At 74.8% G+C, this 46,576-nt stretch carries 39 protein-coding genes; 29 read left to right on the top strand and 10 right to left on the bottom strand.

The features are described 5' to 3' along the window. Positions 1-69: 69 nt before the first annotated feature. Both ACFW6A_RS23335 and ACFW6A_RS23330 read right to left on the bottom strand, forming a co-directional pair. Complete coding sequence (locus tag ACFW6A_RS23335; RefSeq protein WP_386483459.1) at positions 70-1,464, bottom strand: NAD(P)/FAD-dependent oxidoreductase; 1,395 nt, start codon at positions 1,462-1,464, stop codon at positions 70-72. A gap of 379 nt (positions 1,465-1,843) precedes the next feature. Further along, the gene (locus tag ACFW6A_RS23330) at positions 1,844-2,866 is read right to left on the bottom strand and encodes a PaaX family transcriptional regulator C-terminal domain-containing protein (protein WP_386642471.1); all 1,023 of its coding nucleotides are present in this window, start codon (positions 2,864-2,866) and stop codon (positions 1,844-1,846) included. 188 nt (positions 2,867-3,054) lie between these two features. On the opposite strand from ACFW6A_RS23330, the gene ACFW6A_RS23325 reads away from it, so the two are divergent. From ACFW6A_RS23325 to ACFW6A_RS23310, 4 genes are read left to right on the top strand one after another with little or no spacing between them, the layout of a single operon-like run. Further along, on the top strand, positions 3,055-3,966 hold the full coding sequence (locus ACFW6A_RS23325; RefSeq protein ID WP_386642575.1) for an SDR family NAD(P)-dependent oxidoreductase: 912 nt from the start codon (positions 3,055-3,057) through the stop codon (positions 3,964-3,966). A gap of 11 nt (positions 3,967-3,977) precedes the next feature. Further along, positions 3,978-4,847, top strand: a complete 870-nt coding sequence (locus tag ACFW6A_RS23320) for an amidohydrolase family protein (RefSeq protein ID WP_351854675.1) — start codon at positions 3,978-3,980, stop codon at positions 4,845-4,847. A 10-nt stretch (positions 4,848-4,857) separates the two neighbouring features. Then, on the top strand, positions 4,858-6,387 hold the full coding sequence (locus ACFW6A_RS23315; protein WP_386642468.1) for a long-chain fatty acid--CoA ligase: 1,530 nt from the start codon (positions 4,858-4,860) through the stop codon (positions 6,385-6,387). A 17-nt stretch (positions 6,388-6,404) separates the two neighbouring features. Then, on the top strand, positions 6,405-6,860 hold the full coding sequence (locus ACFW6A_RS23310; RefSeq protein WP_351854662.1) for a MaoC family dehydratase: 456 nt from the start codon (positions 6,405-6,407) through the stop codon (positions 6,858-6,860). Between the two features lie 72 nt (positions 6,861-6,932). On the opposite strand, the gene ACFW6A_RS23305 is transcribed toward ACFW6A_RS23310, so the two are convergent. Together ACFW6A_RS23305 and ACFW6A_RS23300 are read right to left on the bottom strand one after the other, a co-directional pair. Beyond that, a complete protein-coding gene (locus tag ACFW6A_RS23305; protein WP_386642465.1) occupies positions 6,933-8,297 on the bottom strand; it encodes a Fic family protein in 1,365 nt (454 codons plus the stop codon). 190 nt (positions 8,298-8,487) lie between these two features. After that, the gene (locus ACFW6A_RS23300) at positions 8,488-9,204 is read right to left on the bottom strand and encodes a helix-turn-helix domain-containing protein (protein ID WP_386642462.1); all 717 of its coding nucleotides are present in this window, start codon (positions 9,202-9,204) and stop codon (positions 8,488-8,490) included. 204 nt (positions 9,205-9,408) lie between these two features. Between ACFW6A_RS23300 and ACFW6A_RS23295 the strand changes: the two genes are divergently transcribed. Then, positions 9,409-11,043: an amidohydrolase gene (locus ACFW6A_RS23295; RefSeq protein ID WP_351854654.1), complete on the top strand. Its 1,635-nt coding sequence runs from the start codon at positions 9,409-9,411 to the stop codon at positions 11,041-11,043. 79 nt (positions 11,044-11,122) lie between these two features. Here ACFW6A_RS23295 and ACFW6A_RS23290 read toward each other — a convergent pair whose 3' ends face one another. Then, positions 11,123-12,256, bottom strand: a complete 1,134-nt coding sequence (locus ACFW6A_RS23290; protein ID WP_386642459.1) for a LacI family DNA-binding transcriptional regulator — start codon at positions 12,254-12,256, stop codon at positions 11,123-11,125. A gap of 144 nt (positions 12,257-12,400) precedes the next feature. Here ACFW6A_RS23290 and ACFW6A_RS23285 point away from each other — a divergent pair, with 144 nt between their 5' ends. Genes ACFW6A_RS23285 through ACFW6A_RS23265 form a run of 5 tightly spaced genes read left to right on the top strand, consistent with a single transcriptional unit; the run spans position 12,401 to position 17,670 of the window. Continuing rightward, positions 12,401-14,038: an ABC transporter substrate-binding protein gene (locus ACFW6A_RS23285; RefSeq protein WP_351854649.1), complete on the top strand. Its 1,638-nt coding sequence runs from the start codon at positions 12,401-12,403 to the stop codon at positions 14,036-14,038. Then, positions 14,035-14,988, top strand: coding sequence for an ABC transporter permease (locus tag ACFW6A_RS23280; RefSeq protein ID WP_351854672.1), 954 nt, complete (start codon positions 14,035-14,037; stop codon positions 14,986-14,988). Before ACFW6A_RS23285 ends, ACFW6A_RS23280 begins: the two co-directional genes overlap by 4 nt. Then, complete coding sequence (locus tag ACFW6A_RS23275) at positions 14,985-15,854, top strand: ABC transporter permease (protein ID WP_351854646.1); 870 nt, start codon at positions 14,985-14,987, stop codon at positions 15,852-15,854. Before ACFW6A_RS23280 ends, ACFW6A_RS23275 begins: the two co-directional genes overlap by 4 nt. Before the next feature lie 5 nt (positions 15,855-15,859). Continuing rightward, complete coding sequence (locus ACFW6A_RS23270) at positions 15,860-16,870, top strand: ABC transporter ATP-binding protein (RefSeq protein ID WP_386485947.1); 1,011 nt, start codon at positions 15,860-15,862, stop codon at positions 16,868-16,870. Continuing rightward, positions 16,867-17,670 (top strand): ABC transporter ATP-binding protein, encoded by an 804-nt coding sequence (locus ACFW6A_RS23265; RefSeq protein ID WP_386642456.1) that lies wholly within the window; start codon positions 16,867-16,869, stop codon positions 17,668-17,670. The genes ACFW6A_RS23270 and ACFW6A_RS23265 overlap by 4 nt, the downstream gene beginning before the upstream one ends. 168 nt (positions 17,671-17,838) lie before the next feature. Here the strand turns inward: ACFW6A_RS23265 and ACFW6A_RS23260 are convergent, their stop codons facing one another. Beyond that, positions 17,839-19,308, bottom strand: a complete 1,470-nt coding sequence (locus ACFW6A_RS23260) for an alpha/beta fold hydrolase (protein ID WP_386642453.1) — start codon at positions 19,306-19,308, stop codon at positions 17,839-17,841. A 113-nt stretch (positions 19,309-19,421) separates the two neighbouring features. On the opposite strand from ACFW6A_RS23260, the gene ACFW6A_RS23255 reads away from it, so the two are divergent. The 8 genes from ACFW6A_RS23255 (at position 19,422) to ACFW6A_RS23220 (ending at position 28,405) form a co-directional block, all read left to right on the top strand. After that, complete coding sequence (locus tag ACFW6A_RS23255; protein WP_351854637.1) at positions 19,422-20,333, top strand: MerR family transcriptional regulator; 912 nt, start codon at positions 19,422-19,424, stop codon at positions 20,331-20,333. 181 nt (positions 20,334-20,514) lie between these two features. Continuing rightward, entirely contained in the window at positions 20,515-21,282 is a 768-nt protein-coding gene (locus ACFW6A_RS23250; RefSeq protein WP_351854634.1) for a GntR family transcriptional regulator, read from the top strand. A 42-nt stretch (positions 21,283-21,324) separates the two neighbouring features. After that, complete coding sequence (locus ACFW6A_RS23245) at positions 21,325-21,552, top strand: ferredoxin family protein (RefSeq protein WP_030497738.1); 228 nt, start codon at positions 21,325-21,327, stop codon at positions 21,550-21,552. Positions 21,553-21,568: 16 nt separating this feature from the next. Then, positions 21,569-22,927: an ABC transporter substrate-binding protein gene (locus tag ACFW6A_RS23240; protein WP_351854631.1), complete on the top strand. Its 1,359-nt coding sequence runs from the start codon at positions 21,569-21,571 to the stop codon at positions 22,925-22,927. Beyond that, on the top strand, positions 22,924-23,892 hold the full coding sequence (locus ACFW6A_RS23235) for an ABC transporter permease subunit (protein WP_386642448.1): 969 nt from the start codon (positions 22,924-22,926) through the stop codon (positions 23,890-23,892). Before ACFW6A_RS23240 ends, ACFW6A_RS23235 begins: the two co-directional genes overlap by 4 nt. Then, on the top strand, positions 23,889-24,662 hold the full coding sequence (locus tag ACFW6A_RS23230) for an ABC transporter ATP-binding protein (protein WP_351854625.1): 774 nt from the start codon (positions 23,889-23,891) through the stop codon (positions 24,660-24,662). Before ACFW6A_RS23235 ends, ACFW6A_RS23230 begins: the two co-directional genes overlap by 4 nt. Positions 24,663-24,730: 68 nt before the next feature. Further along, on the top strand, positions 24,731-27,472 hold the full coding sequence (locus ACFW6A_RS23225) for a fumarate reductase/succinate dehydrogenase flavoprotein subunit (RefSeq protein ID WP_386642444.1): 2,742 nt from the start codon (positions 24,731-24,733) through the stop codon (positions 27,470-27,472). Positions 27,473-27,577: 105 nt separating this feature from the next. Next, the gene (locus ACFW6A_RS23220) at positions 27,578-28,405 is read left to right on the top strand and encodes a VOC family protein (RefSeq protein WP_351855975.1); all 828 of its coding nucleotides are present in this window, start codon (positions 27,578-27,580) and stop codon (positions 28,403-28,405) included. A gap of 135 nt (positions 28,406-28,540) precedes the next feature. Here ACFW6A_RS23220 and ACFW6A_RS23215 read toward each other — a convergent pair whose 3' ends face one another. Further along, positions 28,541-29,989, bottom strand: a complete 1,449-nt coding sequence (locus ACFW6A_RS23215) for an MFS transporter (RefSeq protein WP_386642441.1) — start codon at positions 29,987-29,989, stop codon at positions 28,541-28,543. Between the two features lie 214 nt (positions 29,990-30,203). Between ACFW6A_RS23215 and ACFW6A_RS23210 the strand changes: the two genes are divergently transcribed. The 7 genes from ACFW6A_RS23210 to ACFW6A_RS23180 all read left to right on the top strand — a co-directional run bounded on the left by ACFW6A_RS23210 (position 30,204) and on the right by ACFW6A_RS23180 (position 40,355). Then, positions 30,204-30,623 (top strand): MarR family winged helix-turn-helix transcriptional regulator, encoded by a 420-nt coding sequence (locus ACFW6A_RS23210; RefSeq protein ID WP_386481077.1) that lies wholly within the window; start codon positions 30,204-30,206, stop codon positions 30,621-30,623. Between the two features lie 218 nt (positions 30,624-30,841). After that, a complete protein-coding gene (locus ACFW6A_RS23205) occupies positions 30,842-31,765 on the top strand; it encodes a DUF4344 domain-containing metallopeptidase (protein WP_386642438.1) in 924 nt (307 codons plus the stop codon). Between the two features lie 169 nt (positions 31,766-31,934). Then, positions 31,935-34,925, top strand: coding sequence for a carbohydrate binding domain-containing protein (locus tag ACFW6A_RS23200; RefSeq protein WP_386642435.1), 2,991 nt, complete (start codon positions 31,935-31,937; stop codon positions 34,923-34,925). A gap of 216 nt (positions 34,926-35,141) precedes the next feature. After that, positions 35,142-36,920, top strand: coding sequence for a S8 family serine peptidase (locus ACFW6A_RS23195; RefSeq protein ID WP_351855965.1), 1,779 nt, complete (start codon positions 35,142-35,144; stop codon positions 36,918-36,920). A gap of 208 nt (positions 36,921-37,128) precedes the next feature. After that, entirely contained in the window at positions 37,129-38,034 is a 906-nt protein-coding gene (locus ACFW6A_RS23190; protein ID WP_351855962.1) for a diiron oxygenase, read from the top strand. Between the two features lie 33 nt (positions 38,035-38,067). Further along, positions 38,068-39,726 carry an FAD-dependent oxidoreductase gene (locus tag ACFW6A_RS23185; protein WP_386642431.1) on the top strand — a complete coding sequence of 553 codons (1,659 nt, stop codon included), beginning with the start codon at positions 38,068-38,070 and terminating at the stop codon, positions 39,724-39,726. 77 nt (positions 39,727-39,803) lie between these two features. Beyond that, positions 39,804-40,355, top strand: a complete 552-nt coding sequence (locus tag ACFW6A_RS23180; protein ID WP_351855957.1) for a DUF6328 family protein — start codon at positions 39,804-39,806, stop codon at positions 40,353-40,355. Positions 40,356-40,395: 40 nt separating this feature from the next. Here the strand turns inward: ACFW6A_RS23180 and ACFW6A_RS23175 are convergent, their stop codons facing one another. Together ACFW6A_RS23175 and ACFW6A_RS23170 are read right to left on the bottom strand one after the other, a co-directional pair. Continuing rightward, positions 40,396-40,974: a Type-2Aa cytolytic delta-endotoxin gene (locus tag ACFW6A_RS23175; protein ID WP_351855952.1), complete on the bottom strand. Its 579-nt coding sequence runs from the start codon at positions 40,972-40,974 to the stop codon at positions 40,396-40,398. Positions 40,975-41,048: 74 nt separating this feature from the next. After that, positions 41,049-41,837: a LysR family transcriptional regulator substrate-binding protein gene (locus ACFW6A_RS23170; protein WP_351855949.1), complete on the bottom strand. Its 789-nt coding sequence runs from the start codon at positions 41,835-41,837 to the stop codon at positions 41,049-41,051. Between the two features lie 112 nt (positions 41,838-41,949). On the opposite strand from ACFW6A_RS23170, the gene ACFW6A_RS23165 reads away from it, so the two are divergent. From ACFW6A_RS23165 to ACFW6A_RS23150, 4 genes are all read left to right on the top strand, one after another. Next, complete coding sequence (locus ACFW6A_RS23165; RefSeq protein WP_351855946.1) at positions 41,950-42,360, top strand: DUF5997 family protein; 411 nt, start codon at positions 41,950-41,952, stop codon at positions 42,358-42,360. Between the two features lie 54 nt (positions 42,361-42,414). Further along, complete coding sequence (locus ACFW6A_RS23160) at positions 42,415-43,359, top strand: universal stress protein (protein ID WP_351855944.1); 945 nt, start codon at positions 42,415-42,417, stop codon at positions 43,357-43,359. After that, positions 43,356-43,865 (top strand): NUDIX hydrolase, encoded by a 510-nt coding sequence (locus ACFW6A_RS23155; RefSeq protein ID WP_351855941.1) that lies wholly within the window; start codon positions 43,356-43,358, stop codon positions 43,863-43,865. Before ACFW6A_RS23160 ends, ACFW6A_RS23155 begins: the two co-directional genes overlap by 4 nt. 100 nt (positions 43,866-43,965) lie before the next feature. Beyond that, a complete protein-coding gene (locus ACFW6A_RS23150) occupies positions 43,966-44,760 on the top strand; it encodes a VOC family protein (RefSeq protein WP_351855938.1) in 795 nt (264 codons plus the stop codon). A 34-nt stretch (positions 44,761-44,794) separates the two neighbouring features. Here the strand turns inward: ACFW6A_RS23150 and ACFW6A_RS23145 are convergent, their stop codons facing one another. Continuing rightward, entirely contained in the window at positions 44,795-46,321 is a 1,527-nt protein-coding gene (locus tag ACFW6A_RS23145; RefSeq protein WP_351855978.1) for a hypothetical protein, read from the bottom strand. Positions 46,322-46,576 lie beyond the last annotated feature (255 nt).

Below are 46,576 nucleotides of genomic sequence, written 5' to 3'. Positions count from 1 at the left end.
CCGCTCGGGAGGAGCGGCGCGCGGCGGTCGTGCCGGTGGGAGGGGACGGGCGGGGGGGGCGGGGGCGGATCAGCTGCCGAAGCCGAGGCCGAGGCGGTCGAGGGTGCGCAGCCACAGGTCGCGGCGGCCCTCGTTGCGGTCGGACCTGGCGAGCGCGCGCTGGGTGATGCCGATGCCGATCGCGCGGGCGGGCTCGGGCGGGAAGGGCAGCGGCTTGCGGCGGACCAGCGCGAGGGAGGTGCGCTCGGTGCGGGCGCCGGCCAGCAGGTCGAGCATCACCTCGGCGCCGAAGCGGGTGGCGCCGACGCCGAGGCCGGTGAAGCCGGCGGCGTACGCGACCTTGCCGTGGTGACTCGTGTCGAAGAAGACACAGAAACGGGTGCTGGTGTCGATGGCCCCGCCCCAGGCGTGGGTGAAGCGCAGCCCTTCCAGCTGGGGGAAGGTCCGGAAGAAGTTCCGGGCGAGGGTGGCGAAGGTCTCGGGGCGCCGCTCCCGCTCGGCGCTGACGCGGCCGGCGTAGTCGTAGACGACGTCGTAGCCGCCCCACAGGATCCGGTTGTCGGCGGAGATCCGCACGTAGTGGAAGTGGTGGGCGGGGTCGGACCAGCCCTGCCGGTTCTTCCAGCCGACGGCGGCGAGCCGCTCCTCGCTCAGCGGCTCCGTCATCAGCGCGTAGTCGTAGACGGGCACCGTGTAGAGGCGGTGGCGGCGCAGCAGCGAGGGGTACGCGTTGGTGGCGAGGGCCACGCGGCGTGCGGTGACCCGGCCGTAGGGCGTGCGGACGGCGACGACGGCGCCGTGCTCGTCGAGGGAGAGGCCCGGGGTGTGCTCGTGGATGCGGACGCCGAGGTCGAGGCAGGCCCGCTTGAGGCCCCAGGCGAGGCGGGCCGGGTTGACCATGGCCGTGTCGCCCTTGTTCCACAGGCCGCCGAGGAAGGTCGGCGAGTCGATCTCGGCACGGACGGCATCGGCGTCGAGGAGCGCGGTGTCGGCGCCGTACCGGGCGGCGGTCTCGGCCTCCTCGGCGAGCCAGGCCACCTGGTGGGGCTCGGTGGCGACGGTGAGGGAGCCGGTCCGCTCCCAGTCGCAGTCGATGCCGTACCGCTCGACGGCGTCCTCCATCGCCCGGAGGTTCTCGCGGCCGAGGCGTTCGAGGGTGCCGATCTCGTCGGGCCAGCGGTCCAGGCCGTTGCCCAGGCCGTGGGTGAGGCTCGACTCGCAGAAGCCGCCGTTGCGGCCGGAGGCCGCGTGGCCGACCTCCTCGCCCTCGATGAGGACGACGTCGGCGGAGGGGTCGCGCTCCTTGGCGACGAGCGCGGTCCACAGTCCGGCGTAGCCGCCGCCGACGACCAGGAGGTCGCAGGTGGTGCCTCCGACGAGGGCGGGGGCGGCCTGGGGCCGGCGGGGGTCGTCGAGCCAGAACGGGGCCGGCGCGGCGTCCCGCAGCGCGTGCAGGTGGTCCATGGGGTGTCCTTCGGATCGCGGAGGGGCCCGGTCGCGGGGCCCCTTCCGAGGTGCCGCCCATGAGACCCGGCCGTGCACGACAAGGTCAATGGTGTTGACGTAAGGACCGACGCCGGTGCCGGGACCGGTGCCGGGCCGCCCCTGTGCCGTTGCCGGGGCCGGCCCGGAAGTCCTCCCCGAACGCGTCGGACCTGCACCCGCGGGGGCGGGCGCCTCCTTCGGGTACCCGTCCGCCGGAGGCGGCCGGCCTCGCGGGGCCACCGGCCAAGGGGTGATCCGGCCTCTCGTCCCCGCGCCCGCCGGGGGCGGCCGGTCGCCTTCGGGCACCCACCCGCCGGAAGCGGCCGGCCCGCCTCGGACGCGGGTCGGCCGGGGGCGTTCAGGCCTGGGGGTTCCAGCGGTCGAGGAGGGTTTCCGCGATGCGGCGGGCGGCGGGGTCGTACTGCTCCGAGAGCGTCCGGAAGGTCCTCTCGGCGGCCTCGGCCGGCCAGTCGGCGGGGAGGTGTTCGGCGGGGAGGTACGGGTCGCGGCGGACGAGCTCCAGCCAGTCGGTGTGCAGCAGGAGCTGGCGCCCGAGGTCGTCGCGGGCGTCGGCGGATGCGGGGCCGTCGTCGCCCCAGCGGGCGAGGAAGGCGCGGTAGCCGGTGGCGATGGCGTCGAGGTCGAAGGCGGTGCGCAGCAGGGGGCCGGCCTCGGTCGGCGCTGCGGCCTGCCCGTGGAAGGCCCTGATACGGTCGCCGAGCCCGAGTTCCGCCGCGAGGGGTTCGACGTCCACGCGGCCGGGGGCCGCCCACAGGCCGCTCTGGAGCGGGCCGAAGCCGGCCCAGACGAGCCGGGAGCGCAGGTCGTGACGCTCCCGGCGCCAGGACTCCGGGAGCGAGAAGCCGACGAGGGTCCAGGTGCCGTCCCAGGCGCGGTTGACGGCGCCCGTGCGCCGGACGCGCTCCTCGCCGTCGGCGAGGACGGCGGCGGCGCGGTCGGTCAGCGAGAAGTACATGCGGCGGCCGCGGCGGTGCCGGTCGAGCAGCCCCCTGCCGACCATCCGGGTCAGGGTGGAGCGGACGGCGTCCTCGCCGACGTCGGCGCGGGCGAGGGCGTCGATGACGCTCGCCGAGGAGAGCGCGGTGCCGGTGCCGAGCACGTGGATGCCGAAGAAGCTCAGCATCAGGGACTGGGGGCGGGGCGCGGAGCCGCGCTCGCCGGCCTCGGGTCCGGCCTCGCGCCCGCCTTCCTGGGCGCGTCGCGCGGCGCTCCTCGGGGGCCGCCCGGCACCGGGCGCGGTGCCGTTCGCGGTGCGGCGCCCGGTGCCCTGCGGGGCACTGTCCGGGGCGCTCTGCGCAGCGCCCTCCGGGGGGCTCTGCGCGGTGCTCTTGGTGGTGCTCTTCGCGGCGGATGGGGTCACGGGGACAGCGTAGGCGGGCGGGCGGCTCCCGGCGGAGGCCCCGGAACCAATATTCGGCACTTTATTGACCACGGGCGATAACTTGCCTAACTTTGGCGCCGCCGGTGCGTGAGCGAGGCGGGAATCCCGCGCCCCGCCCCCGGCCCACTCGACTCACGGGAAGGACCCCGTCCATGACCACTCCCCAGGTGAACCCGGTGGATCTCACCGGCAAGGTGGCCGTCGTCACCGGCAGCGGCCGCGGCCTCGGACTCGCCTACGCCCGCTCGCTCGCCGCCGCCGGCGCGTCCGTCGTCGTCAACGACATGGACGCGGAGGCGGCCGCCGCCGCGGTGAAGGAGATCACCGGGGCGGGCGGCCAGGCCGTCGCCGAGGTCGTTCCGGTCGGCTCGACCGAGGCCGCCGAGGCCCTCGTCGCCCGCGCCGTCGACAGCTTCGGCCGCATCGACACGATGGTCACCAACGCGGGCGTGCTCCGCGACCGCGTGCTGTGGAAGATGACCGACGACGACTTCGACACCGTCGTCCGGGTGCACCTGCGCGGCACCTTCACCTGCGTCCGCGCCGCCGTGGAGCGCATGCGCGAGCAGGGCGACGGCGGCCGGATCGTGGTCGCCGGCTCCCCCGCCGGGCAGCGCGGCAACTTCGGCCAGACCAACTACGCCGCCGCCAAGGCCGGCATCGCCGCCATGGTCCGCACCTGGGCGATGGAGCTCGGCCGCGCCGGCATCACCGCCAACGCCGTCATCCCGGTCGCCGCCACCGCCATGACCAAGACCATTCCGGTCTTCGCCCCGCACATCGAGGCGCTGGAGCAGCACGGCACCCCGTTCCCGGACAGCCTGCGCAAGGGCGAGGGCTTCGGCACCGCGGAGGACGTCGCCGGCCTGGTCGCCTTCCTCGCCTCGGACGCCTCCGCCGGCGTCACCGGCCAGTGCATCGGCATCGGCGGCGACAAGCTCGCCCTCTGGTCGCACCCGCAGGAGGTCGCGGTGGCGTACGCCGACGGCGGCTGGAGCGCGGACGCGATCGCCGCGGCCTGGCCGGTCTCGGTCGGCCGCGCCCCGGAGACCTACGGCATCCCCGCCCCGGTCCTGTGAGCGGCGCCGTGATGGACCTCGACGCGCTCGTCGCCATCGACGTGCACGCCCACGCGGAGGTGTCGGCGAAGGGCGGGGCGTCGCTCTCGGCCGAGCTGGACGCCGCCGCCGGCGCGTACTTCAAGGCGGAGCACCGGCACCCGACGCTCCCGGAGATCGCCGCGCACTACCGCGAGCGGTCGATGGCCTGCGTGGTCTTCACCGTCGACGCGGAGTCCGCCACCGGCACCGCGCCGGTGCCGAACGAGGAGATCGCCGAGGCGGCCGCCGAGAACCCGGACGTCATCATCCCCTTCGCGGGCGTCGACCCGTTCAAGGGAAAGGCGGCGGTCCGGCAGATCCGGCGTCTGGTCGAGGAGTTCGGGGTGAAGGGCTTCAAGTTCCACCCGAACCTCCAGGCGTTCCACCCCCACGACCGGATGGCCTACCCGCTGTACGAGGCCATCGAGGACGCGGGCGCGATCGCGGTCTTCCACACCGGGCAGACCGGCATCGGCGCGGGCGCGCCGGGCGGCGGCGGGATCCGGCTGAAGTACTCGAACCCGATGGACGTGGACGACGTCGCCGCCGACTTCCCCGGCATGCGGATCGTCCTCGCCCACCCGTCCTTCCCCTGGCAGGACGAGGCGCTGGCGGTGGCGACGCACAAGCCGAACGTGTACATCGACCTGTCCGGCTGGTCGCCGAAGTACTTCCCGCCGCAACTCGTCCGCTACGCGAACAGCCTGCTCCAGGACAAGGTCCTCTTCGGCTCGGACTACCCGCTGCTGACCCCGGACCGCTGGCTCGCGGACTTCGCCGGACTGCCGATCAAGGACGAGGTGCGGCCGAAGATCCTGAAGGACAACGCGGCCCGCCTGCTCGGCCTCACCACCACCTGAGGGGGACGCCATGCGCAACCAGGGCATCGGGTCCTGGCCGGCCCGCCGGAACCGCAGGAGCCCCCGCCGGACCGCCCTCGTCCACGAGGGCCGTTCGATCGACTACGCGACGCTCCACGAGCGCTCCACCCGCCTGGCCCACGTCCTGCGGGGCGCGGGCGTGGAGCGCGGGGACCGGGTCGCCTTCCTGGGCCCGAACCATCCTGCGTATCTGGAGACGCTGTTCGCCGCCGGGCTCCTCGGCGCGGTCTTCGTGCCGCTCAACACCCGTCTCGCCACGGCCGAGTTGGCGTACCAGCTGACCGACTCCGGCAGCGGGGTGCTGGTGCACGCGAGGCAGCCGGAGGGCAAGGTGGCCGAGCTGGCCTCGGCCGCCGGGACCGCCGTCCTGTTCTCCGTCGAGGGCGAGGGGCCGGGCCCGGCGTACGAGGACCTGCTCGCCGCCGCGCCGACGGAGCCGCTCGACGAGGAGGTGGGGCACGACGACGTCTGCCTCATCATGTACACCTCGGGCACCACGGGCCGGGCGAAGGGCGCCGTCCTCACCCACGGCAACATCGTCTGGAACAGCCTCAACGTCGTCGTCGACACCGACATCGCCGCCGACGAGGTCGCCTTCGTCAGCGCCCCGCTCTTCCACACCGGGGCACTCAGCATGAGCTGTCTGCCGACCCTCCTCAAGGGCGGCACGGTGGTCCTGGAGTCGGCCTTCGACCCGGAGCGGGCCCTGCGCCTGATCCAACGGCACGGCGTCACCGCGCTGTTCGGGGTGCCGACGATGTACGACGCGATGGCGGCCGCCCCCGGGTGGCGGGAGGCGGACCTGACCGGTCTGCGGCTCCTGCTGTGCGGCGGGGCGCCCGTGCCGAGCCGGACCGCCCGGACGTACCTGGACCGGGGGCTCGCCTTCGTCCAGGGGTACGGCATGACCGAGGCGGCGCCCGGCGCGCTCATCCTGGACCGGGCCGACTCGGCGAGCCACGCCGGCACGGCGGGCGTCCCGCACTTCTTCACCGACGTGCGGGTGGAGCGCGAGGACGGCACGGAGGCGGCGCCCGGCGAGAAGGGCGAGGTCGTGGTGGCGGGGCCGAACGTGACCCCCGGCTACTGGAACCTGCCGGAAGCGACCGCCGCGGCCTTCCGCGACGGGGGGCGCTTCCGGTCGGGCGACGTCGCCACCGTCGACGCCGACGGCTACGTCACGCTCGTCGACCGCCTCAAGGACATGATCATCTCGGGCGGGGAGAACATCTACCCCGCCGAGGTCGAGGACGCCCTGCTCCGCCACCCGGACGTGGCCGAGGCGGCCGTCATCGGCGTCCCCGACGCCCGCTGGGGCGAGGTCGGCCGCGCGGTCGTCGTGCCGCGCGCCGGGACCTCCCCGACCGCCGGGGAACTGCTCGCCCACCTCGGGGGCCTGCTGGCCCGCTACAAGATCCCGCGGAGCGTCGTGCTCGCGCCCGAACTGCCCCGCAACGCCACCGGAAAGCTGCTGAAGGGCCCCATCAGGGACCACTACGGCAACGACCCCGCCCACTGACCTTCTGGAGAACCCCCATGGCCCTCACCGTCCACGGCATCGACGAGATCCGCGCCCGGGCCGGCGCCGACCTCGGCCACAGCTCCTGGGTCGAGATCGCCCAGTCCCGCGTCGACACCTTCGCCGACGCCACCGACGACCACCAGTGGATCCACGTCGACCGGGAGCGGGCCGCGGCCGGCCCCTTCGGCGGCACCATCGCCCACGGCTACCTCACCCTCTCCCTCCTCATCCCCATGTGGAGCGAGCTCCTCCAGGTCGAGGGCGTCTCGATGGCCGTCAACTACGGCCTGAACAAGGTCCGTTTCCCCTCCCCCGTCCGGGTCGGCTCCAGGATCCGCACCCACGGCGGGATCGCGGCGGTCGAGGACGTCCGCGGCGGCGTCGAGGTCACCGTCGACCTCACGGTCGAGATCGACGGCACCGACAAGCCGGCCTGCGTCGCCCAGGCGGTCTACCGCTTCTACGCCTGATCCCACCCCGAAGGGGCGGCCGCCACCCCGGCGACCGCCCCTTCGGCACGCCCGTGCCCGGGACCCGGAAGGTCAGGCGCCCGCGCGCTCCCGGGAGTACCGGATGTGGAAGGCGACGAAACCGGCGAGCTGCCGCGCGTCCTCCGGCGCGTCGGCCCGCACGCTCCAGCGCCGGAGGAGGAGGACCGAGTCCAGTGCCACGTTCTCGCGGGCGAGGACGAAGAGCAGCGCCAGGAGGGCCGCCCGGGCGTTGCCGTCGTCGAAGGGGTGGAAGAAGCAGACGTCCAGGTAGGCCCTGGCCGCCCGGGCGGGCAGGGACAGCGGCGCGCCCGCGCCCCGGTCGCTCTGCGCCAGGCACGCGTCCAGGCGGGCCCGGGCGTCCGGGGCGAGCCCGTAGCGCTCGCGTCCGTCCTTGGCGAAGGCGGGGCGGTCCCGGAAGGCGGGCGGCTCCGGCACGCCGAGCACCCGCCGCTGCCAGCCGCGCAGCAGGTCGAAGTCGAGGCGGACGCCGCGCGCGGCGTCCTCCCTGAGCAGGTCGAGCGCGGCGAGCAGGCCCGCGGCACGCGCCGGGTCGACGGCTCCGTCGAAGGCGCGGAAGTCCTCGGCGGGGCCGTCCGTCACCGGCGTCGCCGTGCCGCCGCCCTCCGGATCGGGCACCTCCTGCCACGCGACGGCCTCCCGGACGGCGAGCCATTCCGCGAGGTGATCGGCCGGCGGCCGGAGGGGCCGCTCCGGTATCCCGTCCGCCGGGAGGGCCGAGGCGATGCGCTCCGCGACGTCGTGGACCAGGGGAACGTCGGGGCCGGTCCAGCTGCGGAACCGGCCCCCTATCGCCTCGTCCACCCAGGCGGCCGCCGTTTCGCCCGGCACGCCCCACCGCTCCAGGAACCACGTCAGCACCTGACGGCAGTGTCCGTACCAGCCACTGCCGCAGCCGGTGCGGTCGACGACCCGCAGGACGAGGTGGCGGGCGGCACATTCCCAGAGGATCCGCTGCTCCCCGATCCGGGAGGGGTCCAGCGGGTGCGCCTCGAACCGGTCCGCGAGGTCCTCCAGCCAGCCGCGCCACTCGCACAGCGCCGCGACGACCCGGTCCACCGTCTCCTCCGGCGTCGTGATCGAGTCGCGGGGGCAGCACCAGCTGCCGACGGGGCCGCCGTCGAAGTCCCCCTCGTCGTGCGCCCAGCGCCAGCCCACGGCCCAGCGGCCGTACCGTTCCGCCAGCGCGAACGACATGGCGTCCGCCCACCGGCTTCCCTCCTCGTGGCTCCACCGGTTCACCCGCGGATCGGCGGCGTGGCCGTCCGGGCGGGCGGGCACCCGCCGGGCCGGGCCGAGCGAGCGGACGATCCGCGCCGCCTCCTCGTGGTCGAACGGATGGCGGTCGGGGTCGGCCTCGTCCCAGGAGAGGGTGCCGGGCACCACGTCGAAGCTCACGGGGGCAGGCTGCCACGTCCCCCTCGGCCCCCGGCAAGCGGTTTTCCCGCGCCGCGCACGGTTCTCCGCGGGTGCGGGGCGAGGGAGAAGGAAAACGGAGCGAGGGAGCCGGAAGTGAGGCGGCGGAGACGGAGACGGAGACGGCGGTGGGCGGTTCCGGCGCGGCGCCTGCGCGGTTGCGGAAGGGGCCCTACCTCCCGTCCTTCGCCGCGTCCGGATGCAGGCGCGCCAGCGCCGTCAGCATCAGTTCCAGGGCGAAGGGGTAGCCGCTGTCGCGCATGTCGGCGGCGAGGAGGGGGAACGTGGCGGCGATGTGCGGGTGGGTGTCGGCCGGGAGGCGGCCGTAGACCTCGCCCCATACCTCGGCGTCCGCCTCGCGCGCGGCCGGCGGCATCGCCCCGGCGGCGGCGTCCTGGGCGGCGAAGGCCAGCGCCTGGTCGACGAAGGCGTGGTAGGCGCGGACGGCCAGGGCGTCGGGGAAGCCGCCGTCGCGCAGGATGCCGAGGATCTTCTCGACCGCCCGCGTCTCGTGGGTGCGGCCCGTCGTGCGGTGCGCGGCGAGCAGGGCGGCCTGGGGCTGGGCGACGTACGAACCGTGGATGCGCAGGCCCAGCGCGCGCAGGTCCGTGCGCCAGTCGCCGGTCGCCTCCCAGCCCTCCTGCGCCCGGCCGATGACCTCGTCGGCGAGCGCGAGGAGCAGGTCGTCCGTGTTGCGGAAGTAGCGGTAGAGGGCGCTGGGGTCGGCGCCGAGGGCCGCGCCCAGCCTCCGTACGGAGAGGGCTTCGGCGCCGTGCTGGGCCACCAGGCGCAGCGCGGTGTCGACGATGAGCCGTTCGGAGAGGACGGCGCCCTGCTTGGTGGGCCGGCGGCGCTGCCGGCTTCCTTCGGGTACGACGCGTGCGGACATGGCCGGGACCTTACGTCAACACCATTGACGTGTAAACGGCTCGCGGGCTTCCATGGCGCCCGTCACCCGAACGGCGACGCCGGCCCGCTCCGGCCGCCGACCGGTACGACCCGTCCGACGGCAGCCCCGCGCCGCACCGCGCTCCGGCCGGCCGTCGTCCGCCCCGCGCCCCTCCGGCGCGGCCGCACGCAAGGGAGCCGCCGCATGCCCCAGGCCGATCTCGTCTTCACCCGAGGCCCCGTCCTCACCCTGGACCCGGCGCGGAGCCGGGCCACCTCGCTCGCCGTCACCGGCGACCGGATCACGGCCGTCGGCCACGACGAGGTGCGCGAGCTGATCGGGCCCGGCACCGAGGTGGTGGACCTGACCGGCAAGCTGCTGCTGCCCGGTTTCCAGGACTCCCACATCCACGCGGTGGGCGGCGGCACCGAGCTCGCCGAGTGCGACCTCACCGGCAGCGTGGACGTCGCGCAGTACCTGGAGCGGATCCGGGAGTACGCCGAGGCGCACCCGGACCGGGAGTGGATCACCGGCGGCGGCTGGTCGATGGAGAGCTTCGAGGGCGGCGTGCCGACCCGGACGCTCCTCGACTCGGTCGTCCCGGACCGCCCGGTCCTGCTGTCCAACCGCGACCACCACGGCGCCTGGGCCAACACCCGGGCCCTGGAGCTGGCCGGCCTCACCGCCGGCACCCCGGACCCGGCGGACGGCCGGATCGAGCGGGAGGCCGACGGCACCCCGAACGGCATGCTCCAGGAGGGCGCGACCGGCCTGGTCTCCCGTCTGGTGCCGGACAAGACCGCGGAGGACCGGCTGGCGGGCCTGCTGCGGGCGCAGCGGCTGCTGCACTCGCTGGGCATCACCGGCTGGCAGGACGCCCTGCTCGGCTCCTTCAACGGCATGTCCGACCCGTCGGACGCCTATCTGACGGCGGCGAAGGACGGCTCGCTCACCGCCCGGGTGACCGGGGCGCTCTGGTGGGACCGCGAGCGCGGTTCCGAGCAGATCCCCGAACTGGTCGACCGGCGCGAGCGGTTGACCTCGGGACGGTTCCGCGCCACCTCGGTCAAGATCATGCAGGACGGCATCGCGGAGAACTTCACGGCCGCGATGCTCACCCCGTACCTCGACGGCTGCGGCTGCGCGACCGGCAACTCCGGCCTGAGCTTCGTCGACCCGGTGGCACTGCGCGGGCATGTGGCCGAACTCGACGCCCTGGACTTCCAGGTGCACTTCCACGCGCTCGGCGACCGCGCCGTGCGGGAGGCGCTGGACGCGATCGAGGCGGCGATCGGGGCGAACGGGCGGCGCGGCAACCGCCACCACCTGGCGCACCTCCAGGTCGTCCACCCCGACGACCTGACCCGCTTCGCCGCGCTCGGCGCCATCGCCAACATCCAGCCGCTGTGGGCGGCGCACGAGCCGCAGATGGACGAGCTCACGATCCCGTTCCTCGGTCCGGAACGGGCGTCCTGGCAGTACCCGTTCGGCTCGCTGCTGCGCGCCGGGGCGACCCTCGCGGCGGGCAGCGACTGGCCGGTCTCCAGCCCGAACCCGATCGAGGGCGTCCACGTCGCCGTGAACCGGCGCGACCCGGAGGCCGGGGACGGCCGGGTGTTCTACCCGGAGGAGCGCCTCGACCTGCTCTCGGCGCTGACCGCGTACACGGCCGGCACCGCCCACGTGAACGGCCTCGACGACGCGGGCAGCCTGCTGCCGGGCCACCTCGCCGACCTCGTCGTCCTCGACCGGGACATCACGGCCGCGCCGGCCGACGAGATCGCCGAGGCCCGGGTGGAGCGCACGTACGTCGGCGGCCGGCCGGTGTACGAGGCCTGACCCGCGGCCTCGTACCCGGCCGGCCGTCCGGGGAGGCCGCCCGGCCGGGTGGTACGGCTGCGGCCCCCGTGTACGGCTCCTAGCCCGGCCGCACCGAGGACGCCCGGACGTCCAGCCTGACCGGCACGAGCGCCCCGCCGGTCTCCTGGAGGCCCTGCTCCAGGACGGCGACGAGGTGGGCGATCCCCGCCTCGGCGACCGCGTCGGGGCGCAGGCTCAGCGTCGTCACCGGCGGTTCGGTGTGCACGGCGGTCTCGTCCTCGCTGACGCAGGCGAGGAGGAGGTCGCCGGGGACGTCGTAGCCGTGGCGGCGGGCCGCCTCCAGGACGAGCGGCGGGCTGGCCTCGGCGACCACCAGGAGGGCGTCGGGGCGGTCGGTTCCGGTGCCCAGGGCGGTCTCCACGGCCTGGATCACCGGCCCGTTGCCGGCCTCGGCGGCCCGTACGGACAGCTCCGGCAGCCCGTGCGCGGCGCACCACGCGCGGTGCGCCGCGTCGACCTCGCGGTGGAAGCGGGTGGTGCTGTCGGGGACGACGAGCACCGGCCGGCGGGCGCCCTGGGCGTGGAAGTGGTCCAGGGTCCGTCCGACGACGTCGGTCGCGTCGACGTCCACCCAGTGGGCGCCGGGCCGGCCCTCCACGGACCGGTCGCTGAAGACCGGGATGCGGGCGGCCAGCAGGTCCTCGACGATCCGGTCGTCGGCGACGGGGTCGGCGACGACCACGGCGTCGAGGGGCAGCGCCGCCCACTCGCTCTGGAGGGAGCCGGCGGGCAGCAGGACCACCGCGTAGCCGCGCGCGAGCGCGGTGGCGGCGGTGGCCCCGGTGAGGCGGGCGAAGTACGGCGACTCCAGGAAGGTCCACGGGGTGTCGGCCAGCTCGCCGACGACGTAGCCGATCAGCCGGGCCCGTCCCGCGCGCAGCTGGCGCGCGGTGGCGTTGGGCCGGTAGCCCATGCGGCGCGCGGTGTCGCGGGCCTTCTCCCGGACCTCGGGGGAGAGCCGGCCGGTGCCGTTCAGGGCCGCCGAGACGGTGGTCTTGGACAGACCGGCCTCGCGGGCCACGTCGACGAGCCGGACCCTCGGTGCCGGTGCCGGTGCCGGTGCCTGCGCCCGTACCGGTGCCGGTGCCGGCACCGCCCGGCCGGGGTCCTGCCCCGCGGTCGCCGCGCCACCCTCCGGGTTCGCTCCGTCATGCGCTGAAGCTTCGGTCATGCGGCCGATGGTGCCACCTCTCTGACCATTGCAAAACCGTTCCCGCAAAGCGGGCCCGGAACCCTTGTGCGGGAACGTTCCCGCATCAATACTCGCTCCATCCCCCCAGCGCCCGTCACTACACCCGTAAAGGGGTGGGTCTGCATGCGCACGCCCAGATTCGTCGCACTCGTCTGTACCGCCGCCGTCGCGGCCTCCCTCACCGCCTGCTCCGGCGCCACGCAACCGCGGCAGGGCACCGGCGGCGGCGCCGACTTCCAGGTCTCCCCGACCTCCCCGGCCGCCAGGGGCCCGCTCGACTCCTTCACCTGGTCGCTCTACGCGGAGCCGTACACCCTCGACTACGCCCTCGCGTACGACTACCCGCCGAACACCGTGCTCGCCAACGTCTGCGAGCAGCTGCTGCGGGTCACCCCGGACCTCCGCATCGAGCCCGGCCTCGCGGTGAAGTGGGACCGGCCCGACCCGCGCACCCTCGTCTACACCCTGCGGCCGGACGTGAGGTTCCACGACGGCACCGTGATGACCGCGGACGACGTCGTCGCCTCCCTGAAGCGGCAGATGGACCCGGCCACCGGCTCCCCCTGGGGCTCCGCCTTCAAGACGGTCGACGCCATCGAGAAGACCGGCCCGCTGGAGGTGACGATCAGGCTCGGCAAGGCCGACGCCCTCTTCCACGAACTGCTCGCCGCCTCCCCCGGCACCGTCGTCAGCGCCGCCTCCCTCGCGAAGGAGGGCAAGGACTACGGCACCCCCGAGGGCAAGCTGAACTGCACCGGCCCCTACGCCCTGGAGAAGTGGGCGCAGGGCGACAGCATCACGCTGAAGAAGCACGCGGACTACTGGGACGCGAAGCTGGCCCCGAAGTCGGAGAAGGTGCGGTTCACCTTCGTCGAGGACGCCGCGGCCCGCTCCAACGCCTTCCTCTCCGGCACCGCCGACGGCGGCTACATGGTGCCGTCCTCCTCCTTCGCCCAGCTCCGCGGCAGCGGCAAGGGCTCGCTCCTCTTCGGCCCCAACACCGCCGCGGCCAACCTCGCGGTCACCGACTTCAAGGGCACGCTCGGCGACGTCCGGGTCCGCAGGGCCCTGTCGATGGCGCTCGACCGGAAGAACATCGTGAAGGCCGCCGCCGGCGGCGTCGGCGTGCCGGCCAAGGCCCCCGCCGCGCGCGGCGCCTGGGCGCTCGCACCGGAGAAGACCGCCGCGCTCTTCGACACGCTGCCCGAGCCCGCGTACGACGTCGCCGCCGCGAAGAAGCTGGTCGAGGAGGCGCACGCCACCGGCCGGAAGGTCACCCTCGCGACCAGCTCGATGGCCCCCGAGATCAGCGTCGTCGCCAACGCCGTGCAGGCCGCCGGCCGGGAGATCGGCCTGGACGTCAAGCTCCAGCCCGTCTCCCCCGACGCGTACAGCAACATCTTCGTCGACCCGGCCGCCCGCGAGGGCCTCGACCTGGTCATCACCAACGGCTACGACAACACGCCGGACCCGCTGGAGTTCTACCAGTACCTGCGCACCGGGGACTTCGGCAACTACGGCAACTGGTCGAACGCCGAGTACGACGTCGCCTTCGACCGCGCCAACACCGAGTACGACCCCGCCAAGCGCACCGAGCTGACCGCGAAGCTCCAGGAGATCGCCCTGCGCGAGCTGCCGGTCATCCCCGTCTACGAGGCGCCCTACTCGGTCTTCCTCGGCAAGCGGATCACCGGCGCGCCCACCGGCATCGCCCAGCTCTACTACCCGTGGGCCGCGACGATCGGGGCCGCGACGTCATGACCCGCTTCCTCGCCGGCCGGCTCCTCGGCCTGGTGGCGGTGCTGTTCGTGACCTCGGTCGTCGTCTTCGGCACCATCCACCTCGCCCCCGGCGACCCGGTCACCTTCCTGCTGCACGGCCGCCCCGCGACCCCCGAGACCGTGGCGGCCCTGCGCGCCGAGCACCACCTGGACGACCCGCTGGTGGTCCAGTACGGCAAGTGGCTCGGGGGCGTCCTCACCGGCGACCTCGGGCGCTCCGCCCAGTACCACCAGGACGTCACCGCCCTCCTCGGCTCACGGCTCCCCGGCACCGCCCTCCTCGTCGGATACGCGGCGCTGCTCGTCGCCGTCCTCGGCGTCGGCGCCGGCCTGCTGGCCGCGCTCCGCCCCGGCCTCCCGGACAAGGCGGTGCTCATCGGCACCGGCGTGGCCACCGCCACCCCGTCCTTCGTCACCGCGATCGCGCTCGTCTCGCTCTTCTCGGTGCGGCTCGGCTGGTTCCCCGGGCCGGGCGGCGGGGCCGCCGAGGGCCTCGGGCCCCGGCTCCACCAGCTGACCCTGCCGGCCCTGGCGCTCGCCCTCACCTTCGCGGGTCTGCTCGCCCGGGTCACCCGCTCCGCGATGCTCGACGTGATGGACCGCGAGCACGTCGAGGTGGCGCGCGCCCGGGGCGTCGCCGGCCGGACCGTGGTCCGCCGGCACGTGCTGCGGAACGCCCTGGGCCCCGTCGTCACCGTCGGCGGCACCATGCTCGCCGGCCTGCTGATCAGCACCGCCATCGTGGAGACCGCCTTCGACGTGCCCGGACTCGGCTCGCTGCTCGTGCAGTCGGTCACCTCCCAGGACTTCGCGGTCGTCCAGGCGGTCACCCTGCTCAGCGTCGCGGCCTTCGTCCTCGTCAACCTCGCGGTCGACCTCCTCGCGCCGCTCGTCGACCCCCGTCTCTCCCCCGGGGAAGGCTCCTCATGACCACCACCCTCACCACGGTGCCGCTCCGCAGACCGGGCCTGCGGAGGCTGCGCCTCCTCGGGCAGGGGCCGCTGTTCGCGGCCTCGGTCGCGGTGCTCGCCGTGCTCGTCCTCGTCGCCGTGTTCGCGCCGCTGCTCGCCCCGTACGACCCCGAGGCCCTGGACCTCGGCGCGAGCCTCGTCGGCACCTCCGGCGACCACCTCCTCGGCACCGACCAGTCCGGCCGCGACATCCTGTCCCGGCTGCTCCACGGCGCCCGCACCGGCCTCCTCGGCCCGCTCCTCGTCGTCGCCGTCTCCACCCTGCTCGGCACCCTGCTGGGCGTGGTGGCGGCCTGGCGCGGCGGCTGGGCGGACGCGCTGCTCTCCCGGGCGATGGACCTGGTCTTCTCCGTCCCCGGGCTGATGCTGGCGATCCTGCTGGTCGCGGTCACCGGCCCGGGCATGACCGCCCCGGTGATCGCCATGGCCGTCGCGTACACCCCGTACGTGGGCCGGCTGGTGCGCGGCATCGCCCGGCAGGAGAAGGCGCGGCCGTACATAGAGGCGTACGTGGTGCAGGGCTGGTCCGGCTGGACGGTCTGCGTCCGGCATCTGCTGCCCAACATCGCGCCGACGGTCTTCGCGCAGTCCGCGATGAACTTCGGCTACGCGCTGATGGACCTGGCGGCCCTGTCCTTCCTCGGCTTCGGCGTCCAGCCGCCGACCGCCGACTGGGGCGCCATGATCAACGAGGGCCAGGGCGCCGTCCTCCAGGGCGCGATGCTGCCGGCACTCGCGCCGTCCGTGTGCATCGTGCTCGCGGTGGTCGCCTTCGGCATCGTCGGCGAGGGCCTCGCCGACCGCATCGCCCGTCGGGAGAAGTGAACGCCATGAACCACTCCACACCCCCTCCCGCCGCGGACCGCGCGGCGCCCCCTCCCGTCCTGGAGATCGACCGCCTCGAACTGCGGCTCCCGGACGGCCGGGCCGCCCGGCCGATCCTCGACGGCGTCAGCCTGACCGTGCGCGCCGGGGAGACCGTCGGCCTGGTCGGCGAGTCCGGCTCCGGCAAGTCCGTCGCCTGCCGCAGCGTCCTCGGCCTGCTCCCCAAGGGCGCCCGCACCGCCGGGCAGGTCCGGGTCTCCGGCCGCGACGTGCTCGCCATGGACCGGACGGAGCTGGCCGCGCTGCGGGCCCGCGAGGTCGCCATGGTCTTCCAGGACCCGCGCGCCTCCGTCAACCCGCTGCGCCGCGTCGGCGACTTCCTCACCGAAGGGCTGCGGGCCTCCGGCACCCCGGCCGCCCGGGCCACCGCCCGCGCCGAGGAACTCCTCGCCGCGGTCGGCATCCGCGACCCGCGCGGGGCGCTGCGCCGCCACCCGCACCAGTTCTCCGGCGGCATGCTCCAGCGGGTCGTCATCGCCGCCGCGCTCGCCGCCGAGCCGGCGCTGCTCGTCGCCGACGAGCCCACCACGGCCCTGGACGTCACCACCCAGGCCGAGGTCATCTCGATCCTGGCCCGGCTGCGGGCCGAGCGCGGCACCGGCATGCTCTTCGTCACCCACGACCTGGAGCTGGCCTCGGCGATCTGCGACCGGGTGTACGTGATGTACGCGGGCCGGATCGTGGAGCACCGGTCCACCGACGAACTGTTCGACCGGCCCCGCCACCCCTACACCGCCGGTCTGCTCGCCTGCACCCCCCGGATCGAGGCCGGCGCGCCCGCGCCCCGCCCGATCCCGGGCCGCCCGGTGTCGCTCGCGGAGGCCCCGGCCGGCTGCGCCTTCGCCGCCCGCTGCGCGCACGCGGTGGCGCGCTGCGCCGAGGAACGGCCCGAACTGGCACGGCACGGCGAGGGCTTCGCCGCGTGCCTCCGCGCCGAGGAAGGAATCGCGCTGTGACGACGGGCACGGAGAAGGGGCTCGTGGTCGACGGGCTGCGGAAGCGGTACGGCGACCACCCGGCGGTCGACGGCGTGTCGTTCGCCCTCCCGGCGGGCGGTTCGCTGGCGATCGTCGGGGAGTCCGGCAGCGGCAAGACGACCACGGTCCGGATGCTGGTCGGCCTGGAGCGCGCCGACGGCGGCACGGTCCGCCTCGACGGCCGGGACCGCTCGGCCCGCCCCCGGAACCGCGCGGAGCGGCTGGCGCGGGCCCGGGACGTCCAGATGGTCTTCCAGGACCCGTACCTGTCGCTGGACCCGCGGATCCCGGTGAGCGGCTGCCTGGACGAGGTGCTGCGGCTGCACACCTCCCTGGACGCCGCCGCCCGCCGGGCCCGGGTCGCCGACCTCCTCGACCGGGTCGGGCTCGGCGCCCGCGAGGCGACCGCCCTGCCCCGGGGCCTCTCCGGCGGCCAGCGGCAGCGCGTCGCGATCGCCCGCGCGCTCGCCGTGGAGCCCCGCGTGCTGGTCCTGGACGAGGCGGTCGCGGCGCTCGACGTCTCGATCCAGGCGCAGATCCTGGACCTGCTCCGGGAGATCCGCCGCGAGGCCGGCATCGGCTACCTCTTCGTCACCCACGACCTGGCGGTGGTGCGGCACGTCGCGGACGACGTGCTGGTCCTGAAGTCGGGCCGGGTGGTGGAGTCGGGTCCGGTGGACCGCGTCCTCGGCGCCCCCGAACACCCCTACACGCGGCTCCTGCTGGACTCGGTGCCGCGGCGCGGCTGGGACCCGGCGGCGGTCACGGGCCGGGGGTGACGGGCGGGGCGCCGGCAGAGGCCCCGCCCGCAACCCCGTCGGCGGCTCCCGGGCGGGGGGAGGAGCCGGGGAGCCCGCCCGGGCGGGGAAAGGACCCGGAGAGCGCGCCCGGCGGGAGGAGGGCCCGGGAGCCCGCCCGGGCGTCCCCCGGAGGCCGCCGGGCCGTCCTCACGCGCCCGTCAGCCGGTCCAGCACGGCCCGGACCGAGCGGGCGACGGCGTCCCGGGACGCGGCCGTGCGGTCGAGGGCCTCGAAGCCGTGCCGGCCGTCCGGCACGTCGACGAGCTCCAGGTCCGTGCCGTGCTTCCCGGCGGCGGCGAGGAAGGCCTCCACCGTCGCCGCGAACGCCGGGTGCTCCCGCCCGGCGCGGACCAGGACCACGGGCAGCGCGCCGGCGCCCGCGAGGGCGTCGACCGGGCGGAAGCGCGACTCGACGGTCTCCCAGCCGGGCGGCGCGGCGAGGACCGGGTAGGAGAGGGCGAGGCAGCGCAGCCACGGCGGGGGCGCCGCCAGCCAGTGCGCGGCGAGCAGACCGCCGCCGGAGAAGATCCAGACCGCGATCCGGTCCGGGTCGACCCGGGGGTGGGCGCGCAGCCGGTCCAGCGCCTCGGAGACGTCGGCGGCGGCGCGGGCGTAGTCGGTCAGGGCGTGCAGCCGGTGGTCGACGGTGGCGCCGACGACGCCGAGCCCGGCCAGGTGGCGGGCGTAGCCCCGGTAGAAGGGCGTGTCGCGCGGGGTGGGGACGCGGCCGGCGTCGACGGGGCCTCCGTGGACGAGGAGGACGGCGGGCCGGCGCTCCTCGCCGTCGGGGGCGTACACGTCGAGCCGGTCGTGCCGCTCGTACGGGATCTCCCGGGTGGCGAGGAGGAACTCCAGGCTGTCGTAGGAGGGTTGCTCCTCCCCCAGGGTGAGGCGGCGGCCCTCGCCCGCCGCCGCTCGCAGCAGGAGGCCGGCGAGTTCGCCGGGGTGGGAGAGCATCGGCCAGTGTCCGGCGGCGAGTTCGAAGAAGGCGTAGCCGGGTCCCGCCAGCTTCCGCAGGCTCACGGGGCCGGTGCGGATCATCATCTCGACGGCGTCGAGGTCCGGTCCGTCGGCGGTGCACATCACGGCGGCGGCCGGCACCCGCTCCAGGGCGGCGTCGAGGCGCAGGGGTTCGGTGAGGGTGCGGGCGGGCTGCGGCACCGCCAGCCGGTCGAGGCGGTCGAGGTCCTCGCCGGTGAGTCCGTCGAGGCTTCCCCAGCGGGCCCACTCCCCGCCCCGGGGCGGCGGCAGCGGCGTCGCGTCGCGGCCGAGCCGGTCGCGGACGGCCTCGTCGCGGACGAGGAGCAGGGCGGGGTCCCCGTCCTGCGGCAGTCCGGCGGCGACGTACACCACCCGGGCCACCCGGTCCGCCCGGCGGCCGACGGCGGCGAGCACCGGGTGGATGCCGTAGTCGTGCCCGACGAGGACGACGTCCGGGCCGTCGGTCCGGTCGAGCAGCGCGGTCAACTGCTCGGTGTGCGTGCCGAGTCCGGCGCCGGGGTCGCCGTCCAGGGTCACCGGATGGGCCTCGGCCCCGGCCTCCCGCAGCCGCTCCGCGACCCCGTCCCACACCCATCCGCCGGTGAACGCCCCTCCCACCAGTACGAACGCCGTCATCGTCGCCTCCTCGCGTCTCGTGGCCCCAGCGGCCTCCGGCAGACTAGGAACTCCCCCAGGGGGAGATTCCACCCCGGACACGGACGGCCGGGGCCGGCGGCGGGAGGTGCGGGGTGACGGACGCGGACGGCGGCACGTGGAGCATCGGCGAGCTGGCCGGCCGGGCCGGGGTGACCGTGAAGACCGTGCGGTACTACTCGGACCGGGGGCTGCTCCCGGAGGCGGGGCGCAGTGGCGGCGGGCACCGGCGGTACGGCCCGGGGGCGCTGGTCCGGCTGCGGGAGATCCGGTCGCTGCGGGCCCTGGGCCTGGGCGTGCCGGAGGTGGCGCGGGCGCTGGAGGACGAGGGCCGGCTGGCGGACGTGGTCGCCGGGGAGCTGGCGGGCGTGGCGCGCGAGCGGTCCGCGCTGGCGTGGCGGGAGGCGTCGCTGCGGGTCCTGGCGGAGTGCGGTCCCGCCGAACGGGCCGAGCTGCTGCCCCTGTTGGGCGGTTCCGCGCTGCCGCCCGGTTCGGACGCGGTGGTCCGGTTCTGGCGGCGGTCGCTGCCCGTGCGGCTGCCCGCGCCGCTGGTGGCACGGGTGCTCGACGAGGTGGTGCCGGTGCCACCGGACGAGCCGACGCCGGATCAGGTGCGGGCCTTCGCCCGGCTGCGGGCGCTGGTCTGCGACCCCAGGCCGGAGCGGGCGCCGGGCCCGCCGCTGCCGGGCGAGCGGTACCGGGCGGCGGTCCTGTACGAGGGCCTGGGGGAGGCGTACGACCTGGCGGGCGCGGAGGTGCGGGCCGGGCGGGCGCCCGGCGGCCGGGACGCCCTGGACTGCTTCGCCGGCGCGTACGCCCTGGCCCTGGGCGAACCCGACTCGCCCGCCTTCCGCCGGCGTCTCGCCGGGCTCCTCGGCCGGGAGGGCACGGCGGTGATGGCGCGGTACTGGAAGCTGGTCGTGCCGCTCCTCCCGGCGGACCGCCCCGCCCTCGGCCTGCTGCACCACCACCTCACGGAGGCCCTGGCCGCTCCCCCGGCCTCCTGACGGGGCCGCCCCGGGGGTGTTCGGATCGTGGGCGGCCGACTGTCCGCCTGGTGGGCGGGGTGGTGGCGGAACTCCACCACGGCCCGACGTCGCCGCAGGTCAGAGCGGTACGCCGGGTGGTGCCGGTGGCGCAATACTGCGGCAACACCATCGGGGCCGTACCCCGGTTACGTTCCCTGCCATGCCCGCCGAACGCACCCCCGCCGCCCTCCCGGTCGCCGCCGCCCGCCGTCGCCGGCTGCGCGCGGACCGGGCCCGGCAGCTCGCCGACCTGCTGCGGCACCAGATCCTGACCGGCGCCTTCCCCCAGGGGGTGCTGCCGCTGGAGGACGTGCTCGCGGCCGATCACCACGCCAGCCGGAACACCGTCCGGCAGGCCCTCGACCTGCTGCGCGGCGAGGGTCTCGTGGAGCGGCAGCCGGGGGTGGGGACGGTCGTCGTCGGGGAGAAGTACCCGCACGGCCTGAACCGGCTCCAGGGCCTCGCCGAGACCCTGCACGAGCACGGCAGGGTCACCAACGAGGTGCGGAACCTCGGCCCCGTGCGGGCGCCCGGCCCGGTGGCCCACCGGCTCGGCCTGCCGGACGGCGCGGACGTGCTCTGCGTGGAGCGGCTGCGCCGCCTGGGCGGGCTGCCGCTCTCGCTCGACCTGTCGTACCTGCCGATGGACGTCGGCGGCGAACTCCTCGGCTGCGACCTGGAGAACACGGACGTCTTCCGGCTCCTGGAGCAGCTGACCGGCGGCCCGCTCGGCCACGCCGACATCACCCTGGAGGCGGTGAACGCCGACGCGCACGCGGCGGCCGTGCTCCAGGCCCCGCGCGGCGCGGCCCTGCTGCTGCTGGAACGGCTCACCCATCTGCCCTGCGGCCGGCCCGTGGACCTGGAGTTCATCCGCTTCCGCGGCGACCGGATCACCATGAGCGGCGTGCTGCGCCGCTCCCTCTGACCCTTCGCGCCCCCTTCGCACCCCTTTCCCCCGGAGCCCGCCATGCCCCTCGTGCCCCAGCGCGCCGACGTGCCCGTGACGATCGACGAGTCCCGCTGCATCGACGGCTGCACCCTCTGCGTCGACATGTGTCCGCTGGACTCCCTCGCGATCCGCGAGGAGGACGGCAAGGCGTACATGCACGTCGACGAGTGCTGGTACTGCGGCCCGTGCGCCGCCCGCTGCCCCACCGGCGCGGTGACCGTCAACATGCCCTACCTGCTCCGGTGAAAGGCGCCGAACTCCCATGAACACGAAGAGACTCGCGCGGTCGCTGGTGCCGCTCGCCCTGCTGCTCCCGCTCGCCACCGCGTGCGGCGGGCCGGCCGGCGCCGACGACGAGTCCGGCGGCGCCGTGACGGTGACCGTCGGCTACCAGTCGAAGACCATCAACACCGTGACCGCCGGCACCCTGCTGCGCTCGCTCGGCTACTTCGAGGAGGAGCTGGCGGAGCAGGGCCGGAAGGACGGCGTGCGCTACCGGGTCCGGTGGCAGGACTACGCGACGGGCGCGCCGATCACGGCCCAGATGACCGCCGGGAAGATCGACATCGGCTCGATGGGCGACTTCCCGCTGCTGCTGAACGCGGCCCGCGGCCGGCAGCTGAAGGAGCCCACCCGGCTGGTCTCGGTGACCGGCTACAACCTGCGCGGCGGGCTCAACACCGTCGTCACCGCGCCGGGTTCGAAGCTGCGGACACTCGCGGACCTCAAGGGGAAGCGGGTGTCGACGAGCGTCGGTTCCGCCGCCGACGGCACCCTCGTCCGGGCCCTGCGCCGCGCCGGGCTCGATCCGGCGAAGGACGTCTCCAAGCTCAACCAGCAGCCCAGCGTGGGCGCTTCGGCGCTGGCGGGCGGCAGCGTGGACGCCCTCTCGCAGTTCGTGGCCTGGCCGGGCCTGCTGGCCTTCCAGGGCGAGGCGGACGCGCTGTACGACGGGGCCGAGCTGAACCTGCCGACCTTCCACGGGGTCACGGTCCGCGAGGAGTTCGCGCGCGAGCGGGCGGGCGCCCTCGACGCCTTCCTGCGGGCGCAGCGGCGGGCGACCGACCGGCTGCGGTCGGCGCCGGTGGCGTCCGCCGAGTCCGTCGCGAAGGCGACGGGGCTGCCGGCGGAGGTGGTGTACCTCTACAACGGCGCCCAGGGCATCGCGACCTTCGACCCCGAGCTGCGGCCGGAGCTGCTGGCGGCGCTGAAGGAGGACGTGCCGGTGCTGCGGGAGGCCGGCCTGGTGAAGGACGTCGACGTGGACGCCTTCGTCGACCCTGCGCCGCTGAAGCGCGCCGTCAGCGCCGCCGGCTATCCGAAGGCCGGTGCGGCGAAGGCGGAGCTGTGGCTGCGCGGGCGGTCGGCGACCCGGTCCTTCGGCACGGCCGGGGAGCTGCTGGAGGCGGTCGCGGCGGCCGGGCCCGGGTCGGTGCGGGCGGCGTACGTGCCGGACGCGGTGACGGGGACCCTCTGGTTCGCGGACCGGGCGGTGTGGGTGACCGACGGCGGGTCGTGGCGGGCGTTCGTGACCCGGGCGGCCGCCGAGCGGTGGCTGGCCGCGCATCCGGGCTCCCGGACCGCGGCGTACGCGGACGCGGTCCGGGCGGCGGGCTCGTGAGCGCGGGCGGCCGCGCGGGGCGCCGGCTGGTCCGGGCCGGGTCGCTGCTCGCCGCGCTCGGCGCGTGGCAGCTGCTGACCGCGTACGACGTGAACCTGTGGCTGCGGTTCGAGCAGTTCCCGACGGTCGGCGAGGTCGCCTCGGCGCTCGCCGACCGGGTGGGCACGGCCGCCTACTGGCAGGACCTCGGGCACAGCCTGCGCCGGATCGTGACCGGCTTCCTGCTGGCGGCGGTCCTCGGGGTGGCCGCCGGGACGGCGATCGCCCGCTCGCGCTGGGCGGCCGACCTGCTGGGCCCGCTGGTGGAGGTGGTGCGCCCGATCCCGGCCATCGCCCTGGTGCCGGTGGCGATCCTGCTGCTGCCGACGAACGAGCAGGGCATCGTCTTCATCACCTGCGCCGCGGCCTTCTTCCCCGTCCTGGTGTCGACGCGGCACGCGGTGCGGGCGCTGAACCCGGGCTGGGAGGAGGCCGTCCTCACCATGGGCGGCGGGCGGGCCCGGGTGCTGTGGTCGGTGGTCCTGCCGGGTGCGCTGCCCGGGGTGTTCGGCGGGCTCTCGGTCGGGATCGGCGTGGCGTGGATCTGCGTGATCTCCGCCGAGATGATCTCGGGCGAGTACGGGGTGGGCTACCGCACCTGGCAGGACTACACGGTCGTCGACTACCCCGGCGTCTTCGTCGGCATGGTCACCATCGGCGCCCTGGGCCTGCTGACCTCGACCGCCGTGGAGCTGCTGGGCCGCCGGGTCACCGCCTGGCTCCCCCGCCCGGCGCCCCGGGGCGCGGCGCCCCGCCCCGGCGCCTCCCGTCCCGCCCCCGCGCCGGACCCCGACGCGGAGGCGGCGCCCGGTACCCCCTCGTCCCCGGCCCCCGCCTCCGCCTCCGTCTCCGGTGACGCCTCCGCGGCCGGCGGCGAGCCCGCCTCCGCTGCCGCCCCCTCCCCCGAGAAGGAGCCGGTTCCATGAGCACCACCGCCCTCACCTCAGCTCCCCCGGCTCCCGCCCCGCCCCCGCCCGCGGGGGCCGAGCTGACCCTCGACGGGGTGCGGCTCGGGCATCCCGACGGGACAGCCCTGCCCGGGCCGTTGAGCCTGCGGGTCGCGCCCGGCGAGGTGCTGACCGTGGTGGGCCCGTCCGGCTGCGGCAAGACGACCCTGCTGCGGACGCTCGCCGGGCTGCTGCCGCCCCTCGCGGGCGGGGTCGCGCAGGACGGGGCACCGGTCCGCGGCCCCGGCGCCGACCGGGCCCTGGTCTTCCAGCACGACGCGCTGCTGCCGTGGCGTTCGGTGCGGGCCAACGTGGAGCTCCCGCTGGCGATCCGGGGCGCCGGCCGGGCCGGCCGGCGGCGGGACGCGGAGGAGTGGCTGGAGCGGGTGGGCCTGGCCGGTCACGCGGCGAAGTGGCCGCACCAGCTGTCGGGCGGGCAGCGGCAGCGGGTGCAGCTGGCCCGCGCGCTGGCCGGCCGGCCGCGCGCGGTGCTGATGGACGAGCCGTTCGGCGCGCTGGACGCGCACACCAGGTCCGGGATGCAGGACCTGCTGGCCGGGATCCTGGACGGCACCGGCGCCACCGTCGTCTTCGTGACGCACGACGTGGACGAGGCGGTCCACCTGGGCGACCGGATCGCCCTGCTGCCCTCGGGCCGGGTGCTCGACGTGCCCCGGCCCCGGGACCGCGCGGCGCGGGACGCCCCCGCGACCGCGGAGCTGCGCCGCCGCGTCCTCGCATCCCTCTGATCCCTCCGGCCCCTCCACCTCCCCCTGTTCCCCTCCCTCCCGCCCGCCCCCTGCCGGAAAGGCCTCCCGTGTCCTCCCCCCTGACCACCGTCCCCGCGCTCGCCGACGCGCGCGAGCTCTCCTGCGACGTGCTCGTCGTCGGCGGCGGCACCGCCGGCACGATGGCCGCCCTGACCGCCGCCGGGCGCGGCGCCGACGTCCTCCTCCTGGAGAAGGCGCACGTCCGGCACTCTGGCGCCCTCGCCATGGGCATGGACGGGGTGAACAACGCGGTGATCCCCGGCCGGGCCGACCCGGACGACTACGTCGCCGAGATCACCCGCGCCAACGACGGCCTCGTCGACCAGTCGACGGTCCGTCAGACCGCCGTGCGCGGCTACGACATGGTGCGGCGCCTGGAGTCGTACGGGGTGAAGTTCGAGAAGGACGAGCACGGCGAGTACGCGGTGCGGCAGGTGCACCGCTCGGGCTCGTACGTGCTGCCGATGCCCGAGGGCAAGGACGTGAAGAAGGTCCTGTACCGGCAGCTGCGGCGGCGGGAGATGCGGGAGCGGATCCGGATCGAGAACCGCGTGATGCCGGTCCGGGTGCTGACCCACCCGGAGGACGGGCGGGCCGTCGGCGTCGCCGGACTCCACACCCGCACCGGCGAGTTCGTGGTGGTCCGGGCGGGCGCGGTGATCCTGGCGACGGGCGCCTGCGGCCGGCTCGGACTGCCCGCCTCGGGGTACCTCTACGGCACCTACGAGAACCCCACCAACGCGGGCGACGGCTACGCGATGGCGTACCACGCGGGCGCCGCGCTCACCGGCATCGAGTGCTTCCAGATCAATCCGCTCATCAAGGACTACAACGGTCCGGCCTGCGCCTACGTGGCCAACCCCTTCGGCGGCTACCAGGTGAACCGGCACGGCGAGCGGTTCGTCGAGTCGGACTACTGGTCGGGGCACATGATGGCCGAGTTCGCGGCCGAACTGGCCTCCGACCGGGCGCCGGTGTACCTGAAGCTCAGCCATCTGCCGGAGGAGACGATCGGGGCGGTCGAGACGATCCTGCACTCCACGGAACGCCCGACCCGGGGCACCTTCCACGCCAATCGGGGGCACGACTACCGCACCCACGACATCGAGATGCACATCTCCGAGATCGGCCTGTGCGGCGGCCACTCGGCCTCCGGGGTCCGGGTGGACGCGCACGCCCGCACCACCGTGCCGCGCCTCTACGCCGCCGGCGACCTGGCCTGCGTGCCGCACAACTACATGATCGGCGCGTTCGTCTACGGCGACCTCGCGGGCGAGGACGCGGCCCGCTACCGGGCGTACGAGGGGGAGCTCGACCGGGCGCAGCTGGAGGCCGCGCACGCGCTGGTCTACCGGCCGCTGCTGCACCCGGACGGCCCGCCGCAGCCGCAGGTCGAGTACAAGCTGCGCCGGTTCGTGAACGACTATGTGGCGCCGCCGAAGTCGGGGGCGAAGCTCTCCCTCGCGGTCGAGGCGTTCACCCGGATGGAACGGGAGATCGCCGGGATGGGCGGCAGGACCCCGCACGAGCTGATGCGCTGCGCGGAGGTGTCGTTCATCCGGGACTGCGCCGAGATGGCGGCCCGCGCCTCGCTGGCCAGGACCGAGTCGCGGTGGGGGCTGTACCACGAGCGGCTGGACCACCCGGAGCAGGACGACGCGGAGTGGCTGTACCACCTGGACCTGCGCAGGTCGGCGTCCGGGGCGATGGAGTTCACGGCGCGGCCGGTGGAGCCGTACGCCGTGCCGGTGCCGGAGTTCGCGCCGCCCGCGGGTCCCGAGCGGCCGCTGGGCGAGGTGGCGCTGGTGCCGGTGGCGACGGCGGGCCCGCGCGAGGCGCCGCCGTCGGCCCGGGCCGTCGCGGAGCCCGCCCCGGCCGCCGGTCCGGCCGCCGCCGCGGGCCCGAGCCCCCGGCTGCTGCGGCTCCTCGCCCTCGTCGAGGAGTCCCCCGAACTCCCCGCCCTGGAGCCCTACCTGACGGACGCCGAGCCCGAGGTGCGGGCGGCGGCCGTCGCCGCCCTGGCGGAGACCGTGCCCGCCGGGACGGGCCCCGCGCTGGCGGCCCGGCTGCGGGACGGGGACGCGGCGGTGCGGTCCGCCGCCGCCGGGGCGCTCCGCGAGCTCGCGGAGGTCCTGGACGCGGACGGCGGGCTGGGGGCGGGGCTGCGCGCCGCCCTGGACGTGCCGGATCCGGCGGTGCGGGCGGTGGCGGTCGAGGTGCTGCGGGCCCGCGGGCTCGGGGACGCCGGGACGTACGCGGCGGCGCTGGCCGACACGGCGACGGAGGTGCGCCTCCAGGCGGTGCGGGCGCTGGTCTCCGTGGACGCGGTCGGCGCGCTGGCCGGGGCCGTCGCCGATCCGGCGCGCGAGGTGCGGGTGGCGGTGGCCCGGGGGCTCGCGGCCGTGTCCGCGCCGGAGCCGGGACCGCTGGTCCCGCTGCTCGGCGACGCCGACCCGCTGGTGCGGGGGGCGGCCTTCGGGGCGCTGGCCTCGGCCGGCTGCCCCGCGCCGCTGGCTGAGCGCGCGGTGGCGGCGCTGGACGATCCGGCGTGGCAGGTGCGGGCGGGCGCGGCGGCCGCGCTGCGGGCGGCCGGGGCGGAGCGGGCGGTGCCCGCGCTGGCGAAGGGGCTCGCGGACCCGAACGCCGACGTGCGCAAGGCCGCCGTGCTGGCGCTCCTCGGGCACGCCCCTGCGCCGGAGGCGCGGGCCGCGCTGGCGACCGCGGCGGCCGACCCGGACGCCGACGTCCGGGCGTACGCGGCCCGGGGGCTCGCCCCCGCGGCCCCCTGACGCCTGGGGGCCGGTCGGGTGAAGCGGGGTGTGCCGGGCGGCGGGCCGGGGAAGGCGCGCGAGGTGGCGTCCGGCCGGCGGACGCTCGGTCGAGGAGGTGGTCCGGTGACGGGGCCGACGACGGCACAGGCGCTGGGCGCGCCGTGCTGGCTGAGTCTGGCGGCGCGGGATCTGGGCGCGGCGGAGCGGTTCTACGGCGCGGTGCTGGGCTGGACGTTCCGGCCCGGGCGGCTGGAGGCGGGCTCGGCGTACGTGGTGGGCGAGCGGGACGGGACGCCGGTGGCGGGTATCGCCGCCCTGGCGGCGGAGCTGGCGCTGCCGGTGGCCTGGACGGTGTTCTTCGCGGTGGAGGACGCGGACGCGGCGGTGGCCCGGATCCGGGAGCGGGGCGGCACGGTCGGCGTGGGCCCGGTGGCGTACCCGCCGCAGGGGCGGGCGGCGCTCGCCACGGACCGGGACGGGGCCGCGTTCGCCGTGTGGGAGGGGCGTCTGGTCTCGCGCTGGCACGTGGCCGAGCGGGGCGCGCCCGCGTGGGTGGAGCTGCACACCAGGGACGCCTTCGACGCGGCGGTGTTCTACGGCGGGGTGCTGCGCTGGGCGGAGCAGGAGCCGGGCTGCTGCGAGACCTCGTACGAGGAGGACCGGGTGGTGCTGCGCCGGGAGGGGGTGCCGGTGGCCCGTCTGGACAGCGGCCCGGTGGAGGCGGCCTCGCCCCGGCCGCAGCTGCGGCCGCGCTGGCTGGTGCGGTTCCGGGTGCCGGACCTGGCGGCCTCGGTGGCGGCGGTGACGGAGCACGGCGGTTCGGTGGTGCCGGGCGGCGAGTGGGGCGGGGCCCGGGATCCGGAGGCGGCCGGGAGCGGGGGCGAGCCGCGGGTGGTGGTGCGCGACCCGGACGGCGCGCTGTTCACGCTGGAGGCGGACGGGACGAAGTGAGCGGTACGGGCACGGGGTGAGCGGTACGGGCACGGGGTGAGCGGTACGGGCACGGGGTGAGCGGTACGGGTACGGGCACGGGGCCGGCGGCCTCGTGCCCGTACCCGTACCGCTTCCGCGGGACCCGGAGGGGCCTCAGGCGGCCCGGGCGGCCTCCGGGGCCGGGGCCCCGGCGGGGGCGGGTGCGGCGGGGGCGTGCCGGGCGGGGATGAGGGCGGCGACGGCCGAGGCGAGGAGGGCGACGCCGGCGCCGATGAGCATGGCGGCCCGGAAGCCGTCCTCGGACGGCAGGACGTGGCCGCCGAGGGTGGTGGTCATCTGGGCGAGGACGACGCCGATGACGGCGGCGGAGACCGAGGTGCCGATGGAGCGCATCAGGGTGTTGAAGCTGTTGGCGGAGGCGGTCTCCTCGGCGGGGACGGAGCCCATGATGAGCGCGGGCATTGCGCCGTACGCGAGGCCGACGCCGGTGTTGCAGACGAGGGTGACGACGAGCAGGCCCCAGGTGGAGCCCATGAGGGCGAGCGAGGAGGCGTAGCCGGCGGAGATGACGAGGGCGCCGACGGAGAGGGTGACCTTGGGGCCGCGGGCGGCGGACAGCTTGGCGCCGAGGGGGGCGAGCAGCATCATCGCGAGGCCCGCCGGGGCCATCCAGAGGCCCATCGCCATCATCGACTGGCCCAGGCCGTAGCCGGTGGCCTCGGGGAGCTGGAGGAGCTGCGGGACGACCAGCGACTGGGCGTACATGGAGAAGCCGACGAGCACCGAGGCGAGGTTGGTCAGCAGGACGACCGGGCGGGCGGTGACGCGCAGGTCGACCAGCGGGTCGCGGGTGCGCAGCTCCCAGAAGCCCCAGGCGAGCAGGACGACGGCCGCGGCGGCGAAGAGGCCGAGGGTGGTGGCGCTGCCCCAGCCCCAGGTGGCGCCCTTGGAGACGGCAAGGAGGAGGGAGACGAGGCCGGTGCCGAGGCCGAGGGCGCCGGGCAGGTCGAAGCGGCCGGGGTTCGGGTTGCGGCGGCCGGCCGGGACGAGGCGGTGGATGAGGACGGCGACGACGGTGCTGAGGGCGGCGGCGACCCAGAAGAGGACGCGCCAGCTGGCGTGCTCGGCGACGGCGGCGGAGAACGGCAGGCCGAGGGCGCCGCCGACGCCCATGGAGGCGCTCATGAGGGCGATGGAGCCGCCGAGCCTCTCGGGCGGCAGGACGTCCCGGAGGAGGCTGATGCCGACGGGGACGACGCCCATGCCGAGGCCCTGGAGGCCGCGTCCGACGATCATCGGGACGACGGAGTCGGAGAGGGCGCAGACGACGGAGCCGGCGATCAGGGGGACGGTGGAGGCGAGCAGCACGGTCCGCTTGCCGAGGGTGTCGCCGAGCCGGCCGGCGACGGGGGTGGCGACGGCGGCGGCGAGCAGGGTGGCGGTGATCACCCACGAGGCGTCGGAGGCGTCGGCGCGCAGGAGCCGGGGCAGGTCGCCGATGAGCGGCACCACGAGGGTCTGCATGAGTGCCGCCACGATGCCGGCGAAGGCGAGGACGCCGACCACGCCTCCGGGGCGTGCTTCGGTCTGGGCGCGGTCCACGGGTCTCTCCCTGGGTGTCGTGGAAGCAAGGCTTGTGCATCATGCACATTAATTGCATGATGCACAAGTTATGCATGCTGCACATCACCTCGTCGCAGGGGAGAATGACCCCATGGACAAGCCCGTGGAATCCCTGGAACCCGTGGACAAGGCCGTGGACCCGGCCGCGGACGAGGCCGTGGGCCGGGCCACCGACCGCGTCGAGTTCGAGACGATGCTGCTGAGCCGCCACTCGCACCTCCACGCGCCGCGGGCCCGCGCCGGCGGCGGCGGGCTCGACCGCAGCGCCTACGTGCTCCTCACGCGGATCCGGATGCACGGGCCGATGTCCATCGGGCAGCTCTCCGACGCCTTCGGCCTCGACGCCTCCACCCTCAACCGGCAGACCGCGGCCATGCTCCGGGCCGGGGTCGTCGAGCGCATCGCGGACCCCGAGGGCGGCATCGCCCGCAAGTTCCGCATCACCGAGGAGGGCGAGCGCCGCCTGGAGGCCGACCGCTCCTTCAACATCAGCGGCCTCGAACGGATCATGGAGCACTGGCCGGCCGAGGACGTGATCCGCTTCGCCGACTTCCTGGAGCGCTTCAACCGCGACATCGAGCGCCTGGAAGGCCGCCCCTGGCCCCGCCGCTGACCCCCTCCGGCCTCCCGCCGGAACCGGCGCCCCTCCGCCGGGGCCATCCGCCTCCCGCCGAGACCGGCGTCCCTCCGGCCCGGCCCCTCGCCCCGTCGGCCCTCCGGCCCGCCCCCGCCGCCCCGGCGGTCTCACCCGTCCGGCGCGGCGGGCTCGCTCGTGGTCTCCGTTGCGGCCAGGCTCGTCGGCAGGGACGCCCAGGAGACGAGGTGCCGCCGATGCCCGCCGCCACCCGCGCCCGCCTCGGGGCGGCCCTCGCCCTGACCGCGGCCCTCCTCGCCGGCTGCGCGGCGACCCCGGGGGCCTCGTCCTCCACCACCGCGTCCGCCCCCGCCCAGGGCACCGGCCGGCTCGTCGTCACGTACGACGCGCCCCGGAGCCCCGACGACCGGGCCGCCCGCGCGTTCCTCCGGGAGCACCGGGTCCTGGAGGACGCCGCCGACTACGCCGACGCCCGGATCGCCCTGCCCCGGGACGTACCGCTGCGCGCGGCGAGCTGCGAGGCCCCCAACCCGTACTGGGACGAGGGCACCGGGCGGATCACCTACTGCTACGGCTTCGTCGCCGACGCCCGGAGGGTCTTCACCCACGCCGACGCCCCCGCCGCCTCCGCCTCCGACACCGGCACCGGCACCGGGACCGACACCGGCACCGGCAGCGACCGCACCCCGGCCGAGCGGGCGGCCGCCGTCGACGCGGACGTCGTCGGCCTCTCGAACGGCGTCCTCTTCCACGAGCTCGGGCACGCCCTCGTCGACCTCTACGACCTGCCCGTCACCGGCCGCGAGGAGGACGCGGTCGACCAGCTCGCCGTCCTCCTGCTCGCCTCCGGCGACGAGCGGCACACCGACTACGCGATCTCCGCGATCAACGCCTGGGGCGCGATGTGGGAGGCGTCCGAGGGCGGCGACCCGGGCGTGGCCGGGTACTCGGACGTCCACTCCATGGACGGGCAGCGCTTCTTCAACTGGGCCTGCTGGCTGTACGGCTCCGATCCGGAGCGCTTCGCCGACGCGGTGGACGCCGAGGGCAACCCGGACGGGGTGCTGCCCCGGGACCGCGCCGCGCTCTGCCCGGCCGAGTTCCGGCGCGTGGACTCCTCATGGCGCACCCTGCTGGCGCCCTACCTGAAGCAGCGGTGAGTCTCACCCTTCGAACCGCTTCGACGCGGACTCTTTACGCGCGCGCCACACAGGGGTAACTTCCCGCCGACGCAAGAACTTTCCGCAATTTTCCGCACGCGCTTCCACGAGGCCGATCCCCCGCTCCACCACCGGCCCCCGCCCCGGCGCGCCCCCGTCTGGAGTCCGCATGACCCCCACCCGCACACGGCCGCGAGGGCGCGCCCTCGCGCTGCTCGGCGTCGCCGCAGGCCTCACCGGCCTGATGGCCGCGCCGTCCGGCGCGAGCGCCCCCTCGGTCTCCCCCGACGCCGTCCCGGCGGCGGCCGCCGCCGAGAACACCGCGACGGTCTACTACTGGACCAAGACCAGGAACTGGTCGGCCTACAACCTGCACTACGCGCCCGACGGCGGCTCCTGGACCGCCGTCCCGGGCACGGCGATGGAACCCGCCTGTACCGACTGGGTGAAGAAGACCGTCGACCTCGGCTCCGCCGCGGGCCTCCAGGCCACCTTCAACAACGGCACCGGCACCTGGGACAACAACGGCGGCAAGAACTACGCCCTCGGCACCGGGAACATCACGGTGAAGGACGGCGTGGTCGCCCACTCCGACCCGTGCGCCGGCACTCCCCCGCCCGCCTCCCACAAGGCGACGGTGTACTACTCCTCGGCCTCGCTCGGCTGGTCGACGGTGAACGTCCACTACCAGCCGGCCGGCGGCGCGTGGACGGCCGTGCCCGGCCTCGGCATGACGGCGGCGTGCACCGGCTGGTGGAAGCGGGAGCTCGACCTCGGCACGGCCACCTCCCTCAAGGCCGCGTTCAACAACGGCAACGGCGTGTGGGACAACAACGGCGGCTCCGACTACACGATCGGCACCGGCACCACCACCGTCCGGGACCGGGTGGTGACCGCGAACGCGACGGACCCCTGCGCCGCCACCCCGCCCGACACCCAGGCGCCCACCGCGCCGACCGGTCTCACCGCGACCGCCGACGGCGTCTCCGTGCTGCTCGCCTGGAACGCCGCCACCGACGACCGGGGCGTGACGAAGTACCAGGTCACCCGGACCGGCGGGGCGACCGGCACGGTCGTCACGGACGTCGGCTCGACGGTCTTCTCCGACACGAACCTCGCCGAGCGGACCGCGTACACGTACACGGTGAAGGCCGTGGACGCCGCCGGGAACGTCTCGGCGGCCTCCGCGCCGGCCACCGCCACCACCGGCGACGAGCCGGACGCCCCCGCCAACGGCAAGCCGCTCGGCACCGACCCGCGCAAGGACCCGATCTACTTCGTCCTCACCGCCCGCTTCTACGACGGCGACGCCTCGAACAACCGGGGCGGCAGCCAGCACGTGAAGTCGGGGAACGCGGCCAACGACGACCCCATGTTCCGGGGCGACTTCAAGGGCCTGGTCCAGAAGCTCGACTACATCAAGGGCCTCGGCTTCTCCGCCGTCTGGGTCACCCCGGTGGTCCTCAACCGCTCGGACTACGACTACCACGGCTACCACGGCTACGACTTCTACAAGGTCGACCCGCGCCTGGAGTCGGCCGGCGCCTCCTACCAGGACCTCATCGACGCCGCCCACGCCAAGGGCATGAAGATCTACCAGGACGTCGTCTACAACCACTCCTCGCGCTGGGGCGCCAAGGGCCTGTTCACGCCGACCGTGTACGGCGTCCGGGACACCCAGTGGAGCTGGTACTACGACGAGAAGCAGCCCGGCTTCGAGTACGACGGCCTGACCGTCGACCCCAAGTCCGGCAAGTCGTACTACAACGGCGACCTGTGGTCGACCGCCGAGCCCACCGGCAACACCTGCGTCAACTGGGGCAAGCCGACCGGCGGCAAGAGCGCCGAGGGGTACACGGTCTACAACTGCCAGTGGCCCAGCCCCACGTCGGGCATGTTCCCCAAGGCGCTCTACCACCAGTGCTGGATCGGCAACTGGGAGGGCGAGGACTCCCGTTCCTGCTGGCTGCACGAGGACCTGGCGGACTTCAACACCGAGAACCCGGCCGTCCAGAACTACCTGATCGGCGCGTACGCCAAGTACATCGACATGGGTGTCGACGGCTTCCGCGTCGACACCGCCGTGCACATCCCGCGCACCACCTGGAACCGCCGCTTCCTCCCCGCGATCCAGGAGCGGGTCGCCCAGCGGCACGGCGCCGAGGCGGCGAAGAACTTCTTCGTCTTCGGCGAGGTCGCGGCCTTCGTCAACGACAAGTGGAACCGCGGCTCGGTCAACCACTCCGCCCAGTTCTACACCTGGAAGGAGCGCAAGGAGTACGACGCCGACGACACCAAGGCCGCGCTGGAGATGTACGACTACGAGCAGCAGCAGGGCACCGGCAACCAGCCCACCTCCACCAACGCGTTCCTGAACGGCAACAGCTACCACGCGCCCGACCACAGCCGCTTCTCCGGCATGAACGTCATCGACATGCGCATGCACATGAACTTCGGTGACGCCTCCAACGCCTTCTCCAACGGCAAGGACTCGGACGACAGCTACAACGACGCCACCTACAACGTCGTCTACGTCGACAGCCACGACTACGGCCCCAACAAGTCCAGCGAGCGGTACACCGGCGGCACCGACGCCTGGGCCGAGAACATGTCGCTGATGTGGACCTTCCGCGGCATCCCGACGCTCTACTACGGCTCCGAGATCGAGTTCCAGAAGGGGCAGAAGATCGACTGCGGGCCCACCTGCCCGCTGGCGACCACCGGCCGCGCCTACTACGGCGCCCACGTGGCCGGCAGCGTCACCGCCTCCGACTTCTCGAAGGTGTCCGCGGCGAGCGGCCAGGTGGCGACCACCCTCCAGCAGCCCCTGGTCAAGCACGTGCAGCGGCTCAACGAGATCCGGCGGGCGATCCCCGCGCTCCAGATGGGCCAGTACTCCACCGAGGGCATCTCGGGCGGCATGGCCTTCAAGCGCCGCTACACCAGCGGCTCCACGGACAGCTTCGCCCTCGTGACGGTCTCCGGCGGCGCCACGTACGGCGGCATCCCCAACGGCACCTACACCGACGCCGTCACCGGCGACGTGCGGACCGTCACCAACGGCACCCTGTCGGTCGGCGCCCCCGGCAAGGGCAACCTGCGGGTGTACGTCCTGAACGGTCCCGGGAAGATCGGCGCGGCAGGTCCGTACCTGAAGTGATCCCGCGAGAAGGGGGCAGAGGAGGAAATCCGCCCCCTTCTCGACATGTTCAAGTCAAGATTCTGTTACGCGGGCGGACCAGTCGGACAGAAGGCTTCCCTCCGCACCCGCCCGTCTGGGATCTTGCGTCCACCCCACACATCACAGGGCCCGGCCGGCGCCACCCGCGCCACCGGGCCATCGGAGGACGCATTGTTTTCCCACATATCCGGCCGGATGAGAATCGCGGCGATCGCCCTCGGCACGACCCTGGCCCTCGCGGGCCCGGTCTCCTTCGCCCAGGCCGCCCCGCTCGACAACGAGCCGCTCGCCGCCTTCACCGCGAGCTCCAGGGCCGCCCAGCAGGCGCCCGCGGCCCCGGCCGCCTGGGCCGCCGGCACCCGCGCCTACCTGGTGATCACCGCCCCCGGTGACACCACCGCGGTCCGCAACGCCGTGGCCGCCAACGGCGGTTCGGTCTTCTCCTCCTTCGACGCCATCGGCGTCGTCGTCGCCCACTCGACCTCCGCCTCCTTCGCCACCACCATGCGCGGCGTCGCGGGCGTGCAGAAGGTCGGAGCGACGCGCACCTCGGACGTCCCGGCCGACGCCTACAACCCGGCCCTCCCGGCCAACCCGGCGCAGTCGGCCGCCCCGACCACGGAGCCCGTCCGCTCGGACATGACCCAGATCAAGGCCGACCAGGCCTGGGCGGTCAACCAGGGCTCCGCCACCGTCAAGGTCGGCATCCTGGACACCGGCGTCGACGACCAGCACCAGGACCTGGCGCCGAACTTCAACGCCGCCGACTCGGTCTCCTGCGCCTACGGCAAGGCGGACACCCGCGCCGGCGCCTGGCGCGACGTCGACCAGCACGGCACCCACGTGGCCGGCACGGTCGCGGCGGCCAAGAACGGCAAGGGCGCCATCGGCGTCGCGCCGGGCGTGAAGATCTCCTCGGTGCGCATCGCCGAGCCCGGCAGCACCCTCTTCTTCGCCGAGAACACCATCTGCGGCCTGGTGTGGGCCGGTGACCACGGCTTCAAGGTCACCAACAACAGCTACTACACCGACCCGTGGCAGTTCAACTGCCCGAACAACCTGGACCAGGCGGCCATCCTGGAGGGCGTGGGCCGTGCCCAGGCCTACGCCGACGGCAAGGGCTCGCTCCAGGTCGCGGCGGCCGGCAACTCCAACGTCGACCTGGCCAACAAGACCACCGACACGTCGAGCCCCAACGACTCGACGCCGGTGAGCCGCACGATCACCAACGACTGCCTCGACATCCCGGCCGAGCTGCCGGGCGTCGTCACGGTCTCCGCCAACGGCACCAGCGGCACGTCCAAGGCCTCGTTCTCCAACTACGGCCGGGACGTCATCGAGGTCTCCGCGCCCGGCGAGTCCGTGTACAGCACGGTCCCCGGCGGCAAGTACTCCTCGCTGAGCGGTACGTCGATGGCCTCGCCGCACGTCGCGGGCGTCGCCGCCCTGCTGGCCAGCGCCAACCCGTCGTACACCCCGGCGGACCTGCGCGCCAGGCTCGCCGAGCAGGCCACCGACCTGGCCTGCCCGTCGGACGCCCGCTGCACCGGCACCACGGCGAAGAACAGCTTCTTCGGCGAGGGCCGCGTGGACGCCCTCAAGGCCGTCGGCGGCTCGACCCCGCCCCAGCCCGGCAAGTACTTCGAGAACCTCACCGACGTGACCGTCCCCGACAACACCACCGTCGAGAGCGCGATCACCGTCAGCGGCGTCACCGGCAACGCGCCGGCCACCCTCAAGGTGGGCGTGGACATCAAGCACACCTACATCGGCGACCTCAAGGTCGACCTGGTCGCCCCCGACGGCTCGGTCTACAACCTGCACAACCGGACCGGCAGCGGCACCGACAACATCCTCCAGACGTACACGGTCAACGCCTCCACCGAGGTGGCCAACGGCGTCTGGAAGCTCCGCGTCGGCGACAACGCGAGCGCGGACACCGGGAAGATCGACGCCTGGAACCTGACCTTCTGATCCGCGCCTCCCGATCCGCAGGTCCCCGAGGGGGCCGGAGCGCCCGCGCTCCGGCCCCCTTCGCGTGCCCGGCCGAGAAAGTCCGTACCGGGGGGTAGCCCGGGCGCCACCCTTGCTATACGTTCCGTCTAACAAGCTTGCTAGACGCGATGTCTAACAAGCGGGAAACGACACCAGAGCCGACCGCGTGACCCAAGGAGCCGCAACGATGGCCAGCAGCACCGTTCGCCCGGACCACCACGACCAGGACGACGTCGCCGAACGGCTCCTCCGCTCGGCCGCCAAGCTCAGCTACGACCCCGCCGTCGAGGTCGACTGGGACACCCCGCTCGACAAGGACTTCCACGGCCAGAGCCCCGAGTGGAACAGCCTCTACGGCACCGCGTACTGGAACGAGATGACCGAGGAGCAGCAGAAGGAGCTGACCCGCCAGGAGTCCGCCTCCGTCGCCTCCACCGGCATCTGGTTCGAGATGATCCTCCAGCAGCTGGTCCTGCGGGACATCTACCGCACCGACCACACCGACCCCCGCTTCCAGTGGGCGCTCACCGAGATCGCCGACGAGTGCCGCCACTCGATCATGTTCGCCCGCGGCTCCCAGAAGCTCGGCGCCCCCGCCTACCGCCCCAAGCGGGCCGTCATGGAGCTCGGCCGGGTCATGAAGACCGTCGGCTTCGGCGAGGCCGCCTACGCCGGCATCCTCGTCGCCGAGGAGGTCCTCGACGTCATGCAGCGCGACTGGATGCGCGACGAGCGGGTGGTCCCCTTCGTGCGGACCATCAACAACATCCACGTGGTCGAGGAGTCCCGGCACATGAAGTTCGCCCGGGACGAGACCCGGCGCAACCTCGCCCGCGCCGGCCGCGCCCGCCGTCACTTCCAGGCCCTGATCGTCGCCATCGCCGCGTACTACATCATCACCAGCCTGGTGAACCCCGAGGTGTACGTCCGGGCCGGCCTCGACCCCGAGCGCGCCCGCCGCGAGGCCGCCGCCAACGAGCACTACAAGGCCCGGCTCCGCGCCAGCTGCTCCGGCCTCATGGAGTTCCTCGGCGACGTCGGCATGCTGACCCGGCCCGCCATCCGCTTCTACCAGCGCGCCCACCTCCTCTGACCCGACCCCGACGAGCCGAGCCGAGCCGCCGCCATGACCTACGCCATCACCCAGACCTGCTGCTCCGACGCCACCTGCGTCGCCGTCTGCCCGGTCAACTGCATCCACCCGACGCCCGAGGAGCCGGACTTCGGCACCACCGAGATGCTCTACGTCGACCCGAAGAGCTGCATCGACTGCGGCGCCTGCGCCGACGCCTGCCCGGTCGACGCGATCTTCCCGGTCGACCGGCTCACCGGGCCGCTGAAGAAGTACGAGGCGATCAACGCCGCCCACTACGAGGGCCGCGAACCCGCCCCCGTCCTCGCCTCCCCCACCTTCCACCCCTGGGGCGAGCCCTCCTTCGGACGCTCGCTGCCCTCCGACTTCGCCCCGATCCGGGTCGCGGTCGTCGGCACCGGCCCCGCCGGCATGTACGCCGCCGAGGACCTGCTCCTGCACACCAACGCCGAGGTCACCCTCATCGACCGGCTCCCGGTGGCCGGCGGGCTCGTCCGCTACGGCGTCGCCCCCGACCACCCGGGCACCAAGGGGGCCGGCGACAGCCTCGCCCGCTTCCACACCCACCCCCGGGCCACCGTCCGGCTCGGCGTGGAGATCGGCAAGGACGTCACCCCCGAGGAACTGGCCGCCCACCACGACGCGGTCGTGTACGCGGTCGGCGCCCCCTCCGACCGGCGCCTCGGCATCCCCGGCGAGGACCTGCCCGGCAGCCTCTCCGCGACCTCCCTCGTCTCCTGGTACAACGCCCACCCGGAGACCGCCCCCGACGCCGTCGCCCCGGGCACGGCCGAGCGGGCCGTGGTCGTCGGCACCGGCAACGTCGCCCTCGACGTGGCCCGCGTCCTCGTCGCCGACCCCGACGCCCTCGCCACCACCGACATCGCCGACCACGCCCTCGCCGCCCTGCGCGGCTCGCGGCTGCGCGAGGTCGTGCTGCTCGGCCGGCGCGGCCCCGAGGACGCCGCGTACACCGCCTCCGAGATCCTCGCCCTCGCGGACCTCCCCGGCGTCGACCTCGTCGTCGACACCCACGACCCCCGGATCGCCGAGGCGATCGACGCCGCCGCCCCCGGCGACCGGGCCGCCCTCCTCAAGGACGCCGCCCGCGAGACCGTCGACTGGGCGCGGAACCCCGACACCGGCCGGCGCCGGATCGTCCTGCGCTTCCACTCGGCACCCCAGGAGGCCCTCGGCCCCGACGCGGTCCGCGCGGTCCGCGCCGGCGGCGCCGACGGCCCCACGGACATCCCGGCCGGCCTCCTCGTCCGCGCCATCGGCTACCGGGGCGTCCCCCTCGCCGGCCTCCCCTTCGACGAGACCACCGGCACCGTCCCGCACACCGCGGGCCGGGTCGACGGCATGACCGGCACCTATGTCGTCGGCTGGATCAAGCGCGGCCCCTCGGGCGGCATCGGCGCCAACCGGAGCTGCGCCGCCGAGACCGTCGGCAGCCTGCTCGCCGACGCCGTCGACGGCCGCCTCCCGAAGCCCTCCGGTTCCGCGAAGGACTTCACCCGGCTCGCCCGCAGCCGCGGCGCCCGGCTGGTGGACGCCCGCGGCCTCGCCGCCATCGACCGCGCCGAACGGGCCCGGGGCGCGGCGGCCGGACGGCCGCGGGTCAAGCTCGCGACGGTCCCCGAGCTGGTCGCGGCGGCCCGCCGGAGCCGCCTGCGCGGGCCGGTGGGCTGACACGGACGGGGTGCGCGCGGAGAAGGCGCACCCCAGCGGGAAGGCATGCGGGGCGGGCGTGGGGGCACTCGCCCCGTATGGCCGTCCAGGGAGTTCCGCACGACGACGGGCGCGGGGAGAGCCCCGCGCAACGGGCCGACCGGCGCTGGAACGAACTCCTCCAGGAACTGCGGGTCGCCCAGACGGGCACCCAGATCCTCTTCGGCTTCCTCGTCGCCGTCGTCTTCCAGCCGCGCTTCGCCGAGCTGGGCACGACCGACCGGACCATCTACGTGGTCACGGTGTTCCTGGGAGCGGCGACCACGGGGGCGCTCGTCGCCCCGGTCGCGGTGCACCGGCTGGTGGCGGGACGCCGGCTCAAACCGGAGACGGTGAACTGGGCGGCGCGCCTGACGCTGGTCGGCGTGGTGCTGCTCTACCTGACGATGGTGTCGACGTTCCTGCTGATCATGCGGATGGCACTGGACGACGCCCTCGCGGTCTGGCTGGTCGCCGTGATGGCGCTGTGGCTGGCGCTCTGCTGGTTCGCGGTGCCCCTCGTCGCCCGGCGGCGCGGCACCAACGGCAACGGGAACGGCGGAAACGGCGACGGCGCTACGGGCGACAACTACGGCCCGTGGCCCCACTGAGGATCCGGCCCGGGACGGCGGGCCGGCGGACGGGGGACGATCAGGCGGCGACGGCGAGCGGACGCCGCAGCACGATCGCGTTCAGCCCGACGGCGAACGGCGCCGTGTCCGTCAGACCGAGCCCGAGCACCTGCTCCTTCGGCAGCTCGACGGTCACGTCCACGCAGAACGCGAGCGCGTGCAGGGCCTCGCCCGCGCCCTCGTCCTGGAGGGCGAAGAAGAGGTCACGGTAGTAGCGGGTGCGCTCGGGGGACTCCTCGTAGAACGACAGCCCCGGCTGTCCCTCCTGCTCGCCGAGCCCGGTGAACGCGGCGACCAGCTCCCGCTCCACCGTCCCCCAGAAGCCCGCCTCCGCGCACTCGGCCGGCAGGGCCTGGCGGACGGCCTCCTTCAGCGAGAGCACCATGACGAGCAGCGGCGCGTGCTCCTTGAGGCCCCAGCCGCGCACCATCCGGACGACGGTGCTGTCCGGGACGGCCGCGGCGGCCCGGTGGACGGCCTCGAAGTCGAAGTCGACGGTGGCGGGCGCGATCGCCTCCTGGAAGACCCGGTCGATCGACCGGGCCTCTTCGAGGCGGTCGGGCGCCACCTCGACGACGGTCCTGAAACTGGCTGCCAAAGGCTTCTCCTGTTCTCTCGCCGCCCGCGGGAGCGGGCGATCGATCATCAGGAGGAGTATGCCGAGGGCCCCGCTCAGCGCCCGCGGCGGGGCTTCCCGCCGCGCCCGGCGGCACCGCCCTTGCCCTTGGCGGGCTTCGCGGGCTTCTGGGACCGGCCCGGCTTCGCCCCCGCCGCCTTCTTCGCGGGCTTCGGGGCCGCCTTCACGGCCTTCTGGCCCTTCTGCGCCTCCGCGCGCCGCCCCCGGGTGCTGTTGACCGTCCGGCCGCGCACGATCCCGATGAACTCCTCCACCAGGTCGGGGGCCTCCTCGGCCTTCGGCCAGGAGAGCGCCACCCGCGACTGCGGCACCCCGCCGATCGTGCGGTACGTGAGGTCCTTGCGGTGGTGCAGCCGGGCCAGCGACTGCGGGGCGACGAGCAGTCCCACCCCGGCGGCGACCAGCTCGACCGCGTCGGCGGTGGTCTCCGGCCGCTGGAAGGCGGGCCGCCCGGGCGGGGCCTCCCAGCCGAGGGTGTCGTCCAGCGGGTGCAGCACCAGCTCCTCCGCCAGGTCCTCCGGGGTCAGCTCCTCGGCCGCGGCGAAGTGGTGGTCCTTCGGCAGGATCACCACGCTCGTCTCCTCGTACAGCGGGATCGCGCTCAGGTCCTCGCCGTCGACCGGCAGCCGCAGCAGCGCCGCGTCGGCGCCGCCGTCCCGCAGCGTCCCGAAGGCCTCGCCGGGCGTGACCTGCACGAGCCTGAGCGGCACGTCGGGCAGCCGCTGCTCCCAGATCCGCACCCACTTCGAGGGCGTCACCCCGGGCACGTAGGCGAGCCGGAAGGCCGTGGCGTCGGGGGCGGGGGCGAGCGGGGAGTCTGTCACCCCGCAAGATTACCCGCCGCCGGGCCTCCCGCCCGCGCGGACGGACCCGTCGGCGCAGGTGGGGAGGGCGGCCGTGGTCGGAGGAGGCCCGGGGTCTCGATACCCTTGACCCATGACGACGCACCAGAACTCCCAGACGATGAAGCCGGCCACCGCGGCCAAGAAGCTGGGCGTGTACCTCGAGGCCACCCCCGCCGAGTTCCAGGAGGGTGTCGTCTCGCGCTCCGAGCTGAACGAGCTCCAGGCGAACCCGCCGGCCTGGCTGAAGGAGCTGCGGCTCAACGGCCCGCACCCGCGCCCCGTGGTCGCCTCCAAGCTGGGCGTCTCCATCTCCGGTCTCGCCCGCGGCGGGATCACCGAGCCCCTGACCACCGAGCAGATCGAGGCCCTCAAGGCCGAGGCCCCGGAGTGGCTGGTGAAGGAGCGCGCCACCCAGGCCGACGTCCGCAAGGAGACCGTCCGCATCAAGGAGCGCAACGCCCAGCGCGAGGCCGAGCGGGCCGCCCGCGAGCAGGGCGCCTGATCCTCCGCTGATCCACCGGCGTGGCGCGGCGCCGGACGAGGGAGGCATTCCCTCATGAACATGGAGAGCGATCCTCCCGTCGTCGCCGCCGTGGACGGCTCCGAGCACAGTCTCCGCGCCCTCGCGTGGGCGCTGGGCGCCGCCGAGGCGCTGACCGCGCCGCTCGTCGTGGCCCACGTCCGCTCCGAGGCCCTCCAGCTGGGCGCGGCCCGGATCGCCTCGCTGGGCACGGAGCCGGAGCTGCCCGACACGGTCCTGGACGCGGTCCGGACCGTCGTGGAGGAGCGCGGCCACGCGGTCCCCGTGCGGTACGCCTCCCTGGACGGCACCGTCACCGACGTGCTCCCCGAGGCCGCCCGGGGCGCACGCCTCCTGGTGACGGGCTCGCGCGGCCACGGCGGCTTCGCCAGTCTCCTGCTCGGCTCCACCGGCCGGTCGCTGGCGGCCCGCTCGCCCTGCCCGCTGGTGGTGGTTCCCCACGAGGCCCGGACGGGGGCCCTGGACAGCGGCCCGGAGGCCGGCCGCGTCCTGCTCGGCCTGCATCCGGAGGAGACCCCGGACGAGGTGATCGGCTTCGCCTTCGCGACCGCCGCGCTCCGCCGCGTGCCCCTGGAGGCCGTCACCGCGCTCCGCCTCCCGCCGGCCCCGCCCGCGCTGGCCGCCGCGCCCTCCCCCGCCTTCCAGCTGCCGCCGCCGCTGCCCCTCGCGGACGACACCGAGGAGCTGCTGGCCGAGGCCCGGCGGGAGCAGGAGGCCCGGCTGCGGCCCTTCGCGGAAGCCCGCCCGGGCGTGGAGCTGGTGCGGACGGTGGCGCCGGGCGACGCGGCGGGCCTGCTGGTGGACGCCTCCGCGGACGCGGCCCTCCTGGTCGTGGGCCGGCACCACCGCCACCGCGTGGCGGAGCTCCTGGTGGGTTCGGTGGCGCACGCGGTGCTCCAGCACGCCGCCTGCCCGGTGGCGGTGGTCCCGCCCGGGGCACCTGGTAGACAGGGTGCATGACGTCCGACGCGTACGCCTCCGATCCCGCCGCCGCAGCCCGCAACACCCGCCCGCCGTCCCCGGGCGCCGCCCTGGGCGCCGGGATCGTCGTCCTGGACGGTGACGGCCGGGTCCTGCTGGGCCTGGATCACTCGGGGGTCTGGGAGCTTCCGGGCGGCGGGGTGGAGCCGGGCGAGTCGATCGAGGAGGCCGCGGCCCGCGAGCTGGCCGAGGAGACCACGCTCCGCACCGGGCCGGCCGACGTGGAGGTCGTCGGTCTGCTCCTCGACACGGTGACCTCGTCGCGGCTGACCCGGATCACGGCGGCCACGGTGGTGCGGACCTTCACGGGCAGCCCGGCCGTGGCCGAGCCCACGAAGATCGCGCGCTGGCGCTGGACCTCTCCGGACGAGCTGCCGGTGGCCCTCTTCCTGCCGTCCGCGCAGGTCCTCGCGGCCTGGCGGCCGGACCTGGCCCTCCCCCGGGCCCCGTTCCACCGCTACGGCCTCACCCGCCTGCCCCGCTGACCCCGGCCGCGCCGCCGCGCGTGCCGGTCCGGTCGTGACTAGCGTGGACAAGGGCCGCACACCCCGCACCACGTCATCGATCGGAAGCGAGAGTCTCCTCATGGCCGCACGACCCGAAGGCACCCCGGTCTGGACCGACGCGATGTTCACCGACGCCCGGGGCGCCAAGACGTTCTACGCCGACGTGCTGGGCTGGACCTTCGGCGAGGAGGCGACGGAGTTCGGCAACTACACCCAGGCGTACAAGGACGGGAAGGCGGTCGCCGCGATCGTCCCGCCGATGCCCGGTGGCGACGCTCCGCCGCAGTCCGCCTGGTGTCTCTACTTCGCCTCGGACGACGTCGCCGCCACGGCGGAGAAGATCCGGACCGCGGGCGGCACGCTGCTGATGGAGCCGATGCGGGTCGGCGACTTCGGCTCGATGTGCATCGCCCGTGATCCGTCGGGCGTGGTCTTCGGCCTCTGGCAGGCCGGCGTCCACGAGGGCTTCGAACTCGAAGGGGAGCCCGGCTCGTTCGTGTGGGCCGAGGTCTTCACCCGCGAGCCCGAGAAGTCCGACGCCTTCTTCACGAGCGTCTTCGGCTACCGCGCGAGGAGGATGACCGGCGACATGGACTACAAGGTCTTCGACTTCGGCGCCGACCCGCTCCTCGGCCGGATGAGGATGGCCCCCGAGGACTTCCCCCCGGACGTCCCCAACCACGTCCAGGTGTACTTCGCCGTCGACAACTGCGACCTGGCGGTCGACACGGCCCTCAGCCTGGGCGGGCGCAAGGTCTTCGGCCCGATGGACAGCCCCTTCGGCCGCTTCGCCACCCTCCTCGACACCCAGGGCGCCGTCTTCGCCGTGATCGACGTCCGGACGACGGTCGGCGAGATGCCTCCCATGGAGTGATCCCGGCGGTGCGGGACCGGCGCGCCGCCCGGTCTCAGCGGGTGTCGCGCACGGCGACGATCCCGTTGAAGACCCCGACGTAGGCGGTGCCGTCGGGCCCGAGCGTGACCGGCGCCCAGTTGTTGTCGTAGGCGAGTCCGGTTCCGGTGAAGCGCGAGAAGACCCGTGCGCCGGTGCGGAAGTCGACGGCCGTCAGGTACCAGGCGTCGATGCCGAGGGCGCTGGGGCGCTTCTCGTAGAAGTAGAGCAGCCCGTTGGCGGTGGAGAGCTTGGGCACGGTGGAGGGCGACCGCACGTCGCTCTCCCAGACGACGTCGCACCCGCTGCCGTCGGCCCGCACGTCGATCCGGGTCGCCCCGCCCACCACGCTTCGCCCGAACCCGAGCGACGAGGGGTTCTCGTACCCGTAGTTGTTCTCCACCACGAGGCTGTCGCCCCAGCTGATCAGGGAGTTGTCGGTGGTGGAGGCCCCGGCCTCGAAGACCGGCACCGCGCAGACGAGGCGTTCTCCGGCGGGCACGCCGGCTCCCCGCCGGTAGACGAGGACGTTCATCCGGTCGTCGGCGTTGTCGGTGATGGCCACGTAGGCCTCGCGGCTGCCGAAGAGGTCGGGCGTGGTCCCCGACCCCTGGTTCACCGAACCGGGCTTGGTCCCGGTGCCCCGGTCGTACTCCTCCCGCCAGACGACCTCCGGCGTCCCGTCGGAGCGGGCCCGGAAGGCGTACAGCGCGTGGTCGGTGACGAGGGAGACGCCGTCCTGCGCGACGGAGAAGGAGTTCTGGATCTCCTCCCCGTCGAGCCGGACCGCCCGCAGCGTCCCGGTGGCGGGGTCGACGGTCCCGACCCGCCCGAGCCGGGTGACCCACCAGATCCGCCCGTCCCAGTCCGGCATCACGGCGGTGACGGGGTCGCACACTCCGTCGGGGAAGGGGTTCGTCCAGCCGGCGCAGTCGTGCGGGACGAGCGGGGTCAGGTCCCAGTCGTCCTCGACGGTGAACTCCCAGCCGCCGTCGGCCTTCCGGCCGTGCGCGATCCGCAGCACGTGCTGCCGGGAGTCGGCGAGGACCACCCGGTCGCGGTCGTCGAGGTAGAAGTAGGCCCCTCCGGAGGTGTCCTTGAAGATCTTCCCCCAGTCGAGCCGGGTGACGGCCTCGACGGTGGAGGGCCGCTGTGGCAGCCGGTACTCGGCGAGCGTGTCCAGGCTGCGCGGGTCGAGGAGCTTCAGGAGGAAGCCCGTGAACGTCCCGCAGACGGTGATCAGCCGCCCGCCCGTGTCGAAGGTGACGGTCGCGCACTCCCCGCCGAGGAAGGCCATGCGTTCGCTGGTGACCCGCGGCGCGCGTCCGAGCGGCGCGGGGTAGGGGTGGGTTCCGCTGCCGGCCCCGTCGGCGTGCATCCCGCTGCGTCCGTTGGGGGCGAGGTACGGATGCTGGGCGGGCCCGGCGCCGGGCAGCGGCCTGGCGGTGGCGGGGGCGCCCTCGTAGGGGTCGACCAGCCGGTGTCCGAGCGCGAGCGGTATCTCGTCGCTCCGGGCGACGGGTGCCGATCCGGCCGGCAGCATGACCGCGAGGACGGTGGCGGCGACCGCCGCGCGGCTCCGTCGACGGGGTGGACGTGTACGCAAGGCAGCTCCCGGGATCCGTCCGACAGTCGCGCCGAACCGCAGACGGTAGGCCCGCCCCCGGAAGAAGGGAAGCGACGTGTCCTCCCCTGCTTCTCCGGAACGCAAAAATGCCTCAACCCCCGGACGATGTCCGGGGGTTGAGGCTAAAAATTGTTCGGCGGTGTCCTACTCTCCCACAGGGTCCCCCCTGCA

This window comes from Streptomyces sp. NPDC058758 (genome assembly GCF_042746075.1).
In the GTDB taxonomy this organism is placed as follows: Bacteria; Actinomycetota; Actinomycetes; order Streptomycetales; family Streptomycetaceae; genus Streptomyces.
Note: the sequence above shows the minus strand (reverse complement) of the source record. Positions and strands in the feature narration are given on the sequence as shown.

Bases quoted from the DNA above. Each gene is read 5' to 3' on its own strand.
- ACFW6A_RS23145 (WP_351855978.1), bottom strand. From the start codon at position 46,321: ATGCTGCCGGCCGGATCGGCACCCGTCGCCCGGAGCGACGAGATACCG.
- ACFW6A_RS23320 (WP_351854675.1), top strand. From the start codon at position 3,978: ATGGACCTCGACGCGCTCGTCGCCATCGACGTGCACGCCCACGCGGAG.
- ACFW6A_RS23275 (WP_351854646.1), top strand. From the start codon at position 14,985: ATGACCACCACCCTCACCACGGTGCCGCTCCGCAGACCGGGCCTGCGG.
- ACFW6A_RS23295 (WP_351854654.1), top strand. From the start codon at position 9,409: ATGCCCCAGGCCGATCTCGTCTTCACCCGAGGCCCCGTCCTCACCCTG.
- ACFW6A_RS23310 (WP_351854662.1), top strand. From the start codon at position 6,405: ATGGCCCTCACCGTCCACGGCATCGACGAGATCCGCGCCCGGGCCGGC.
- ACFW6A_RS23245 (WP_030497738.1), top strand. From the start codon at position 21,325: ATGCCCCTCGTGCCCCAGCGCGCCGACGTGCCCGTGACGATCGACGAG.
- ACFW6A_RS23205 (WP_386642438.1), top strand. From the start codon at position 30,842: ATGCCCGCCGCCACCCGCGCCCGCCTCGGGGCGGCCCTCGCCCTGACC.
- ACFW6A_RS23280 (WP_351854672.1), top strand. From the start codon at position 14,035: ATGACCCGCTTCCTCGCCGGCCGGCTCCTCGGCCTGGTGGCGGTGCTG.
- ACFW6A_RS23200 (WP_386642435.1), top strand. From the start codon at position 31,935: ATGACCCCCACCCGCACACGGCCGCGAGGGCGCGCCCTCGCGCTGCTC.
- ACFW6A_RS23285 (WP_351854649.1), top strand. From the start codon at position 12,401: ATGCGCACGCCCAGATTCGTCGCACTCGTCTGTACCGCCGCCGTCGCG.
- ACFW6A_RS23270 (WP_386485947.1), top strand. From the start codon at position 15,860: ATGAACCACTCCACACCCCCTCCCGCCGCGGACCGCGCGGCGCCCCCT.
- ACFW6A_RS23160 (WP_351855944.1), top strand. From the start codon at position 42,415: ATGAACATGGAGAGCGATCCTCCCGTCGTCGCCGCCGTGGACGGCTCC.
- ACFW6A_RS23185 (WP_386642431.1), top strand. From the start codon at position 38,068: ATGACCTACGCCATCACCCAGACCTGCTGCTCCGACGCCACCTGCGTC.
- ACFW6A_RS23315 (WP_386642468.1), top strand. From the start codon at position 4,858: ATGCGCAACCAGGGCATCGGGTCCTGGCCGGCCCGCCGGAACCGCAGG.
- ACFW6A_RS23250 (WP_351854634.1), top strand. From the start codon at position 20,515: ATGCCCGCCGAACGCACCCCCGCCGCCCTCCCGGTCGCCGCCGCCCGC.
- ACFW6A_RS23180 (WP_351855957.1), top strand. From the start codon at position 39,804: ATGGCCGTCCAGGGAGTTCCGCACGACGACGGGCGCGGGGAGAGCCCC.
- ACFW6A_RS23290 (WP_386642459.1), bottom strand. From the start codon at position 12,256: ATGACCGAAGCTTCAGCGCATGACGGAGCGAACCCGGAGGGTGGCGCG.
- ACFW6A_RS23210 (WP_386481077.1), top strand. From the start codon at position 30,204: ATGCTGCTGAGCCGCCACTCGCACCTCCACGCGCCGCGGGCCCGCGCC.
- ACFW6A_RS23195 (WP_351855965.1), top strand. From the start codon at position 35,142: ATGAGAATCGCGGCGATCGCCCTCGGCACGACCCTGGCCCTCGCGGGC.
- ACFW6A_RS23155 (WP_351855941.1), top strand. From the start codon at position 43,356: ATGACGTCCGACGCGTACGCCTCCGATCCCGCCGCCGCAGCCCGCAAC.
- ACFW6A_RS23240 (WP_351854631.1), top strand. From the start codon at position 21,569: ATGAACACGAAGAGACTCGCGCGGTCGCTGGTGCCGCTCGCCCTGCTG.
- ACFW6A_RS23260 (WP_386642453.1), bottom strand. From the start codon at position 19,308: ATGACGGCGTTCGTACTGGTGGGAGGGGCGTTCACCGGCGGATGGGTG.
- ACFW6A_RS23300 (WP_386642462.1), bottom strand. From the start codon at position 9,204: ATGTCCGCACGCGTCGTACCCGAAGGAAGCCGGCAGCGCCGCCGGCCC.
- ACFW6A_RS23190 (WP_351855962.1), top strand. From the start codon at position 37,129: ATGGCCAGCAGCACCGTTCGCCCGGACCACCACGACCAGGACGACGTC.
- ACFW6A_RS23230 (WP_351854625.1), top strand. From the start codon at position 23,889: ATGAGCACCACCGCCCTCACCTCAGCTCCCCCGGCTCCCGCCCCGCCC.
- ACFW6A_RS23165 (WP_351855946.1), top strand. From the start codon at position 41,950: ATGACGACGCACCAGAACTCCCAGACGATGAAGCCGGCCACCGCGGCC.
- ACFW6A_RS23150 (WP_351855938.1), top strand. From the start codon at position 43,966: ATGGCCGCACGACCCGAAGGCACCCCGGTCTGGACCGACGCGATGTTC.
- ACFW6A_RS23335 (WP_386483459.1), bottom strand. From the start codon at position 1,464: ATGGACCACCTGCACGCGCTGCGGGACGCCGCGCCGGCCCCGTTCTGG.